We start from the raw sequence: 57,671 nt of genomic DNA, 5'->3' as shown, positions 1-57,671 counted from the left end.
CCCGACATGCAGATCCATTGGGAAAACCTGGCGTCGCTGTGCGGTTTCTAGCCACGCGGGCGGGGCGGGGGCGCGGTATCCTACGGCGGTAATCGTTTTGACACCGCGTTTCCGTATCGCGTTTTGACGCCGCCCATGCAGGACGACCCGCTTTCCTACCCCGACCTGAGCCTGTCCGCCATCGGCGACATGCCCGCCGCCGACATGCTGGTGCTGACGGTCAACAACCGCCTGTCGCGCCGGCTCACGCTCGAGCTGGCCGGGTTGCTGCGCCAGGAGCGCCAGGTCAGCGAACTGCCGCGCATCCTGCCGTTGTCCGCCTGGCTGGCCGAATCCGCCAATGAACTGGCGTTCGAGGCCGATGACGACGTGCCGGCCTACCGGCTCGACGGCTTCGCCACCCAGTTGGTCTGGACCGAAGCCATCCGCGCCGAAGAGGCCGAGCGCGTGCTGCTGGACGCGAGCCAGGCGGCGCGCCTGTCGATGGACGCGGACCAGCTCATGGACGAGTGGGCGCTGCGCGTACCGTCCGGCGCCGACACTGACGAGTACCGCGGCTTCGCCCGCTGGCGCGAACGCTACCGCCAGGCCCTGGCCGCCATCGACGCCGAGGACGCCAACCAGGGCTATGCCCGCGTGCTGCGGGCGCTCGAGGATGGCCGGCTGGCCGTGCCCGGCCATCTGGTGTTGGCTGGCTTTACCGACATGTCGCCGCGTTTTCGGCGCCTGCTGCGGGCATTCGAGGAACAGGGCTGCCTGATTGCGCAATGGCGCGACACGCAGCGCGCGCCCGCCGCGCCGCGCCGCTACGAGGCGCCGGACCAGGGCGCCGAATGGCGCGCGGCGGCCGAGTGGGCCGCCAGCCAGCTCAAGCGTCATCCCGGCGGCCGCTACGCCATCGTCTCGCCCCAGCTCGAAGCCGAGTCGCCGTTCGCGCGGCGCATTCTCAGCCAGGCGCTGGCGGGCCATGACGGCGCGCCGGCGTTCGCCTTCAACGTGGCGGTCGGCCGTCCGCTGGACGAATGGCCGCTGGCGCGCGCCGCGTTGGCGTGGCTGCGCGCGCTGGCCGAGTGCGCGGCCGGCAACGGCTCCGGCGTCGAGGTGTTGGGCGCCGCGCTGCTGGCGGGCCACTGCGCGGGCGATGTCAGCGAACGCGCCGGCCTGGCCGCGCTCGATGCGCGCTGGCGCCGTCGCGGCCAGATCCACCTGTCCGCGACGGAATGGCGCAAGCAACTGTCGCAGTTGCCGCCGCTGGCGCAGGCCTGGGACCAGGCCATGGAGATCTGGACGAAGGGCGGCGCGCGCGCCACCAGCGATGTCTGGATGCTGCGCATGAAGGCGGCGCTGACGGCGCTCGGCTTTCCCGGCGAGGGCGTGCTGGACAGCGTCGGCTATCAGGTGCTGGGCGCGTTCGGCGAGGCGCTGGGCGGCTTCTCGGCGTTGGCGCCGGCCGCCGGCAAGCTGGGCGGCGTGGCGGCGGTCAACCTGCTCCAGAGCGTGGCGCGCTCGGCCGCGTTCCAGCCGCAGCGCGACCCGCTGGCGCGCCTGGATGTGCTGGGCCTGCTGGAAGCCGAAGGCGGTTTCTGGGACGGCGTCTGGATGCTGGGCCTGACCGACGACGTGCTGCCGGCCTCGCCCAAGCCGAACCCGCTGCTGCCGCTGGCGGTGCTGCGTCAGGCCAAGGCGCCGCGCGCCACGCCCGAGCGCGAACGCGAGTGGGCCGAGGGCATCTACGCGGCGCTGTGCCGCTGCGCGCCGGAGGTCATCGTCAGCCACGCGCATATGGATGGCGAACGCGAGTTGCGGCCGTCGCCGCTGATCGCCGGAGCTGCCCTGACCGATTGGCGGCCGGCGCCGGCCGCCGCCGTGGCCGCCTTGCCGCAGGAAACCCTGGACGACGCGCAAGGGCCGCCCTTGACGTCCGACGACCATGGCGGCGGCGGGCTGGATGTATTGGACACGCAGGCGCGCAACCCCCTGTGGGCGTTCGTGCGCCACCGGCTGGGCGGACGCGAACTCGCGGCCTATGCCGACGCGGCCACGGTGAACGTGCGCGGCCAGTTCCTGCACAAGGCGTTGGAACTGGTGTGGGGCATGCTGCCCGACCAGGAGGCCTTGCATGACACGCTGGCCGGCGGCCGCCTGCCCGCCTTGCTGGAGCAGGCGGTGGCGCAGGCCGCCGAGGAAGAACTGCAGCAGTATGCGCCGGCGCTGAAGGCGCTGGAATGCGCCCGCGCGCGGACGGTGCTGGCGTCGTGGCTGGACATGGAAGCCCAGCGCCTGCCGTTCGCGGTGGCGCAGGTCGAGAAGAACCACGAATGGCGCCATGGCCCGCTGCACCTGAAGCTGCGGCTGGACCGCATCGACACGCTGGCCGACGGCCGCAACGTCATCGTCGACTACAAGACCGGCGTGGCCGCCGCCAAGCCCGAGCCCGATTGGTCGCGTAGCCGCCCTGTGAACGTGCAGTTGCCGTTCTACGCCTCGGTGCTGGCCGATGCCGCCGGCGGCGAAGTGGCCGGCCTGGTGCTGGCCCAGATCCATGCGCGCCAGGTGGCGGCGCAGGGTCTGGCCGACGAAGACCTGGGCATGGAAGGCGTGACGCTGGCGGCCGAGAGCAAGTACTTCGACGGCCTGTCCTGGCCCGAGATCCGCCAGCGCTGGCGCGCCGCGATCGAGTCGCTGGCCGATGAATACGTGGCGGGCCATGCCGCCAACGTCGCCTACCGCCGCGACGACCTGAAATACTGCGACGCGCTGCCTTTCCTGCGCCTGCACCTGGATGACGAGGACGCCTGAGCCATGGCCGATATGGAACGCCAGCCCCAGGACCATGCCGCGCGCGCGGCGGCGCTGGACCCCGCACGCTCTTTCCTGGTGCAGGCGCCCGCCGGCTCCGGCAAGACGGAACTGCTGACCGACCGCATCCTGGCGCTGCTGGCCACCGTCAACCGCCCCGAGGAAATCGTCGCCATCACCTTCACGCGCAAGGCGGCTTCTGAGATGCATGCGCGCGTGCTGAGCAAGCTGCGCCGCGGCCTGGACGCGCCGCCCGAGGCCGCGCACGAACGCCGTAGCTGGGAACTGGCGCGCGCCGCGCTGTCGCGCAACGCCGAACAGGAATGGCACCTGCTGGAGCATCCGGCGCGGCTGGCGATCCGCACCATCGACTCGTTCTGCGCCGGCCTGGTCCGCAGCATGCCGTGGCTGTCCGAACTGGGCGGCATGCCCGAGATCACCGACGACGCCCGCGCCCATTACGAAGCGGCGGCGCGCGCCACGCTCGATCTGGCGGACGACTACGACGCGGTCCGCATCCTGCTGCAGCACATGGACGTGGACGTGCAGGCGGCCAAGGACGCCATCGCCGACATGCTCGGCCAGCGCGACCAGTGGCTGCCGCTGCTGCGCCATGGTTCCGACCGCGAGGCGCTGGAGGAAACCCTGGCCGAGGCCATCGGCGAAGACCTGGACGCGCTGTGCGAGGCCATGCCCTACGGCTGGGCCGACGCGCTGTGCGGCCCGGCGCGGCTGGCCGCGGCGCAATTGCAGGACGGCGGCGAGGACGACCGCCTGGCGGCCTTGCTCGACTGGACCGAGGAACTGCCGGCCGACGCCGAAGTGCTGGAGCAATGGCGCGCCGTGGCCCATCTGCTGCTGACCGGCACCGGGTCGCTGCGCAAGACCGTCAACAAGAACCTGGGCTTTCCCGCCAAGTGCGCGCATAAAGAACCCTTCGTCGCCTGGCTCGAGAGCGCCGATGGTGACGCCCCGTGGGTGCGGCGCCTGGCCGCGGTGCGCGACATTCCCGCGCCGCGCTTGAGCGACGCCCAATGGGAAGTGCTGGGCGCGCAGTTGATGACGCTGGCGCTGGCGGTGGCGCAATTGCGGCTGCGCTTTGCCGACACCGGCGAGGTCGATTTCATCGAGATCTCGCAGCGCGCCGCCTCGGCGCTGGGCAGCGCCGACGATCCGGGCGAGCTGCTGCTCAAGCTCGACGCGTCCATCCGCCATCTGCTGATCGACGAATTCCAGGACACCAGCCAGACGCAGCTCGATCTGTTGAAAACGTTGACCTCCGGCTGGCAGGAGGGCGACGGCCGCAGCCTGTTCCTGGTGGGCGATCCGATGCAGTCGATCTACCGTTTCCGCAAGGCGGAGGTGGGGCTGTTCCTCGAAGTCGCGGAAACGGGCGTGGGCGAACTGCAACCGGGTTTCCTCAACCTGACCGACAATTTCCGCTCGCAGGCCGGCATCGTCGACTGGGTCAACCAGTCGTTCGCGCAACTCTTGCCCAAGCGCAGCGACGCCGCCGCGGGCGCCATCAAGTACAGCCCGTCCACGGCTTTTCACGAGGCCTTGCCGGATGCGGCCGTGCGCTTCCACCCCGCCTGGTCGCGCGCCGGCGCCGCGCCGGCCGAGGAACAGGCCGAGGACATCGCCGTCGGCCTGGTGCGGCAGGCGCTGGCCGAACACGCGGGCAGCAAGCACCCGGTCGCCATCCTGGTGCGGGCCCGCAGCCACCTGGGCAACCTGACGCGTCGGCTGGCGCAGGAAGGCATCCGCTGCCGCGCGGTGGACCTGGTGCCGCTGGCGCTGCGGCCGGTGGTGGCGGACCTGGTGCAACTGGTGCGGGCGCTGTCGCATCCGGGCGACCGGCTGGCGTGGCTGTCGGTGCTGCGCGCGCCGTTCTGTGGCCTGACGCTGGAGTCGTTGCAGCGCCTGTTCGGCGCCGACCACGTGACGCCGGTGCCGGTGCTGCTGGAGCGCCTGTTGCGCCCGGCGCCGGCGAAGGCCGTGGCGGCGCCCTTGGCCACCGCGCCGGCGGCGCGTCAGGGATCGCTGTTCGACGACACCGAGAACCCGGCGCAAGGGGCCTTGTTCGCCGATGCGGCGCCTGATGCCTCGCGTGTTGATCCGGCGTTGACGCCGATCGCGGCGAGCGATGGCGAGCCCTCGTTCAGCGGCGCCGATACTCCGCGTTCGGCCGAGACCTTGCTGCGCCCCGATGAATACGCGCGCCTGCGGCAGGTGGCGGCGATATTGCTGGATACGCGCAATGCCTCGGGGGCGATGCCGTTCGCGGCCTGGGTCGAGACGCTGTGGCGCCGCCTGGGCGGGCCGGCGCTCTACAGCGGTCCGTCGGTCGCCAACGACGCCGAAAGCCTGTTCCAGTTGGTCGAGCGCCTGGCGCCGCACGGGGCCATCGACGCGGCCGCGCTGGATACCGGCATCGCGCGCCTGTTCGCGGCGCCCGACGCCGCCGACGAAGAGGCCGCGGTCGAGATCATGACCATGCACAAGTCCAAGGGCCTGCAGTTCGAGACCGTGATCCTGTACGGCCTGCATCGCGCGCCGCGCGGCGACCAGCCGCCGCTGGTGCGCTTCGAGCAAAGCGGCGGGCGCGTGCTGTTCGGCCCGGTCAAGCCGCGCGCCGAAACCGAGGCCGATCCCGTGTCGCGCTACCTGGGCGCGCGCGAGGCCCGCCGCGCCTCCTATGAGATTGACCGCCTGCTGTACGTCGCCGCCACCCGCGCCCGCAAGCGCCTGCATCTGGTCGGCCACGTCAGCGTCGACGAGGCCAGCGGCCAGCCCAAGACGCCATCCTCCGCGAGCCTGCTGGGCCGCCTCTGGCCCTGCTTGGCGACTCCGGTGCCGCCGGCCGCCGACGGCGACACGGCCGAGCCCGTGGCCGACGCGCCCGAGTGGCAGGGCGAACCGCTGCGCCGGCTGCACCGCGACGGCCTGGCGCAATTGGCGCGGCAGGCAGACATCGCCATCAGCCCCGGCTTCGCCGCCGCCGCGCGCGGCGCCTGGGGCGACAGCGCCGAACATCCGGCCTGGCAACTCGAATCCGGCTACGACGCCGCCATCGGCACCCTGGCCCACGCCTGGCTGGCCCGCATCGGCCAGGACGGCATCGCGGCCTGGCCGGCCGACACCCTGGCCCAGCGCCTGCCCGCCATGCGCCGCCAACTGACCCGCGCCGGCATCCCCGCCAGCCAGGCCGACGCCGCCGCCGAAGCCGTCCTGGACACGCTCCAGTCGACCCTCGCCGACGACCGCGGCCTCTGGCTCCTCTCCCAATCCGGCGCCCGCCGCGAATGGCCCCTCATCGACGCCGCCGGCAAGGTCTCCGTCATCGATCTGGCCCTCAGCACCGAAGACGGCTGGCTCATCGTCGACTACAAAACAGGCCGCCCCCAACCCAACGAATCCCCCGCCGCCTTCGCCCAACGCATGCGCCAACGCCACGGCGACCAACTCCTGCGCTACTGCGCCCAAGTCACCGCCCTGGACGGCCGCAAAGCCCGCGCCGCCCTCTACTTCCCCCGCGCCCGCGCCTGGATCGACCTGTAGCAGCCCCCCTGCCCAACCAGGGCAAGCCAAGCCAAAGCAAGCGAGGCAGGCAAAGCGGAGCAAGCCAAGCGAAGTAAAAGCAAGGCAAGCCAAGGCAGAGCCAGGCAAAGCGAAGCGAGCCAAGCGAAGTAAAGGCAAGGCAAGCCAAGGCAGAGCCAGGCAAAGCGAAGCGAGCCAAGCGAAGTAAAGGCAAGGCAAGCCAAGGCAGAGCCAGGCAAAGCGAAGCGAGCCAAGCGAAGTAAAGGCAAGGCAAGCCAAGGCAGAGCCAGGCAAAGCGAAGCGAGCCAAGTGAAGTAAAGGCAAGGTAAGCCAAGACAGAGCCAGGCAAAGCGAAGCGAGCCGCCAAGACAAGCGAAGCAACGTCTTCTCCCCCTCCCCCTCGGGGGGAGGGCCGGGGAGGGGGCGCACATACAGCCCCCCGGGGCCCGCCAAGCAAGAGGCTAGCCGAGCGAGCAACGCGAAGCTCTGCTAGAATCTTGCTTGGCGGGCCCCTTCGCATGGTTCGACGGTGAACCTGGTCAGGTCGGGAACGAAGCAGCCATAGTCGTTTAGGGTCAGTGCCGGAGTAAGGCTCGCCAACCGGTTTTCGCAAAGGGGACGGGGTTGTTTTCCAAGGGGATTTCCCCGGAAGATGATTCCGTCCCCTTTGCATTTCGCGCCGGCAATCGCATCGGCTCTTGCAAAGGCTCTACAATCCCGCCATGACTTATCTGGTACTGGCCCGCAAGTGGCGGCCGCGATCGTTCGATACCCTCGTGGGACAGGATCACGTGGTGCGCGCGCTGACGCATGCGCTCGACACCCAGCGCCTGCACCACGCCTGGCTGTTCACCGGCACCCGCGGCGTCGGCAAGACCACGCTGTCGCGTATCCTGGCCAAATCGCTCAACTGCGAAACCGGCATCACTTCCAAGCCCTGCGGCGTCTGTCGCGCCTGCACCGAGATCGATGCCGGGCGTTTCGTCGACTACCTCGAACTGGACGCGGCCTCCAACCGCGGCGTCGAGGAAATGACCCAGTTGCTGGAGCAGGCCGTCTACGCGCCGGGCGCGGGCCGCTTCAAGGTCTACATGATCGACGAAGTGCACATGCTCACCGGGCACGCGTTCAACGCGATGCTCAAGACGCTGGAAGAGCCGCCGCCGCACGTCAAATTCATCCTCGCCACCACCGATCCGCAGAAGATCCCGGTCACGGTGCTGTCGCGCTGCCTGCAATTCAATCTGAAGCAGATGCCGGCCGACTCCATCGTGGGCCACCTGCAGGCGGTGCTGGGCGAGGAACAGGTCGGCTTCGAAGTGCCCGCCCTGCGGCTGATCGGCCAGGCCGCGTCGGGCTCGATGCGCGATGCGCTGTCGCTGACCGACCAGGCCATCGCCTATAGTGCCGGCAATCTCACCGAGGACGCCGTGCGCGGCATGCTCGGCACCATCGACCAGCGCCACCTGGTGCGCCTGCTGGACGCGCTGTCCACCGGCGACGCCAAGGGCGTGCTGGCGGTGGCCGACGAACTCGCCACCCGCGGCCTGTCGTACGCCGGCGCGCTGGCCGACCTGGCGGTGCTGCTGTCGCGCGTCGCCATCGAGCAGCGCGTGTCCGGCGTGATGCCGGCCGAGGATCCGCTGGCGGCCGACATCGCCCGCCTGGCGCAGACCCTGCATCCCGACGCGGTGCAACTGTTCTACTCGGTGGCGGTGCACAGCCGCGGCGAACTGACGCTGGCGCCGGACGAGTACGCCGGTTTCATCATGGCCTGCCTGCGCATGCTGGCGCTCAACGGTGACGCCGGTCCGCAGACCGCCATCGAAGCGCCCGCCACGCCGGCCCGCCAGACGGCCGAGCCCGCCGTGGCCGCCGCGCAGCCGCCGCAAGCGGCGCCGGTCGCCGCCGCGCCGGTGGTGGAACGGGTCGCGCCGGTGGCGCAACCCGTTGCGCCCACGCCGGTCCCCGTGGCGACAGCCCCCGCGCCGTCCTCCCCCGGCAGCGTGCCGCAAGCGAACGTCGCGCCGGCGCCGGCCGACGCGCCCGCGGCTGTTGCGCCCACTGCGGTGGCTATACCGCCTGTCGCAGCGCCTGTTGCCGCACCCGTCGCCGCGCCCGCCCAGCCGGCCGCTGCCAGCGTGCCGCCTTGGGAAGATGCGCCGACCGCCGCGGGTTCCGCCCCGGCGGCCGTCGACGCCGCTGCCCAGCCGTCGTCCCCCATGAATACCGCCGCGCCGAGCGTGCCGGCCACGGCAGCGCCCGTTGCCGCGCCCGCCGTCGCGGATGCGTCCGCGGCGCGTGCCCCAGCCACGGAGGCCTCCGCCAGCCCGGCGCCCGCCAAGTCGGCCCCGCTGGCCGTGACGCCCGCGGCCGCCGCGGTCGCGCCGGCCGCCGATGATGACGGTCCGCCGTCCTGGGTCGATGAGGAAATCCCGTTCGAGGCCGAAGGCGGCTTCGTGCCTGATGCTGGCTTCGCGCCCGACGGCGGCTTCACGTCCGACCCCGACGACGATTTCGAAACGCTGGCCAGCGCGCCCTCTGTCGCGCCCGCCCCGTCGGCGGCGCCGGCCCGGCGCGAAGGCCCGGCCCCGGCCCGCAAGCGCCAGTCGCGCGCGCGCCTGGCCGACATGACCTCCGCCGCCTGGCCCGAACTGGCCGCGCGCCTGCCGGTCACCGGCCTGGCCGCCGAACTGGCGCGCCAGAGCGAATGGGCCGGCGTGCAGGGCGATGCCATCATCCTGCGCGTGGCCGTCAAGACGCTGGCCGAAAGCGAAAGCCGCGTGCGCCTGCAGACGGTGCTGTGCGAACACTTCGGCCAGGGCATCCGGCTGGACGTGGACGTCGGCGCGGTCGGTGAAGCCACGGCCCACGCCGTGGCCCAGGCCGAGCGCGCGGCGCGCCAGCAGGCCGCCGAGGACGCGGTCGCCGTCGATCCCTTCGTGCAGGCGCTGGTGGCAGACTTCGGCGCCCATGTCGTGGCCGGTTCGATCCGCCACGTCGACTCTCCTTCCGCCGCCGCGTAACGCGCCGGCAAATCCCTACATTCCCTCGTTCAAGGAAGCTCCATCATGATGAAAGGACAACTGGCCGGCCTGATGCGCCAGGCGCAGCAGATGCAGGAAAACATGAAGAAGGCGCAGGACGCGCTGGCCGAGATCCAGGTCGAAGGCGCCTCCGGCGGCGGCCTGGTCAAGGTCACCATGACCTGCCGCCACGACGTCAAGCGCGTCGAAATCGATCCGTCGCTGCTGGCCGACGACAAGGACATGCTGGAAGACCTGGTCGCCGCCGCCTTCAACGACGCGCTGCGCAAGGCCGAAGCCACCTCGCAGGAAAAGATGGCGTCCGTCACCGCCGGCATGCCGCTGCCCCCGGGCATGAAGCTGCCGTTCTGATCGAACGTTCCGGCCGCCGCCGCCCCGGGCGGCGCGGCCTTTGCCGTCCGCAAGTTGCCGTCGTGTCATGGACCCTCTACTGCCCGAACCCGAACCGCTGGTCTCGCTGATCGAGGCGCTGCGGCGCCTGCCCGGCGTGGGTGTGCGTTCCGCGCGACGCATGGCCTATCACCTGTTGCAGCACGACCCCCAGGGCGCCGACATGCTCGGACGCGCGCTGGCCGGCGCCGTGCGCGACCTGCGCCACTGCTCGCGTTGCAACAGCTTCGCCGAAGAAGACGTGTGCGCGACCTGCGCCAATCCCAAGCGCGATCCCTCGCTACTGTGCATCGTCGAGACGCCGGCCGATCAGAACATGATCGAGTCCAGCCACGGCTACCGCGGCCTGTACTACGTGCTGATGGGACGCGTCGCGCCGCTCGAGGGCATCGGCCCGCGCGAGCTGGATTTCGACCGCGTCATCCGCCGCGCCACCGACGGCGTGGTGCAGGAGGTTATCCTGGCCACCAACTTCACCGCCGAAGGCGAGACCACCGCGCATTTCCTGGGCGAGGCCCTGGGCGAGCGCGGCCTGCGGGTCACGCGCCTGGCGCGCGGCGTGCCGGCCGGCAGCGAGCTGGAATACGTGGACGCCGGCACCATCGCCTGGGCGCTGATGGAGCGCAAGACCACCTGACACGCCCCCACAATAGCGCGCCGGCAATGTACCGGCGGGCATTGGAAAAACGGCCCGCCCGCGCGGCGCGGCCTCCACGAGAGGAAGACAACCAACATGTCAGCCCTGACCGGCCTGAAGGTCCTGGAACTCGGCACGCTCATCGCCGGCCCGTTCGCCGCGCGCATCTTCGGCGAATTCGGCGCCGACGTCATCAAGGTGGAAACGCCGCACGGTCCCGACGGCACGGGCGGGGGCGACCCCATTCGCAGTTGGCGCCACCTGCATGAAGGCAATTCGCTGTGGTGGACGGTGCAGGCCCGCAACAAGCAATCCATTGCCCTCAATCTCAAGCATCCCGAGGCCCGCGAAATCGCCCGCAAACTGGCGCTGGACGCCGACGTGGTGGTCGAGAACTACCGCCCCGGCGTGCTCGAGAAGTGGGGCCTGGGCTTCGAGCAGTTGCGCGCCATCAATCCCGCCCTCATCATGGTGCGCCTGTCCGGCTACGGCCAGACCGGCCCGATGAAGGATCAACCGGGCTTCGGCGCCATCGGCGAATCCATGGGCGGCCTGCGCTACGTGTCGGGGCATCCCGACCGGCCGCCGCTGCGGGTCGGCATCTCGATCGGCGATTCGATCGCCGCGCTGCATGGCGTGATCGGCGCGATGATGGCGCTGCGCCACCGCGACGCCACCGGCGGCCGCTGGAACGGCGTGCAGGGCGAAGGATGCCAGGCGGGGCAGGGCCAGATGGTCGACGTGGCGCTGTATGAGGCCGTGTTCAACATGATGGAAAGCCTGGTGCCCGAATATGACGTGGCCGGCGTGGTGCGCGAACGCACCGGCGGCGCGCTGCCCGGCATCGTGCCGTCCAACACCTACACCACGCGCGACGGCCAGAACATCGTCATCGCCGGCAATGGCGACGCGATCTTCCACCGCCTGATGCTGGCCATCGGCCGCGACGACCTTGCCTCGGACCCGGACCTGGTGCGCAACGATGGCCGCGCCCGCCGGGTCGCCGAGATCGACGGCGCCATCCAGCAATGGTGCGATGGCCGCGGCATCGAGGAAGCGCTCAACACCCTGAAGGCGGCCGACGTGCCGGTCGGCAAGATCTACAGCGTGGCCGACATGTTCAGCGATCCGCAGTTCCTGGCGCGCCGCATGATCGAGCAGCACCACTTCGCCGACGGCAGTCCGGTCAAGCTGCCTGCGGTGGTGCCCAAGCTCTCGGAAACCCCGGGCGGCACCCGCTGGATCGGTCCGTCATTAGGGGAACATACCGAGGAAGTCCTGAAATCGCTGGGGTATGATTCAGCGGCTATCGACAAGCTGGCGCAGACCGGCGCTATCGGTATCCCCGCACCCAAGGAGACAACACATGTCAGTCACACGTCGTGATCTGCTCAAGATGGCCGGCGCCGCCGGCGTCATGGGCATGGCCCCCGCCATCGTGCGCGCCCAGAAGCTGGAGAAGACCAAGGTCCAGATCGCCGTGGGCGGCAAGCCCCTGATCTACTACCTGCCGCTGTCCATCGCCGAGGCGCGCGGTTACTTCAAGGACGAGGGCCTGGACGTCTCCATCGCCGACTTCGCCGGCGGCTCCAAGGCGCTGCAGGCCGTGGTGGGCGGCAGCGCCGACGTGGTCTCGGGCGCCTTCGAGCACACCCTTGCCATGCAATCGAAGGGCCAGGCCTACCGCGCCTTCGTGCTGCAGGGCCGCGCGCCGATGATCGGCGTGGGCGTCTCCAAGAAGAACCTGCCCAACTACAAGGGCCCGGCCGACCTGAAGGGCAAGAAGATCGGCGTGACCGCGCCGGGCTCGTCCACCAACATGGTGGTCAGCTTCTTCCTGGCCAAGCACGGCCTGAAGGCTTCCGACGTTTCCATCATCGGCGTGGGCGCTGGCGCCGGCGCGGTGACCGCGCTGCGCAGCGGCCAGATCGACGCCATCTCCAACACCGACCCCGTGGTGTCGATGCTGGAAATGCCGGGTGACATCCAGATCATCGTCGACACCCGCACGCTCAAGGACACGCAGGACATCTTCGGCGGCAACATGCCGGCCGGCTGCCTGTACGCGCCGCAGGCGTTCGTCGACGCCAATCCGAATACCGTGCAGGCGCTCACCAACGCCATGGTGCGCGCCGACAAGTGGATCCAGAAGGCCGGTCCCGACGAGATCGCCAAGGTCGTGCCGGAAACGTACCTGCTGGGCGACCCGGCGGTGTACAAGGCCGCCATCGGCAAGAGCCTCGAGGGCCTGTCGCCCGACGGCATGATCCCCGAGGACGGCGCCGCCACCGCGCTCAAGGCCCTGGCTGCGTACCAGGCGGATTTCGACGGCGCCAAGATCGATCCGTCCAAGGTCTGGACCAACGATTTCGCCCGCCGCGCCAACGAGAAGTACCCCAATGGCTGAAGCCGCGCTATCGCTGGAAAACATCAGCTGCACCTTCGTCTCCCGCGACGACCGCTCGCAGCGCTACACCGCCGTCAGCGACACGAGCCTGGCCATCGCGCCGGGCGAGTTCGTGTCGGTGGTGGGCCCCACGGGCTGCGGCAAGTCCACCCTGCTCAACGTCAGCGCCGGCCTGCTGGCGCCGTCGTCGGGCCAGGTAAAGGTCTTCGGCCAGCCGCTGTCGGGCATCAATTCGCGCGCCGGGTACATGTTCCAGGGCGAGGCGCTGCTGCCTTGGCGCAGCGCGCTCGACAACGTGGTGGCCGGGCTGGATTTCGCCGGCGTGCCGCGTGACGAGGCGCTCGAGCGCGGCCGCGACTGGATGCGCCGCGTCGGCCTGGGCGGCTTCGAGAGCCGCTATCCGCACCAGATGTCCGGCGGCATGCGCAAGCGCGCCATGCTGGCGCAGACGCTGATCCGCGACCCCGACATCATCCTCATGGACGAGCCGTTCTCGGCGCTCGACATCCAGACGCGCCAACTGATGGAAAACGAGGTGCTGGACCTGTGGATGGCCAAGCGCAAGGCGGTGCTGTTCATCACCCATGACCTGGACGAAGCCATCGCCATGAGCGACCGCGTGGTGGTGCTGTCGGCCGGGCCAGGCACGCATCCCATCGGCGAATTCGCCATCGACCTGCCGCGTCCGCGCGACGTGGCCGAGGTGCGCAACAACCTGCGCTTCGTCGAACTGCATGCGGCCATCTGGGCCGTGCTGCGCGAGGAAGTGCTCAAGGGCTATGCCCAACAACAGAAGCGGGCCTGAGGCCGTGCCTGATCCCGGCCACGCCCGCTTCCCCATGAACAGGCCCTGACCATGTCCAAGTCGTTCAAACCAGGTTCCGCCAGCCTGCGCTTCTGGCAGTTGCTGCTGCTCGTCGTCATCCTGGGCGTGTGGCATTTCGCCTCGCGCGATTCCAAGGTGGCGTTCTTCTTCGGCGAGCCCCTCAAGGTATGGGGCCGCATCTGGGCCTGGTTCGTCACCAACGCCGACATCTACACCCACCTGTGGGTCACGCTGACCGAAACCGTGCTGGCCTTTTTCATCGGCACCATCGCCGGCCTGGCCTTCGGCCTGTGGCTGGGCCTGTCGCCGCGCGCCAGCGCGATTCTCGATCCCTACATCAAGGCGGCCAACTCCATGCCGCGCGTGATCCTGGCGCCGATCTTCGGCATGTGGTTCGGGCTCGGCATCTGGTCCAAGGTGGCGCTGGCGGTGACGCTGGTGTTCTTCATCGTCTTCTTCAACGTCTACCAGGGCGTGCGCGAAGTCAGTCCGACGCTGCTGGACAACGCCCGCATGCTGGGCGCGCGCCGGCGCCAGTTGCTGCGCCACGTCTACCTGCCGTCGGCCACCAGTTGGGTGTTCTCCAGCCTGCACACCTCGGTGGGCCTGGCCTTCGTCGGCGCGGTGGTGGGCGAATACCTGGGCTCGGCCAGCGGCGTCGGCTACCTGATCCTGCAGGCCGAGGGCACCTTCGACGTCAACACGGTGTTCGCCGGCATCGTGGTGCTGACCGCGTTCGCGCTGGTGCTGGATTACATCGTCGGGATCGGTGAAAAACGTTTGATGAAGTGGCAGCCGAAGTCGGGCGAGACCGAGAAGATCTGACCCGCTGGCCGTCCCGGAGCCGCGCGCTGGCGCGGCCCGGCGGCTATCGCTGGCCCGGGCTCTGCAGGGCGCCCTGGTCCCGGAGCCAGGCGGCGAGGCTGTCGAACGCGTCGCGCGCGCCTTTCAGCGCCTGCGTTTCCTGTCCTTGCGCCGCCACGTCCAGGTGTTGCAGGAAACCCTTCCACAGTGGTCCGACCTCATCGCCATAGCCGCGCAGGTAGCGCAGCGGCAACGGCGGATCGGCGGCTTCGAGCCGCTTGGCCAGGAAGCGTCCTCCCAATTGCGAACCCTCGACCACGTAAGCCACGCCCAGCGCATAGGCGTCGGCCGCCAGCGGGCGCGGCGCATCGGGACATTGCGGAACCGGCGCGCTGTCGCCCGCCGCCCGCAGGTCGGCACGGATCAACGCGCTTTTGCCGTCCCGGTCCGCAGCCCGCAACGAGGCGGGCCAGTCCAGTTGCCACAGCCGGCTTTCCACCGGTTCAAGCCAGCCCAGCATGGCGCGCAGATAAGCCACATAGCGGGCCGGGCTGACGTTGCCATCGGCCAGCGCCAGCCCCATATCCAGGGCCTCGTGGCGGTCGCGCGTGCCGTCGCGCAGGAGTTGGTGCACCGGGGAGATCATGCGGGCTCATTGCCGGGGGCGGCGTTGCGGTGCAAGGACCAGATCTGCGGCTGCCGCTCGAAGCGCCAGCCTGAATCGGCGGCCAGCCATTCGATGTCGCGCGCGTCGAACAGCGCGGGCCCGTCCGGCGCCTGCGCGGGCACGGCGAAGCGGGCATGCCATGCCGAGGGGTCAGCCGTGTCGAGCTCCACTTCGGCGTCTTCGGGCAGCCAGGCCACCAGGCACAGCAGCCAGGCCATGAGCAGATAACGACTGCTGAAAGCGGGCAGTTCGAGCATGCCCGGGTCCTCGGGCCAGCGGACCCGGCGCTTGGACCACATCAATTGCGAGAACAGCAGCTTGCGGCATTCCTTGAGCAGCGTTGCCAGCGGCAGCATCGCGCCGTTGTCGCTGAACCACTGGTCGAGGTCGCGGATCACGCTGACGCTGTCTTCCAGCATATCGTTGAGGTCTCCGGCGAGCCGTTCGCAGCGCTGCTGCCGGGCCTCGGCATCCGCGCCTTCCGGCGCGTGGCCCAGCATCGCCGCCGCCAAGGTGGCGTTCGATAGCGGCGCGATGGCCTCATGGCGCAGCACCGGGAATATCTGCGCCAGCACCTTCAGCCGTACGCCTTGCGCGGCCAGCGCCTGGGCGGAAATATCGACTTGCATGGCGGTGTCAACCTGCCTGGCGCAGCACGGTCAGCAGCGCATCGGGGTCGGCGGGCTTTTCGATCCAGCCATCGAAGAGGGCGGTGGCGTCTTCGTGCCGTTCATGCCGCGCCAGGCCGCTCAGGGCGTAGATGCGCGATGACACATTGCGTTCGCGCAGCCGGCGGGCCAGCTCGTAGCCGTCCATGTCGGGAAGCAGGATGTCGACCAGCACTGCTTCGGGAGCGAACGTGGCGGCCTGCCGCAGCGCGTCTTCGCCAGTACCTGCGCAGCGCGCTTCCAGGCCGGACAGCGCCAGGAATTCGGCCAGCAGTTCCGAGCCCATTTCATTGTCGTCAACCAGCAGGACGCGTAGGGCGCGCTCGTCGTTCAAGGGGTGTCTCCAGATTCGGGGATCTGCGGCGCATCCTGGTCGCGCGGCAGGGTAACGGTGAAAATGACCAGGCCGTCGCGGCAGTCGACGGCGATCTCGCCCTGGTGGTCGCGCACCACCTGTTCGGCGATGTACAGGCCGAGCCCGAGGCCATTGCGGTTGCGCGACTGGCCCAGGGATTCGGGCTTGAAGGGCGAGAACAGGTGCGCCATGACCTCGTCGGGGATCGGCGCGCCATGGTTGGCCACGGTAAGTTCGATGGTGTCGCCACGCGGCATCGCGCTGACGTGGATCGGCATGCGCGGCGCGCCATGCTGGCGGGCGTTGCTCATCAGGTTGGTGACCACCTGGGCGATGCGGTCGGTGTCGGCCGTCAGCACCAGGTCGGGGTGCACGTCCGGCTCGATGAGCAGGCCGGGATAGGCCTGGCGCTTTTCCTCGATCAGACCGTTCAGGAGGTCGGACAGGCGGCATTCGCGCTTTTCGATGCCAAGCCCCATGCCGCCCTGCAGCCGGGATAGATCCAGCACCTGCGAGATCAGCCGCTGCATGCGTCCGCTGGAATAGCGGATGCGCTCGCCCATGCGCGCGCCGGCGTCGGTCCGCGAAAGCAGCGTGGCCGCCATGGAAATCGATTGCAGCGGATCGCGCAGGTCATGGCCCAGCATCGCCAGCAGCGCGGTGCGGGCGCGGTCGACGTCGGCGGCGCGGCTGGTGGCAATGTGCGACAGCTCGTCGCGCAGGTTGTCGGCCGCCTCGAGTTCGGCCGGCAGCCAGGGCGGGCTGGTGTCGCGCATGACCTCGCGCCAGGCCTCGAACGAGCCGCGCGGAGTCAGGCGCGGCCCCAGGTTGCCCACCGCGTATTGCTTTTCGGGTTTGCCGCCCCACACCACGGTCTCGATCTGTTCGCGCCGCAACCAGATCAGCCAACCATTGTTCATGGGATCGAACTTGCACGCCAGCAGGCCCGCATAGGGCACCAGGTCGGTCTGCAGCTCGGGATAGTCGCGCGCGATGTGGTTGGTGTGGACGACACGTTGCCCGCTCTGGTCCAGCGCGCACAGGATGCCGGCAAGTTCGCCGCGCGGCGCGATGCCTCCGAATACCGTGACGCTGTTGCCCCACAGGCACAGCGCGGCGTCGTTGGCGATCAGCGAGGCGGGCGTTTCCGGGCCGCCGGAAAGGGCCTGGTGGATGTTTTCGGAATCCGACGCGCGCTCGGTCAACCGGCTGACCAGCGCGGCATTGCGCCGTGTCTGCGCGGCGCGGTCGTTGCCCTCGATGGTCGCCAGCGCCGCGGACAGCACCTGCGCCAGCGCCTCGCAGGCCAGCCGGGCCGGGTAGGGGACCAGGCGCGGCGAATGGTGGTGGCACGCGATCATGCCCCAGAGCCTGCCGCCGATCACCAGCGACAGGCTCATGGTGGCGCGCACGCCCATGTTCGCCATGTATTCCAGATGGACCGGCGACACGCTGCGCAGCACCGAGAAGCTCATGTCGAGCGGCGCGTCGATGCCGTCCTGCGCCAGCACCCGCACCGGCCGGTACTGGCCGTCGGCGATCTGGCGCAAGGTATTCACGGTGTACAGGCGGCGCGCCTGGGCCGGAATGTCGCCGGCGGGATAGCGGCGCCCGACCCAGTCCTCGAGCGCGGGATCGCCGCGCCGCTCGGCCACGATCTCGCCGCTGTCGTCAGGATGGAAGCGATAGGCCATGACGCGGTCGAAGCCGGTGGCGCGTTGCACCTCTTGGACGGCGCGCTCCAGCAGGCCGGCGATGTCGCGCTGGGCCCGCACGCGCTCGATGCTGCGGTAGATCAGCGCCTGATCGGCGATGCAGGCGTCGTTGCCGCGGCGCTCGAGTTCGATCAGCGTCAGTTCGTCGGTGTTGCGGTGGGCGATGACGTCGTAGACGTGCCCGTCCAGCGAGATGCTGAGCGGATCGAAGACGGGATCGTCCTGAGACAGCCAGCCTGGCAGGTTCCGCGCCAGGCCCGGCGGCAGCGAAGCCGGATCGCAGCGATAGCCCAATGCGACCGGCATCCCCAGCACCTGCGGCGCGTTTTCGCTGGCGTAGCGCAACACGCCCGCGGCATCGAAGGCGAGCAACGCGCCCAGGGGCTGGATCGCGCCCGGGACGTGAATCGGTTCGCTGTCGCAGTTCGCGAGCGTGACTGGCGGATGCGACTGGGTGGGCGCATTCATTCTAGGCTTGTCCTGGAGGTGCGCAATGTGTTGTCATTATGTCAAAGTTCTTGCGAATGTGTGCATATGCAGCGTAGGGGATTTTGGCGCGCGCCGCCTCGTCTTTTGGGCGTCCACCATCCCCCTGGCCGTTTGGCGCAAGCGGCCGGATTATTCCGGAGTTTCCATGGCGCGTCTTCCCTACGCCGATCTGTCCCATCCCGAAGCGCGACCCCTGGTCGACCGCATCGTCGCCGAACGCGGCAGCGTGCTGCACTTGTACCAGATGTTGCTGCACAGCCCGGCCGTGGCCGGCGGCTGGCTCAACTACCTGACCTCGATCCGGCAGTTGTCGACCCTGCCGGGCGACATCCGCGAATTGGTGATCATGCGGGTGGCGGCGATCAACGGCGCGCCCTACGAGGCCGACCAGCATGCGCCGATCGCGCTGAAAGAGGGCGTGTCGCAGGCCCAACTGGACGCCTTGTCCGATTGGGAGGCCTCGTCCCTCTTCAGCGAGCGCGAGCGCGCCGTGCTGGCCTACACCGACGCCATGACGCGCCAGGTGCAGGTGCCCGAGCCGGTGTTCCAGGCGGCCCGCGCCGCCATGGGATCCGACAAGCTGACCGTGGAATTGACCGCCACCGTGGCGGCCTACAACATGGTGTCACGCTTCCTGGAAGCGCTGCAGGTGCATTCGCACGATCATCGCTGAGCGCGCCCGGCCAATGCCGGCCGGGCAAGCGGTCAGGCGCGTTGCGCTTCGATCAGCGCGTCCAGCTTGATGGCGTCAGCCACGAACGCGCGGATGCCTTCGGCCAGCTTGTCGCTGGCCATGGCGTCGTCATTGAGCAGGGTGCGGAACGCCACTTCATCCGAGGCGATGCGGGCGATATCGCCGCTCACCGCGTCGGCGCGCAGTTGCGCCGGGGCGTCGCCTTCGGTCTGCGCGAGCTGGGTCAGCAGCTCGGGGCTGATGGTCAGCAGGTCGCAGCCCGACAGCGCCAGGATCTGGCCGACGTTGCGGAAGCTGGCGCCCATGATCTCGGTGGCGATGCCGAAACGCTTGTAGTACTGGTAGATGCGGGTCACCGACTGCACGCCGGGGTCGCGCGCGCCGGCGTGGTCGGCTTCGACCCAATTGGCGCCCGCGGCCTTCTTGTGCCAGTCGTAGATGCGGCCGACGAACGGCGAGATCAACTGCACCTGGGCATCGGCGCAGGCCACCGCCTGCGGCAGCGAGAACAGCAGCGTCAGGTTGCAGCGCACGCCCTCGGCCTGCAGCGCGCGGGCCGCCTGGATGCCTTCCCAGGTGGATGCGATCTTGATCAGCACCCGTTCGCGTGGCACGCCGGCGGCTTCGTACAGGGCGATCAGGGCGCGGGCGCGCTCGATGGTGGCGCGGGTGTCGAACGACAGGCGCGCGTCCACTTCGGTCGAGACGCGGCCGGGCACGATGTCCAGGATGGCGCGGCCAAAGGCGACCAGCAGGCGGTCCATCAATTCGGGCGTGGGGGCGCCGCGGTGGTCGCGCGCGGTCTTTTCCAGCAGCGGGCGGTAGGCATCCTGCTGCACGGCCTTCAAAATAAGGGACGGGTTTGTGGTGGCGTCGGTGGGCCGCAGCGCCTTCATCGCTTCGAAATCGCCGGTGTCGGCGACGACGGTGGTGTGATTGCGCAGGGCGTCAAGTTGGCTGGACATGGACAATACGGCTCGCAGCATCAGGGTTGAAGGTGCTTTAGCGTATCACCGCGCCGCCGGCCGCGCTGTCACCGTTGGTAGGCCGGCGGCGGGCCGTGATCGGCCTGGCGCGGCGGCTGAAATCTCCGATCTCAGCCTTATTTGGCGCGGTTCCCCGGGAAAAACGCCCGCTCAAGGTATAATTCCAAGGTTTGATTATCGATTCTAAAACCGGGGTTTACTGTGCTGCCGCAACTCTTTCCCGAGGGGATCAACCGCTTCCCTCCTGCAATTCTGGCTCTGGCGGACGGTACCATTTTTCGAGGCGTGTCGATCGGTGCGCCTGGGCATACCGTTGCCGAAGTGGTGTTCAACACCGCGATGACCGGGTACCAGGAAATTCTCACCGATCCCAGCTATAGCGGCCAGATCGTCACGCTGACCTATCCGCATATCGGCAACACCGGCGTCAACGCCGAGGACGTCGAAGCCAACCGCGTCTACGCCGCCGGCCTGGTGGTGCGCGACTGTCCCGCCCGCGTGTCGAACTTCCGTTCCACGCAATCGCTGCCCGAGTACCTGTCCGAGCAGGGCATCGTCGCCATTTCCGGCGTCGACACCCGCAAGCTGACCCGCATCCTGCGTGAAAAGGGCGCCCAGGGCGCCTGCATCTTCGTTGGTTCGGACGCCGACCGCGCCGTCGAACTGGCCCGCGGCTTTGCCGGCATGGCCGGCCAGGACCTGGCCAAGGTCGTGTCCATCAAGGACAGCACCACCTGGACCCAGGGCACCTGGCAACTGGGCGAAGGCTACACCCAGCCGGACCAGTCCAAATTCCATGTCGTCGCCTACGACTTCGGCATCAAGTCCAACATTCTGCGCCTGCTGGCCGACCGCGGCTGCCGCCTGACGCTGGTGCCGGCCCAGACCAGCGCCGAGGACGTGCTGAAGCTCAATCCCGACGGCGTGTTCCTGTCCAACGGCCCCGGCGACCCCGAGCCCTGCGACTACGCCATCGACGCCACCCGCGTGTTCCTGGACAAGAAGCTGCCGGTGTTCGGCATCTGCCTGGGCCACCAGATCATGGGCCTGGCCGTCGGCGGCAAGACGCTCAAGATGAAGACCGGCCACCACGGCGCCAACCACCCGGTGCAGGACCTGGCCTCCAAGCGCGTCTTCATCACCAGCCAGAACCACGGTTTCGCGGTCGATGCGGCCAGCCTGCCGGCCAATGCGCGCGTCACGCACGTCTCGCTGTTCGACGGCACGCTGCAGGGCTTCGAGCTCACCGACCGTCCGGCCTTCTGCTTCCAGGGCCACCCCGAAGCCAGCCCCGGTCCGCACGACATCCTGGAGCTGTTCGACAAGTTCATCAGCCTGATGTCCGGCCAAAAGTAAAGATTGCATCATGCCCAAGCGTACAGACCTAAAAAGCATTCTCATCATCGGCGCCGGCCCCATCATCATCGGGCAGGCCTGCGAATTCGACTATTCCGGCGCGCAAGCGTGCAAGGCGCTCAAGGCCGAGGGTTACCGCACCATCCTGGTGAACAGCAACCCCGCCACGATCATGACGGACCCGGAAACGGCCGACGTCACCTACATCGAGCCCATCACCTGGCAGGCCGTCGAAAAGATCATCGAGCGTGAAAAGCCCGATGCGCTGCTGCCCACCATGGGCGGCCAGACCGCGCTGAACTGCGCGCTCGACCTGGCCCGCCATGGCGTGCTGAAAAAGCACAACGTCGAACTGATCGGCGCCAACGAGCACGCCATCGAAAAGGCCGAGGACCGCCAGAAGTTCAAACAGGCCATGACCGACATCGGCCTGGAATCGGCCAAGTCGGGCGTCGCCCATAGCATGGACGAAGCCTGGGAAGTGCAGCGCCGCATCGCCGCGGAAGTCGGCACCTCGGGCTTCCCCGCCGTGATCCGCCCCAGCTTCACCATGGGCGGCTCGGGCGGCGGCATCGCCTACAACGCCGAAGAATTCGAAACCATCTGCCGCCGCGGCCTGGAAGCCTCGCCCACCAGCGAGCTGCTGATCGAAGAGTCGCTGCTGGGCTGGAAGGAATTCGAGATGGAAGTGGTCCGCGACAAGGCGGACAACTGCATCATCGTCTGCTCCATCGAGAACCTGGACCCCATGGGCGTGCACACTGGTGACTCGATCACCGTGGCGCCGGCCCAGACGCTGACCGACAAGGAATACCAGATCATGCGTAACGCATCGATCGCGGTGTTGCGCGAGATCGGCGTGGACACGGGCGGCTCGAACGTGCAGTTCGCGGTCAACCCCAAGAACGGCCGCATGATCGTCATCGAGATGAACCCGCGCGTGTCGCGTTCGTCGGCGCTGGCGTCCAAGGCCACCGGTTTCCCCATCGCCAAGGTCGCCGCGCGCCTGGCCGTGGGCTACACGCTGGACGAGCTCAAGAACGAAATCACCGGCGGCGCCACGCCCGCCTCGTTCGAGCCGTCGATCGACTACGTGGTCACCAAGGTGCCGCGTTTCGCCTTCGAGAAATTCCCCACCGCCGACGCGCGCCTGACCACCCAGATGAAGTCCGTGGGCGAAGTCATGGCCATCGGCCGCACCTTCCAGGAATCGTTCCAGAAGGCGCTGCGCGGCCTGGAAGTCGGCGTCGACGGCCTGAACCAGAAGACCACCGACCGCGAAAAGCTGCAGGTCGAGCTGGGCGAACCCGGTCCGGAACGCATCTGGTACGTGGGCGACGCCTTCGCGCAGGGCTTCACGCTGGACGAAGTGCACAACATCACGCACATCGACCCCTGGTTCCTGTCGCAGATCAAGGAAATCGTCGATATCGAGCTGGCGCTCGAACAGAAGACGCTGTCCGACCTGGACTACGCCACCCTCTGGGAACTGAAGCGCCGCGGTTTCTCCGACCGTCGCCTGGCGTTCCTGCTGGACACGGTCGAATCCGAAGTGCGCAAGCTGCGTCACCAGTTGAACGTGCGCCCGGTCTACAAGCGCGTGGACACCTGCGCCGCCGAATTCGCCACCCGCACGGCCTACATGTACTCGACCTACGAGGAAGAGTGCGAAGCCGCGCCCACCGACCGCAAGAAGATCGTGGTGCTGGGCGGTGGCCCGAACCGCATCGGCCAGGGCATCGAGTTCGACTACTGCTGCGTGCATGCCGCGCTGGCGCTGCGTGACGACGGGTACGAGACCATCATGGTCAACTGCAACCCGGAAACCGTCTCCACCGACTACGACACCTCCGACCGCCTGTACTTCGAGCCGTTGACGCTGGAAGACGTGCTGGAGATCGTCCACAAGGAAAATCCGGTCGGCATGATCGTCCAGTACGGCGGCCAGACCCCGCTGAAGCTGGCGCGCGCGCTGGAAGCCAACGGCGTGCCGATCATCGGCACCAGCCCGGAATCCATCGACATCGCCGAAGACCGCGAGCGTTTCCAGAAGCTGCTGAACAAGCTCGGCCTGCGCCAGCCGCCCAACCGCACGGCCCGCACGGAAGCCGAGGCCCTGGCCCACGCCGCCGAGATCGGCTACCCGCTGGTGGTGCGTCCCAGCTACGTGCTGGGCGGCCGTGCCATGGAAATCGTGCACGAGCAGCAGGACCTCGAACGCTACATGCGCGAGGCCGTGAAGGTCAGCAATGACTCGCCCGTGCTGCTGGACCGCTTCCTGAACAACGCCACCGAAGTCGACGTGGACTGCCTGGCCGACGGCGAAACCGTCTTCATCGGCGGCGTCATGGAACACATCGAGCAGGCCGGCGTGCACTCGGGCGACTCCGCCTGCAGCTTGCCGCCGTACTCGCTGTCGGCCGACGTCATCGCCGAGATCAAGCGCCAGACCGGCATGATGGCCAAGGCCCTGAACGTCAGCGGCCTGATGAACGTGCAGTTCGCCATCCAGGGCGGCGATGTCTACGTGCTGGAAGTGAACCCGCGCGCTTCGCGCACGGTGCCCTACGTGTCCAAGGCCACCGGCCTGCAACTGGCCAAGATCGCCGCGCGCGCCATGGCCGGCCAGACGCTGGCGGCCCAGGGCGTCACCCGCGAAGTCGTGCCGCCTTACTTCTCGGTCAAGGAAGCCGTGTTCCCGTTCGTGAAGTTCCCGGGCGTGGACACCATCCTCGGCCCGGAAATGAAGTCGACCGGCGAAGTCATGGGCGTGGGCACCAGCTTCGGCGAGGCCTTCGTCAAGTCGCAGCTTGCCGCCGGCGTGCGCCTGCCGGAATCCGGCACGGTGTTCATCAGCGTCAAGAACCAGGACAAGCCCCGCGCCGTCGAAGTGGCGCGCGGCCTGCACGCCCTGGGCTTCAAGCTGGTGGCCACGCGCGGCACCGCGGCCGAGATCGAAGCGGCGGGCATTCCCGTGCAACTGGTCAACAAGGTCACGGAAGGCCGTCCGCACATCGTCGACATGGTCAAGAACGGCGAGATCGCGCTGGTCATCAACACCGTCGAAGAGCGCCGCAACGCCATTGCCGACTCGCGTACCATCCGTACGCAGGCGCTGGCTGCGCGCGTGACCTTCTTCACCACCATCGCCGGTGCGCGTGCCGCGGTCGAGGGCATGCAGTACCTGCGTCAAGGCCTCGGCCTGCAGGTGTATCCGCTGCAGGAACTTCACGCGTCCTTGTTGGACAAATAGCGCTTGGGCGCGCAGAGGGCGCGCCGCAAGTGAATTGAGGACAAAAGAATGAAGTGGTTCATTCTGGCGTTATTCATCGTATGCGCCACGGTAGTCCACTACCGTGGCCGCGTACGACACCGGTTCTCGCGGCAGGCATTGGATCACTCCACCTTCACGGCGCCGCTGAACTGTTTCATGTACGCGTTCTCCAGCGTGCCCAACAAGCCCTATCTCGACCTGGACCAGTTCCCGGAACTGAAGGTCTTGCTGGACCGCTGCGAGGAAATCCGCGCCGAGGCCGTCAACCTTTATGGCGACGGCCACATCAAGGCGTCGGACAAGTACAACGATGCGGGCTTCAACTCGTTCTTCAAGACGGGCTGGAAGCGCTTCTACCTGAAGTGGTATGACGCCGACCATCCGTCGGCCGAGGCCCTCTGTCCGGTCACGACCAAGCTGCTGGCGGGCATCCCGACCATCAAGGCCGCGATGTTCGCTTCGCTGCCCCCGGGAAGCCGCCTGCCGCGCCATCGTGATCCGTACGCCGGTTCGCTGCGTTTCCACATGGGCCTGATCACGCCGAACAGCCCCGACTGCTACATCAACGTCGACGGCCAGGAATACTACTGGCGCGACGGCGAGGCGGTCGTGTTCGACGAGACCTTCATCCATTACGCCGAAAACAAGACCGACCAGAACCGGATCATCCTGTTCGCGGACGTCGAGCGCCCCATGCGTTACCGCTGGGCCCAGGCGTTCAACCGCGTGGTCGGCGGCTTCCTGTTGCGCGCGGCGGCCGCGCCCAACCAGGAAGGCGACGCCACCGGCGGCATCAATCGCATCTTCGGCGCGGTGTATGCGGTGCGCCGCTTCGGCAAGGCGCTCAAGAAGAAGAGCAAGCCGCTGTACTACCTGTCCAAGTGGGCGCTGGTGGCGGCGATCTTCGCGCTGATCTTCCTGTAAGACTCGCGCCGACCTTCCTGTAGCATAGCGGGCGGGGCCTCTCTTGCGAGAGGCTCCGCCTTTTTTCATCCGACCCGGGGCGAGCCTCCATGGACAGAGTATTCATCACCGGCGCCAGCAGCGGCCTGGGCCGCGCGTTGGCGCAGCGCTATGCCGCCAGCGGCGCCACGCTCGGCCTGCTGGGCCGGCGCGAGGACGCGTTGCGGGAGCTGGCCGCCAGCCTGCCGGGCCAGCATCGCTGCTACGCGGTGGACGTGCGCGACCGTCAGGCGCTGCACGCGGCGGCGCAGGATTTCATTGCGTTCTGCCAGGGGCGGGTGGATGTGGTCATCGCCAGCGCCGGCATCAGCGCCGGCACGTTGACCGGCCATCACGAAGACTACGAGGTATTCAAGGCCATCGTCGACACCAACCTGCTGGCGACCGTGGCGACCTTCGAGCCGTTCGTCGAGCCGATGCGAGCCGCCGGCGGCGGCCGGCTGGTCGGCATCGCCAGTGTCGCCGGCGTGCGCGGGCTACCGGGCGCGGGGGCGTACAGCGCCTCCAAGTCGGCGGTGGTGACCTACTGCGAAAGCCTGCGGCTGGAACTGGCGGGCGACGGCATCCGTGTCGTCACCATCGCGCCGGGGTACATCAAGACCGCGATGACGGCGCACAATCCGTACAAGATGCCGTTCCTGATGGACGCCGACAAGTTCGCGCAGCGCGCCCAGGCGGCGATTGGGCGCGGCACCACGTACACGGTGATTCCCTGGCAGATGGGCGTGGTGGCGAAACTGATGCGCCTGCTGCCCAACGCGGTCTACGACCGGCTGGCGCGCAACGCGCCGCGCAAGCCGCGCAAGGCGGACAAAGCCGGCTGAGCCGCAGGGCGTCAGCGGCCAGGGCGTCAGGACGACACCCTGGCGCAGGCCATCACGGCACGACGTCGTTGCCGACTTCAGTGTCCACGTGGCCCACGTCGCCCCAATCCAGCACTTCCCACTGCCGGCCGCGCACGCCGACGCGGTTGATGCTGACGTTCAGCAGCGCCGCGTCGCGCGGCGCGTTCAGCGGCACGCCGCTGGCATGGCGCCAGATGATGTCCAGCACGCCGCCGTGGGTGAACATCAGGATGCGTTCGCCGTCATGGCGGCTGGCCACGTCATCCACCGTGGAGATGACGCGCGACTGGAACTGGCCCAGCGTCTCGCCGCCGTCCAGCGGGCGCAGCGGGTCGCGGCTGCGCCAGGCGGCTGCCGCTTCCGGCGCCAGCACGTCGATGCGGTCCAGGTCCAGCCCTTCGAGCACGCCGAAGCCGCGCTCGCGGATGCCGGGCTCGATCCGCACGCGCAGGTCCAGTTGTTCCGACACCGGCGTGGCGGTGGCGTGGGCGCGCTGCAGGTCGCTGCTGTAGATGGCGTCGATCGGCGTGCTGCGCGCGTCTTCGCGCAGGCGCGAGGCCAGCAGGCCGGCCTGGTTGCGGCCGAATTCGTTCAGGGGGATGTCTTGCCAGCCCTGCAGGCGGCGCTGGCGGTTCCAGTCGGTTTCGCCGTGGCGGATGAACCAGATTTCAGTCATTGCGGTGTCGATACGGTGGGGAAGGGCGCGGGTGGCGGACCGACCCGGCTCAGAGCGGCTCGGGCGCGACGGGCGCGCGCGGCTTCCAGATGGCTTGAATCACCGAGCTTAACGCGACCAGCGCGGGCTCGCTAGCGCGTTCGTAGGGCAGGATGAAGCCGAGGGTGGCGTCGGCCCGCGCCTGGCCCCACACCATGAAGTCGCCCGAGGCCGCGCCGGCCAGTGCGGTTTCCTCGCGCAGCAGCGCGCAACCGGCGCCGGCCCGCACCAGCGCCTCCAGATTGGCCTGATCGTCATTCTGCATGGCGATGCGCGGCGACAGGCCGTGGCGCTCGAACATGTCGCGCAATAGCAGGTGGGTGTGGCTGCCGGCGGGACCGTCCAGCCACGGCAATTGCGCCACCTCGCGCCAGCCGCCGCGCTTGAGCACGGCGGCGTGTTCGGTCGGCAGCGCGATGCGGTACCGCACGCTGCGCAGCGGTAGCCACAGCACGCCGCGCGGCGGGTGCGCGGCGATGGTCAACGCCGCTGGCAGCCGGCCGGTGCTGACCTGCTCGGCCAGCACGGCGGTGGGCTGGATCTGCGTCTTCAGTTCGATCAGCGGCAGCCGCTGCGTGATGGCCGCCGCCAGCTCGCCCAGCCGCAGGAAGTCGGGCTTCTCGCTGGGCAGGCCCAGTTCCACCACGCCCTGCAGGCTGCCTTGCAGTTGCTGCGCCTCGGACTTGAACTGCGCGCCCAGCACCAGCAGCGATTCGGCGGTGGGCAGCAGCATCTCGCCGGCCTTGGCCAGCGCCAGCCGCCCGCCGCTGCGGTCGAACAGCGCCACGCCCAGGCTCTGTTCCAGCGCCTTGATCTGCGCGGTGACGGCGGGCTGGGTCAGCGACAGCGCTTCGGCGGCCCGCGTCAGGTTGCCCAGGCGGGCAACCGTGACGAAGGCGCGGATCTGATAGATTTCCATGCCGCCTTTGTAGGGGAAGCGGGCTCAGGCGGCAAGCAGCCGTACTTGCGTCGGCTCCAACCCGATCGACACCGGCGCGCCCACCGGGAACGGCGACAGCCCCGCCAGGTGCGACTGGTCGGCCGTCAGGCGCTGTTCGCCGATCTGCACCTGGTAGCGGGTGAATTCGCCCAGGAACTCGCTGCTTTCCACCACGCCCGGCAGCCATACGTAGCGCGCGTCGCCCAGCCCGTCGGCCATTTCGATCTGCACCGTGTGCGGCCGGAAGCTGGCCGCCAGCCGCTGCGCCGCGGGCGCTTCGGCCGCCAGCGGCAGGTGCAGGTCGCCCACGCCTTCCACTGCCAGCACCACGCTGCCGCTGGTGCGCTCGCGCACCTCGCCCTCCAGCACGTTCATGGTGCCGACGAAGTTGGCCACGAAGCGGTTCACCGGATAATCGAACAGCGTGCTGGGGGCGCCGATCTGCTGGACCACGCCGTGGTCCAGCACCGCCATGCGGTCGGCGGTGGTCATGGCTTCTTCCTGGTCGTGGGTGACGAAGATGGTGGTGATGCCGAGCCGCCGCTGCAGGCTCAGCAGGTCCTGGCGCATCTGCACGCGCAGCTTCTTGTCCAGGTTCGACAGCGGCTCGTCCAGCAGCAGCACCTGCGGTTCGATCACGATGGTGCGCGCCAGCGCCACGCGCTGCTGCTGTCCGCCGGACAGTTGGTTGGGGCGGCGGCGTGCGTACTGCGACAGCCCCACCAGCTCCAGCGCGGCCTCGACCTTGGCGCGGATCTGCTCGCGCGGCAGCTTGCGCTCGACCAGCCCGAACGCCACGTTGTCCCACACGGTCATGTGCGGCCACAGCGCGTAGTTCTGGAACACCATGCCGATGTTGCGGTCCCATGGCGGGATGGCGCTGATGTCCTTGCCATCCACCAGCAACTGGCCGGCGTCCTGCCGGTTGAAGCCCGCGATCAGGCGCAGCAGGGTGGACTTGCCCGAACCCGACGGCCCCAGCAGGGCGAAGAACTCGCCCGGTTCGATGTGGATGTTGACGTCCTTGAGCACTTCCGTCTTGCCATACGACAGCCGGATGTTGCGGCATTCAACGCTGACTTTCTTCATGTCGATTCCCCTTGATTCAGGCCGTCTCGTCGTGACGCGCCGGGCGCTGGCGCGCCTGGGCGCGTTCCACCAGCAAGTGCGAGACATAGGTGCCGATGGCGACCGCGGCCACCGCCAGCACGCCCAGCGCGGCGCCCGGACCCCGGCCCGCGGCGCTCTGCATGTACAGATAGATGCCATAGCTCATCGGCGCCTGGCTGTCCTTGGTGACCAGCATGATGGTGGCCGACAGCTCCACCGCCGCGGTCACGAAGCTGGTCACGAAACCGGCCAGCATGCCGCCGGCCATCAGCGGCACCACCACCCGCCGGATGGTGCGCAGGCGCGTCGCGCCCAGCGATTGCGCCGCTTCCTCCAGCGATACGTTGATCTGCTGCAGCGCGGCCACGCACGAGCGCAAGGCGTAGGGCAGCCGCCGCACCGAGTACGCGATCATGATGATGATCCACGACGAGGTCAGCAGCGTGCCGGTGCCCGGGATCTCCACGCCGCGGAACGTGCGCAGCAGCCCGATCGCCAGCACGATGCCCGGGATCGCCAGCGCCGCCGACGCCAGGAAGTCCAGCCACTGGCGCGCCGGCAGCCGGGTGCGCAGCATCAGGTAGGCGATGGCGGTGCCCAGGATCACGTCCACGCCCGCCGCCAGGCCGCAATAGAGCAGGGTGTTGGCGATCATGCCCTGCGATTCGCTGAACACCGCGCTGTAGTGCGCCAGCGTGTAGCCGTCCGGCAGCGGCGCGAAGCTCCAGACGCTCGCCAGCGACAGCAGCAGCACCCCCATGTGCGGCGACAGTACCAGCAGCAGCACCAGGATGATCCAGCCATAGGCCAGCACGCTTTCGGCCGGGCGCAGCTTGCGCTTCTGGATCGAGTTGCCGCCCTTTTGCAGCGTGGAGTAGTCGCGGCCCTTGAGCACGCGCGCTGACAGCCACAGCGCCAGGATCGAGAAGGCGATCATGATGACGCTGATGACGTAGCCCAGCGGATCCTCCAGCCCCACCTGCGTGATGCGCAGATAGGCCTGCGGCGCCAGCATGTTGGTGGTGCCCAGCACCAGCGGCGTGCCCAGGTCGTCGAATACCTTCACGAACACCAGCGAGGTGCCGGCCACGTAGCCCGGCAGCGCCAGCGGGAAGATCACGCGGCGAAACAGCCGGAAGCCGCGCGCGCCCAGGTTGAAGGCCGCTTCCTCCATGGCGCCGTCGATGTTGCGCAGCGCCACCACCAGGTTCATCAGGATGAACGGGAAGTAGTGCAGCGCCTCGACGAAGATGACGCCGTTCAGGCCTTCCATGAACGGGATGGTGAAGCCGAACCAGTCGTTCAGCAGCAGGTTGACGCTGCCCGAGCGGCCGAAGATGAGCTGCATCGCCACCGCGCCGACGAAGGGCGGCATGATCAGCGGCAGCACCCCCAGCGTCTGGATGAGGAGCGCGCCGCGGAAATCGAAGCGCACCGTGAAGTACGCCAGCGGCACCGCGATCAGCGAGGCCAGCAGCGCCGACCAGCCCGCCACGTAGAGGCTGTTGAAGAACGCCTCCAGCATCAGCGGCTGGTTGAAGAACGCGCCGAAGTGGCCGATGGTGAAGCCGCCGTCGGCGTTGACGAAGGCGCTGTAGAACACCGTGCCCACCGGCACGGCCAGGAACAGCGCCAGGAAACCCAGCACCAGGAGCGCGGCCAGCACGGGGCCGGCGGGCAGGCGTGAATGGCCCGGAAGATTCATCGAGATTCCCGTAAAGGTTCAGGACAGGCCGCCCGCGGCGGGCGGCGGCCGGACGGGGCGAGCCCCCCGTCCGGCGCGAGCCGGGCTCAGAGCGCCGCGGCTTCCCGCGCCAGTTTCACGGCCTGCTCATAATTGCTCTTGGCCGTGCCGTTCCATTCGCCTTCCAGCTTGGTGATCTGCTGGTTGACCGCGGCGTCTTTCTTGTTGCCGCTGAAGATCTTCAGGAACTCGGGATCGGCGGCCTGCTTGCCGTCCACCAGCGGCGCCCAGGCCAGCTTGCGGGCCTGCGCCAGCAGTTCGGCCGGCTTGCCGCTCTTGGCCTTGTCGCCGAGCTTGGCCTCGGCGTCGTAGATCGCCTTGGTCGCCGCCTGCAGTTCCTTCAGGCGGAATGTGACGGTCTGGTCGTACAGCGACTGCACCACGTAGTAACGCGTCTGCGACAGGTCGGCGTTGAACTGCACCTTGCTGCGGCGCGCGATCTCGGCGGGATCCGGATAACCCTGCGGCACCTTGCCGCCCAGCGCCGAATACGGCAGCACCGGCAGGCGCGAGATCTTCGGTTCCAGCAGCAGTTCCTGGCCCGCCTGGCTGAGCGTGAAAGCGATGAACTTCTTGCCTTCCTCGGTGTTCTTGGCGCCGTCGATCAGCGCGATGTTGGCCGGCACGATGGCGGTCTCGGAGGGATAGACGAATTCCACCGGGAACTTCGAGTACTTGCTCGACAGGCCGAAGAAGTCGATCACCGGCCCCGCGCCGAACTGGCCGTTGTTGACGCCGTCCGGTACGCCGAACGAGCGCTCGGTCACCGCGCTGCTGTTGCCCGACATGCGCAGCAGCGTGTTCCAGCCGTCGTCCCAGCCTTCGCCCTGCAGGATGGTCTCGACCGTCAGGTGCATGGTGCCCGAGCGCGACGGCGAAGTGATGCCGACGTGGCCGAACCAGTGTGGCGCCAGCAGGTCTTTCCATTCGACCGGCGCGGGGATCTTGTGCGCGGCGATGTAGCGCGTGTTGTAGACGATGCCGTAGCCGGCCAGCGCCTGGCCCAGGTACATGCCGCCCGGGTCGTTGATGGGGTAGTTGCCGATCTTGTCCGGCACGTCCTTGTTGGCGACGTCCGAGGACTTGGCCAGCAGCTTGTCGCGGCCCAGCACCTCGAAGGCGTCCGGGGCGCTGGCCCAGAACACTTCCGGGCGCTGGCCGGCCGGCGTCTCGCGCACGTAGGCAATGCCGGACACGGTGTTCTTGTTGAGGATCTCCAGCGTGATGCCGGGGTTGGCCTTCTCGAACGCGGTCTTGTAGGCCTGGGTCAAATCTTTCGGGAACGACGTGATCACCGTGACGATGCCCGCCAGGGCGGGGGCGGCGCAGGCGGCCAGCAGCGCCCCTGCAAGGGCTGTGCGCATTGCATGCATGGTTTGTCTCCGTGGTTTTTCGATTTGTCCGGAGACCTTAGCGGCTGCATGCGCCGCCAGTCCAATCACAAATTTTGATGCGCGCCATCAGTGTGGCGGGCATTCGGGAGAACCCGCGCGAGCGCGCGGGCCTGGGGCGGCCGCCTAGGCCGTGGCGGACACGCCGCCGTTGGCCTTGGTCATCGCCTTGATCTTTTCGTTCATCACCTGCTGGATCTGGTTCATGATCTGCAGCGCCTGCCCGTTCAGGGCCTGCATTTGCGTGGCCTTCTGCTCCGCCGACGCGTTGCTGTCGCGCACGCGTTCGATTTGCTCCATGACGCGCTTGAGCTGGCGCTGCAGTTCCTTGATCTGCCGGGTGTAATGATCGTCGTTTTCGGACGATTCGGTTTCCTCGGCCTGGCCCACCTTCATCGCGCCGGCGTTGTTGACGCGGATCTTGCCGTCTGGCGTGACGCTGACGCCCGGATCGCCGGCCTTGGCATCCTTGGCTTCCTTGTTGGCCTGGATCTTCTGCGCCCACAGGTCGGCCATGCTGCCGATGCGCGAGGTGCCGCTGATGGAATCGATGGCCATGGAGGTCTCCTGGGAGGGAATTGACTGGGGTTTCCACTAATACGGCATTGCGGCGGGGAACTTAAGTTGCCGCCCGTTCCCGGCCCCCTTTACACTGGCGCCCGCTCACACCAATCACTCCCGGGGATTCCATGTCCAATTCCTATTTTCCGCGCTGGCGCCTGGCGGACGACGCCGAGCCCGGCGTCATCATCGCGCCCGACGAACGGCTGTCCTGGCCCAAGAACGTGGCCATGGGGGCGCAACACGTGGTGGCGATGTTCGGCTCCACCGTGCTGGCGCCGCTGCTGATGGGCTTCGATCCCAACGTCGCCATCCTGATGTCGGGCATCGGCACCCTGATCTTCTTCCTGTTCGTGGGCGGCCGGGTCCCCAGTTACCTGGGTTCCAGCTTTGCCTTCATCGGCGGCGTCATCGCGGTTACCGGCTATGCCGGCGGCGGGGCCAACGCCAACATCGGCGTGGCGCTGGGCGCCATCATCGCCTGCGGCCTGGCCTACACGCTGATCGGCGTTCTCGTCTGGATCGCCAACGGCCGCGCCGGCGGCGGCGCCAACTGGATCGACACCCTGATGCCGCCGGTGGTGACGGGCGCGGTGGTCGCGGTGATCGGCCTGAACCTGGCGCCTATCGCCGCCAAGGGGGCCATGGGCGCCTCGGGCTTCGACAGCGCCATGGCAATCGTCACCATCCTGTGCGTGGGCGGCATTGCGGTCTACACCAAGGGCATGGTGCAGCGCCTGCTGATCCTGGTCGGCCTGATCCTGGCCTGCGTGGTCTACGCGATCTTCGCCAACGGCATGGGCCTGGGCAAGCCGATCGACTTCTCGGCCGTGTCGGCCGCCGCCTGGTTCGGGCTGCCGCACTTCGCCGCGCCCGTGTTCAAGGCCGAGGCCATGGGCCTGATCGTGCCGGTGGCCATCATCCTGGTCGCCGAGAACCTGGGCCACGTCAAAGCGGTCAGCGCCATGACCGGCCAGGACCTGGACCGCTACCTGGGCCGCGCCTTCGTCGGCGACGGCGTGGCCACCATGGTCTCGGGCGCCGTCGGCGGCACCGGCGTCACCACCTACGCCGAAAACATCGGCGTGATGGCGGTGACCCGCATCTATTCGACGCTGGTGTTCGTGATCGCCGCGCTGATCGCCATTGTGCTGGGCTTCTCGCCCAAGTTCGGCGCCCTGATCCAGACCATTCCCGCGCCCGTGCTGGGCGGCATGTCGGTGGTGGTCTTCGGCCTGATCGCCATTGCCGGGGCCCGCATCTGGGTGGTCAATCAGGTCGACTTCAGCGACAACCGCAACCTGATCGTGGCCGCGGTCACGCTGGTGCTGGGCGCGGGCGATTTCACCGTCAAGCTGGGCAACTTCACGTTGGGCGGCATCGGCACCGCGACCTTCGGCGCCATCATCCTGTACGCGTTGCTGCGCCGCAAGAAATAGGGCGGGGCGGTTGCCCTGCCTGGCGCCCGTCCCTCGGGCGCCGCGCCCGGCCCGCGGCGGCCGGCCGCGAGGCGGCAGCTCCGCTGGCCGGGCGCGACAGGCCGGCGCCGCTCAGGAACGCGACAGCCGCGACGCCGGCGTCCGGCCGCCCACCTGCACCGGGGCCGCCTCGATCACCTGGCCCGACTGGGTCTTGAAGACCGCGGTCGCCTCCGCCAGGCGCCTGGCCTGATCCTCCATCGCCGACGCGGCCGCCGAGGCCTGCTCCACCAGCGCGGCGTTCTGCTGCGTCACCTCGTCCATCTGCGAGACCGCCAGGCTGACCTGGTCGATGCCGCCGGCCTGTTGCGCCGAGGCCGCCGAGATCTCACCCATGATGTCGGCCACGCGCTGCACCGAGGTCACGATTTCGTCCATGGTCTGGCCGGCGGCCGCGACCTGCGATGAGCCGGCCGCGACCGTATCGACCGAGGTCTCGATCAGGACCTTGATCTCCTTGGCCGCCTGCGCCGCGCGCTGCGCCAGGGTGCGCACCTCGCCCGCCACCACGGCGAAACCCTTGCCCTGTTCCCCGGCACGGGCTGCCTCCACGGCGGCATTCAGCGCCAGGATATTGGTCTGGAAGGCAATGCCGTCGATCACCGATACGATGTCGGCGATGCGCCGCGAACTCTCGGAAATGCCCTGCATGGTGGCCACCACCTGGCCGACCGTCTGGCCGCCGCGCTGCGCCACCTCCATGCTCACCGCCGCCAGTTGGTTGGCCTGGGCGGCGTTGTCGGCATTCTGCTTGACGGTGGCGGCCAGCTCTTCCATCGTCGAGGCGGTCTCTTCAAGCGCGGCTGCCTGCTGCTCGGTGCGGGTCGACAGATTGGCATTGCCGGCGGCGATCTCGGCCGCGCCGACATTGATCTCCTCGACCCCCTGACGCACCGTGGTCACCGTGCGGGTCAAGCCGTCCTGCATGCGCCGCACCGCGGAAAACAGCGTGCCGATCTCATTGTTGGAGCGGGCGTCGACCCGCTGGGTCAGGTCGCCCGCGGCGATCCGGTCGAAATGCCGGCCGGCGTCCTGCAGCGGCAGCAGCACGCCGCGGCGGATGAAGGCCCAGCACAGCACCGCCAGCAGCAGCGCCACCGACAGCAGGGCGATGGCCGAGATGCGGGCGGTCGAATAGGTGCTCTGCGACCTTTCCAGCACGCTGTCGCTGCGTTCCTGGACCCGCGCCAGGAACACCTGCATGTCCTTGGCGAAGTCAGCGTCAGCCTGGCGCACCCGCGCTTCGTTCTGCTGGTAGCGCGCGACCGAGCGCTCCTTGAGCGCCGCGTCCAGTTCGCCCAGCGCGGCGGCGTAGGCGTTGAAGCGGCCCTGCAGGACCCGCGCCAGCTCCTGGCCGCGCTCGCTCTTGGGCACCGCCATGTAGCGGTCGAAGCGCTCGCGCGCCAGTTTGAGCTGTTCGGCGGCGGCGGCTTGCGCGCTGTCCGCCTGGTCGTTGGCGCCGGACTGCAGGTCGGCGATGCCCGTGCCCAGCGACAGCCGGGCGCGCAGTAGCGCGGCATTGGATTCATAGAGCGGATCGACCTGATGCACGGCCACATTATTCAGGTCCTCGATTTCGTGCATGCTGTTTTCGGCGTTCATCCAGCTCAAGCCGCAAGCCAGCGCCAGGGTAATCACAAAGCAGGCCAACACCAGCATCATGCCCGTACGGACTTTCAATTTTTCCAGCATGGGAGCTCCCGTTCTTGAACGCGCTCCACCGCAGGCGTGGATCCTGTGCCCACCGGCGCTGCGGCAGAGGGACGAACGTCGCGCCGGATGACTGCGATGCGTCCGCCCAACCTGCAACACGCACAATCAATCGCTTTACGCGTGGCCGACATGGGCGGCTCGCGTATCCCTTCGCTTGAAACAGGAAAATGCCGGCTAATACCGGCATGTATTTAATTGTTATTAATGGGCCAGTTTGTCGGTTATACCTTTTTTATTGAGCACCACATCGCGTTTTTACATAAACCTCGCCGTGGTCGGGTTTGTCCTTACTGTTGAGTATCTTTTGTGCAACGCCGGCGCCGATCCGGGAAACGACGGGTTTTAGCGGGTTACGGCGGCGAAATGCGCCGAAAAAGCCGGTTTCTCCGGTGGCTTGCAATTCCGGCGGACTTTGACCACAATATGACCTTGATTGCCCCGGTTCCGACCCGAGCCGGGGTTTTGTTTTGGTCGCAGCTTGCCGCATTCGTCCGGCGGGCCGGCCCGAGCGGGCGCAAGGGGATCCATCGGGTTCAGCTTTGCCCGCCCCTGGCCGTTCCGTTCCTGGCGATGCCCGTCACGAGTCCGCTTCCGACGGCGCCCCATGCGTCAGGTCCAAGACCTTCACACCGAGAACGCTCCGTCGGGGGCGTTTTCTACTTTTGTTTGGGAAACGACATGTCTGCCATTCCTTTGACCGTGCGCGGGGCCGAGCGCTTGCAAGAAGAGCTCCAGCGGCTGAAAACCGTGGAACGTCCCGCCGTCATCAACGCTATCGCCGAAGCGCGCGCGCAGGGCGATCTGTCGGAGAACGCCGAATACGATGCGGCTCGCGAGCGCCAGGGTTTCATCGAGGGCCGGATCGCCGAGCTTGAGGGCACGCTTTCCAATGCCCACCTGATCGACCCGACTTCGCTCGAGGCCGAAGGTCGCGCCGTGTTCGGTGCCACCGTCGACATCGAGGACCTGGATTCGGGCGATCGTGTGACGTACCAGATCGTCGGCGACGTTGAAGCCGACATCAAGTCGAACCTGATCTCCGTGTCGAGCCCCGTGGCCCGCGCGCTGATCGGCAAGAGCGAAGGCGACGTGGTCGAGGTCAAGGCCCCGGCCGGTGTTCGCGAGTATGAAGTATTGAGCGTGCGTTACATCTGACGCTGGCTCTGAGCGGTAAAATCAGCAAAGCACCATAGCCCGCACCGGGTATCCGGCACGGCAACACTGCGGAACGCTATGGTGGATCGGGCGCGTAAAGCGCCCGTTTTTGTGCCCGGCGGAACTGCCCGGATTACCTTTTGGGCGACGACTTGCGGCTGGTGCCGCTGCGTGCTCCGGCGCGCAGGCTCAGCGCGCTGCCGGCGCGGCGCGGGATGCCGTGGCTGCCGGAGGCGGTCTTCTTGTTGCTGGGGCGCATCGGCTTGCCGTTCTTGTTGAGCTGGTCCTGCGGCACGAAGCGCGTCTTCGGCTTGGGCTCTTCGGTTTCGGAGCGGCGCGGACGCTTGGCCAGGGTCTTGCCTTCGGCGGCGAGCTTCTTGGGCGTATGCGGCTCGGAGGCGCGGCGCTTGGCGGGACGTTCCGGCTCGAGGGCGGCCAGCACGGGCGGTTTGATGTTGCCGGCCAGCGGGCGGAACAGGATCAGGGTCTTGCCCAGGTGGTGCACCGGGGCGCAGGACAGGGTGTCGCAGATGGTCGACAGCATGGCCTCGCGGGCCTCGCGATCGTCGCCGCCGGCCCGGACCTTGATCAGGCCGTGGGAAGTGAGTGCCAGGTCGATTTCCTTGAGCACGGCTTCGGTCAGGCCGTTGTCGCCGATCAGGACGACGGGGCGCAGAGGGTGAGCGGCGGACCGAAGGTCGCTGCGCTCACGAGAGGTAAGTTCTAATATAGGCATGCGTGGAATTGTACGGTAATGGCCAAGAATAAATTCTCCAAAGACTGGATTCACCAGCACATCAACGATCCCTATGTGAAGATGGCGCAACAGAAGGGCTACCGGGCCCGCGCCGCCTTCAAGCTGATCGAGATTCTCGACACCGAGAAGCTGCTGCGGCGTGGCGACCTGGTCGTCGACCTGGGCTCGGCCCCCGGCAGTTGGTCGCAGGTGGCGCGCGAGCGCCTGGCGGGCCCGGGCGGCGTGGTGGACGGGCGCATCATCGCCCTGGACATGCTGCCCATGGAGCCCGTGGCGGGCGTCGAATTCATCCAGGGCGACTTCCGCGAGGATGACATTTTGAAACAACTGGAAGACATGGTCGGATCGCGCGCGGTGGATCTTGTAATCTCCGACATGGCCCCCAACTTGTCAGGCGTGGGTATCGCCGACGCCGCGCGCATCCAGCACGTGTGCGAGCTGGCGATGGAGTTTTCCCTCGCCCATCTCAAGCCCAACGGGGCGCTGATCGTCAAGGCATTCCACGGAACCGGCTTTTCGCAGATCGTGGAGTCCTACAAACAGCACTTCAAGCGGGTGGTCGAGCGCAAGCCGAAGGCATCGCGGGACAAGTCCTCCGAAACCTTTCTGGTTGCGCGCGATCTGAAATAGCCCGCGCCGGGGCACGTGCCCCGGTGTCACAAGAACCCACCGGTCCGACGACGGCCGGCCTGCCGAGACAAAGACCAGCAAAATCACGAATCAGACGTAACTTAGCGGCCCCGCCCCTTCCCAGGACGCAACCCGGTCCGACAGGGTAGAATGGGCTATTGACATACTTGTGACTGTGCCATATGCGGGTGCGCGGTCGCCGGTCGGAATCGAAAGCAGGAGATCGACCTTGAATAATTCATTTTCGAAAGTCGCCGTCTGGATGGTGATAGCCCTGGTGCTATTCACGGTCTTCAAGCAGTTCGACGGACGCGCGCAGACCCAGGACGGCGTGACCTACACGCAGTTCATGGACGACGCCAAGGCGGGCCGTATCCGCAAGGTGGACGTGCAGGGCGGCCCTGGCGGCGACGTGCTCTACGTCACGCCGGACGCGGGCCGCCCCTACACGCTGACCTCGCCGGGCGACCTCTGGATGGTTTCCGACCTGCTCAAGTATGGCGTGCAGGTTTCGGGCAAGCCGCGCGAAGAGCAGTCGCTGCTGATGAGCATCTTCGTGTCCTGGTTCCCCATGCTGCTGCTGATCGGCGTGTGGGTGTTCTTCATGCGCCAGATGCAGGGCGGCGGCAGGGGCGGCGCGTTCAGCTTCGGCAAGTCGCGCGCCCGCATGCTCGACGAGAACACCAACCAGATCACCTTCGCCGACGTCGCCGGCTGCGATGAAGCCAAGGAAGACGTCCAGGAACTGGTCGACTTCCTGCGCGATCCCAGCAAGTTCCAGAAGCTGGGCGGTCGTATTCCGCGCGGCGTGCTGATGGTCGGCTCGCCCGGCACCGGCAAGACGCTGCTGGCCAAGGCCATCGCCGGCGAAGCCAAGGTGCCGTTCTTCAGCATTTCCGGCTCGGACTTCGTTGAAATGTTCGTCGGCGTGGGCGCGGCCCGCGTGCGCGACATGTTCGAGAACGCCAAGAAGCACGCGCCCTGCATCATCTTCATCGACGAAATCGACGCCGTCGGTCGCCAGCGTGGCGCCGGCCTGGGCGGCGGCAACGACGAACGCGAACAGACGCTGAACCAGATGCTGGTGGAAATGGACGGCTTCGAGTCGGGCCAGGGCGTCATCGTCATCGCCGCCACCAACCGTCCTGACGTGCTGGATCCGGCGCTGCTGCGTCCGGGCCGCTTCGACCGCCAGGTCGTGGTGCCGCTGCCGGACATCCGCGGCCGCGAACAGATCCTGAAGGTCCACATGCGCAAGGTGCCGCTGTCGCCCAACGTCGACGCGACCATCCTGGCGCGCGGCTGCCCGGGCTTCTCCGGCGCCGACCTGGCCAACCTGGTCAACGAAGCCGCGCTGTTCGCCGCGCGCCGCAACGGCCGCACGGTCGATATGTCGGACTTCGAGAAAGCCAAGGACAAGATCATCATGGGCGCCGAGCGCCGCTCGATCGTCATGCCCGAAGAGGAACGCAAGAACACCGCGTACCACGAATCCGGCCACGCCATCGTCGCCCGCATGCTGCCCAAGACCGATCCGGTCCACAAGGTCACCATCATTCCGCGCGGCCGCGCGCTGGGCGTGACGATGCAGTTGCCGGAAAGCGATCGCTACAGCATGGACAAGAGCCGCCTGTTGTCGACCATCGCGGTGTTGTTCGGCGGCCGTATCGCCGAAGAGATCTTCATGAACCAGATGACCACCGGCGCCTCGAACGACTTCGAACGCGCCACGGCCATCGCCCGCGACATCGTCACGCGCTATGGCATGACCGACGAGCTGGGTCCGATGGTCTACGCCGAGAACGAAGGCGAGGTGTTCCTGGGCCGCAGCGTCACCAAGACCACGCACATGTCCGAAGCCACCATGCAGAAGGTGGACTCCGAGATCCGCCGCATCATCGACGAGCAGTACGGCGTTGCGCGCAAGATCCTGGAAGACAACCGCGACAAGGTCGAAGCCATGACCGCCGCGCTGCTCGAATGGGAAACCATCGACGCCGACCAGATCAACGACATCATCGAGGGCCGCCCGCCGCGTCCCCCGAAGACGCCGCAAGGTCCGTCGGATACGTCGGATACGCCTCCGACCGGCCTGGCCGCCGGCGGTAACACGGCAGCCGCGGTCTGAGGTCTTTCGTCCTGATTTATGGCGAATAACTTCCTTTGCGGGCGCTTCGAGTTTGATCTCGAGCGCCCGCTTGTCATGGGTATCGTCAATGTCACGCCGGATTCGTTTTCCGACGGCGGCCAGCACGACGATACCGACGCCGCGGTGGCGCATGCGCGCCGCCTGATCGACGAAGGCGCGCAGATCCTCGATCTGGGCGGCGAGTCGACGCGACCCGGCGCCGAGCCGGTGGCGGTCGCCGACGAGCTGGACAGGCTGCTGCCGGTGATCGAGGCGCTGCGCGACTGCGGCGTGCCTTTGTCGATCGACACCTTCAAGCCCGAGGTCATGCGCGCCACGCTGGATGCCGGCGCCGACATGATCAACGACATCTACGGCTTCCGGCAGCCCGGCGCCATCGAGGCGGTGGCGCAGTCGCGTTGCGGTCTGTGCGTCATGCACATGAAAGGCGAGCCGCGCACCATGCAGGCGACGCCGCCCGAATATTCCGACCTGATCGGCGAAATCGGTCTCTTTCTGGGGGCGCGGGCGCAGAAGCTGCGCGCCGCCTGGATCGATCCCCGACGCATCGTGCTGGACCCCGGCTTTGGGTTCGGCAAGACCGCCGACCAGAACTTCCAATTGCTGCGCCGGCTGTCTAGCCTGCGCAGCGGCGGTTATCCATTGCTGATCGGCCTGTCGCGCAAGAACATGATCGGCCAGGCCACCGGCCGGCCGGTCGGCGACCGGCTGTCCGGCAGCATTGCCGCCGCCCTGGCCTGTGTGGCCCGTGGCGCCTCGATCGTGCGGGTGCACGATGTGGCGGCCACGGTGGATGCGCTCAAGGTCTGGCAGGCGGCTGAACAAGGAGCAATCACTTCATGACTCAACGCAAGTATTTTGGTACCGACGGTGTGCGCGGCGAAGTCGGCGGCCCGGTGATCAACGCGGAATTCGCCCTGCGCCTGGGTTATGCCGCCGGCCGCGTGCTGGCGCGCGAACACGCGGTGCGCGGCGGCAGCCGCCCGCAGGTGGTGATCGGCAAGGACACGCGCATTTCCGGCTACATGCTGGAATCGGCGCTCGAGGCCGGGCTGTCGGCCGCGGGCATCGACGTGCTGCTGGCCGGCCCGATCCCCACGCCCGCCGTGGCCTACCTGACGCGCGCGCTGCGCCTGGTCGCGGGCATCGTGATCAGCGCCTCGCACAATCCGTACCAGGATAACGGCATCAAATTCTTCTCGGCCCAAGGCATGAAGTTGCCGGATGAGATCGAGGCGGCCATCGAGGCCGCCCTGGATGAGCCGCTGGGCTGTGTCAGCTCCGAAGGGTTGGGCCGCGCGCGCCGTATGTCGGACTCCCAGGGCCGCTACATCGAGTTCTGCAAGAGCACGTTCCCCAACGACCTGGACCTGAACGGCATGACGATCGTGGTGGACGCCGCCCACGGCGCGGCCTACAACATCGCGCCGCACGTGTTCCGCGAGCTGGGCGCCGAAGTGCACGCGATTGGCGTGCACCCGGATGGCTTCAACATCAACAAGGGCGTGGGCGCGCTGCACCCGGAGCAGTTGGCCAAGGAAGTGAAGGCGCGTGGCGCCCAGCTCGGCATCGCGCTGGACGGCGACGCCGACCGCCTGCAGATGGTGGACGGCGACGGCCGCATCTACAACGGCGACGAACTGCTGTACGCCATCCTGCGCGAGCGCATGCAGCGCGGCAAGGTGGACGGCGTGGTCGGCACGCTCATGACCAACTTTGGTTTCGAGCGGGCGCTGCAGCGCCTGAATGTGGGCTTCGAACGCGCCAACGTGGGCGACCGCTACGTGCTGGAACAGATGCAGGCGCGCGGCTGGCTCTACGGCGGCGAAAGCTCCGGCCACCTGTTGTGCCTGGATTGCCACTCCACCGGCGACGGCATCATCGCCGCGCTGCAGGTGCTGACCGCGCTGCGCCGCAATCATGCCTCGATGGCCGAATGGATCAAGGACCTGCGCATGTATCCGCAGAAGATGATCAACGTGCCGCTGACCCCGGGCCAGGACTGGAAGACTCATCCGGGCCTGACCGCCGCGCGCCAGGCCGTCGAGGCCGAACTGGGCGACCGCGGCCGCGTGCTGATCCGCGCCTCGGGCACCGAGCCCAAGCTGCGTCTGATGGTGGAGGCCGAGGACGAAACCCTGGCAGTGACGTCAGCCGAGAAGCTGGCGGCCAGCCTGGGATAAGCCAACTTCGCCAGGACCGGACATGGCCATTCATTGCTTTGCGATGAATGGCCATTGTTTGTTGGGAATAAGTATTGTTTTGTAAAGTTTTGTCGAACTTTGCGGAATTGTGGCCGCAGCGCTCCGAACTAAACTTCATAGTCACGTAACATATTGGTCAAGTCTTTGACATACAGGGCGTCCAAACTGACCGGACTCTCTAGGAGCTTCGCGCAATGCTGGAACTAGCACGCATCAACCCAAGCCGTAACGCTACCGAACCGTGGACAGGCCCCGCCGCACGGGTGCTGGTGGTCGGCCTGGCGCGCACGGCCGAGGAAATTGAACAGATCCAGCGCCTGCGCTACGACGTCTTCACCGAAGACATGGGCGCGGTCTTCCCCGATGCCCAGGACGGAATCGAGCACGACCGTTTCGATCCCTTCTGCGAGCATCTGATGGTGCGCGAACTCGACACCGGCCGTGTCGTCGGCACCTACCGCATCCTCACGCCCGAAAAGGCGCGCGAGGCCGGCGGCTACTACTCGCAATCCGAATTCGACCTGTCCGGCCTCGGCGCGATCCGCGACGAGCTGGTGGAAGTGGGGCGCTCGTGCACTCACGCCGACTACCGCAACGGCGCGGTCATCATGCTGTTGTGGTCGGGCCTGGCGGAATACCTGCGCCGCGGCGGCTACCAGTACGTGCTGGGCTGCGCCAGCGTCAGCCTGCGCGACGACGGCGTCACCGCTGCCGAAGTGTGGCGCACGATTTCCAAGCAATTGCCGACAGAAGGGCAGCCGCATGTGACGCCGCTGCATCGTTATCCGGTGGAAAAACTCAACAGCACGCTGCCGGCGCGCGTACCGCCGCTGATCAAGGGCTACCTGAAGCTGGGCGCGACGGTCTGCGGCGAACCCGCCTGGGACCCGGATTTCAACGCCGCCGACTTCCCGGTGCTGCTGAAGATGGACGGCATGGACGAGCGTTACCGCCGCCATTTCGGCCTGGATCAACCCACGGCCAACGGTCAGCGCTAATCATGCGCCGCTTGTTCCGCCGCATGAAGATCAGACTGATTCGGCGGGCAACGCGGCCATTCCGCCTGGAACTCAAGCAGCTCGAACGCGAGACCGATCTGTCGCCGTTCTAGCGCCAGATGCCCGCCACGCCACACGGCCCCGGATTCTTCCGGGGCCGTGCTGTTTTGGACGCGGCTCAGAACTCGAGCAGTTCGAATGAGAAGCCCACTTTCGACCATTCGGCTTCTTCCGCGCGCAGCGTGAAGTCGCTGAGCGGGTGTTGCGCGAGCCAGTCGCGGTTCACGCGCACGACGATGGAGTCGTTGCGCATGGACGCGGTCAGGGGCAGCGGGTCGATTTCGCCGCGGCGGCGGAACAGCAGCACCGCCAGCCGCAGGCTGAGGATGGCCATCCACTGGGCGCGATTGCGCACCAGCGGCTCGAGCTTGCTCAGCTTGCCCTGGTGGCCCAGCGCCAGCAGCGCCAGCAATTGCTGGTCGGCGCGAGAAAAGCCCGGCATGTCGGCGTTCTCGAGCACGTAGGCGGTGTGCTTGTGGTAAGCGTTGTGGGCGATGGACAGGCCCACTTCGTGCAGGTCGGCGGCCCAGCCCAGGGCGGCGCGCAGGTCGGCGCGCAGTTCGGCGCGTTCGGCGCCTTCGGGCATCATCGCGTCGAACAGGCTGAGCGCGGCGCGGTGCACGCGACGCGCCTGGTTGATGTCGACGTGATAGCGCTTCATGAACTGGCGCACCGACTCGTCGCGCTTGTCGTGCTCGTCGTCGCGGCCCAGCAGGTCGTACAGCACGCCCAGGCGCAGCGCGCCGTCGCCGGTGTGCATGACATCGATGCCCAGTTCGTCGAACAGCGCGCTCATGATGGCCAGCCCGCCGGGCAGCACGTCGGCGCGCTCGACCTTGATGCCGGGCAGCTCGGACGGGATGACGCGGCCGGCGCGCACGATGCGGTCTTTCAGCTTGCTCAGGCCGGCGCGGGTGATGCCGCGTTCGGACATGCCGCCTTCGGTGAGGATGGCGTACAGCGCCTTGGCGGTGCCGGAAGAGCCGTAGGCTTCCTTCCAGCCGGTCTTGCGGTACTGCTTGGCGATGACTTCGATCTCGCGCCGCGCGGCCAGCTCGGCCTGCTTCATCTGGTGGGCGTCGACGATGCCGTCCGAGAAGAACTGGCGGCTGTAGCTGACGCAGCCCATGTAGAGCGACGACATCAGGCCGGGTTCATGGCCCTTGCCGATGATGACTTCCGTGGAGCCGCCGCCGATGTCGATCACCAGGCGCTTGTTGGGCGAGGGCGGCAGGGTGTGGACCACGCCCGAGAAGATCAGGCGGGCCTCTTCGCGGCCGGCGATGACTTCGATCGGGAAGCCCAGGGCGGCTTCGGCCCGGGGCAGGAAATCGCGGGTATTGCGCGCCACCCGGAAGGTGTTGGTGGCGACCGCGCGCACACGGTTGGGATGGAAACTGCGCAGGCGTTCGCCGAAACGTTCCAGGACCGCGATGGCCCGCTCGATGGCGTCGTCGCCAAGGCGTTTTTCGGCGTCCAGCCCGGCGGCGAGCCGGACGGTTTCCTTGAGGCGATCGATCTGGTAGATCTGGGGCGTACCGTCCTGCTGAACGATGCGTCCGATGGAGAGGCGGAAGCTGTTGGACCCGAGGTCCACGGCGGCCAGAAGTTGATCCATGCGGCTCGTAATATTGGCTGTGAGGTGGCCTGATTATAGAGACCCCATATGACAGCGCCTTCCGCTGCGGGTTTTCGCTTATGGAACAGGCAGTTGGCGCCGGGAGACCATGCTCCATGCGTCCCGGTTTTGTCGTACGCTACGCATTTGGCGTTGTGTCATAGAACCGTCACTATTTTGCAGTAAAACTCCACGCTCTCCTTACGTATGGAATCCGGTATGACCACACGCCCGCCCGCCGAGCCCTTGCTCCTGAATCGCGAGTTGTCGCTGCTCAAGTTCAACGAACGCGTGCTGGCGATGGCGGAAAATCCGAGCACGCCCCTGCTCGAACGGCTGCGCTACGTCTGTATCGTCAGTTCCAATCTTGATGAATTCTTCGAGATCCGGATCTCGAGTCTCAAGGAACAACAGCGCCAGTCGCCGAACTTGGTCGGCCCGGACGGCATGACGCCCGACCAGGCGTTCGAGAACGTCCAGCAGGCGGTGCACGAGCTGGTGGGGCGCCAGTACGCGCTGCTCAACGACGCCATCCTGCCGGCGCTGCAGGCCGAGGGTATCGCGCTGCACCATGCCTCGGAATGGAATGCCGAGCAGCAGGAATGGGCGCGCGAGGTCTTCAACCGCGACGTGATGCCGCTGCTGACGCCGATCGGGCTGGACCCGGCGCATCCGTTCCCGCGGGTCTACAACAAGAGCCTGAATTTCATCGTCTCGCTGTCCGGCGCCGACGCCTTCGGCCGCCAGGCCTCGATCGCCGTGGTGCAGGCGCCGCGCGCGCTGCCGCGCCTGATCAAGATGCCGCCAGAGCTGTCCGGCCATCCGGAAGGCTACATCCTGCTGACCTCGCTGCTGCGCGCCTTCGTCGGCGAGCTGTTCCCGGGCCTGGAGATGCTGGGCTGCTACCAGTGGCGGGTGACGCGCAACAGCGACCTGTTCGTGGACGAGGAAGAAGTCACCAACCTGCGCCACGCCCTGCAGGGCGAGCTGTCGCAGCGCAACTTCGGCGCCGCGGTGCGCCTGGAGATCGACAAGCTGACGCCGGTCGAGCTGGAAACCTTCCTGCAGCGCGAATTTTCCCTGAAGGCCGAGGACACCTACCGGGTGCCGGGGCCGGTGAACCTGTCGCGCCTGATGCAGTTGTGCAATTCGCCCAACCGGCCCGACCTGCTGTTCCCCGATTACCGCGCGCCTGTGCCGGCGCCATTCGACCGCGTCGGCGACAAGCCGGCCGAACTGTTCGAGGCCGTGGCCGAGCAGGACCGCCTGCTGCACCACCCGTACCAGTCATTCCAGCCGGTCATCGACTTCCTGACGGCCGCCGCGCTGGATCCGGACGTGATGGCCATCAAGCAGACCATCTACCGCACCGGCGAGGATTCCGAGCTGATGAAGATCCTGCTGGCCGCGGCGCGCGCCGGCAAGGAAGTGACGGTGGTGGTGGAACTGATGGCGCGCTTTGACGAGCAGACCAACATCAACTGGGCCTCCAAGCTGGAAGAGGTGGGGGCGCATGTGGTCTATGGCGTCGTGGCGCACAAGACCCACGCCAAGATGGCGGTGGTGCTGCGGCGCGAAAAGGGCCGCCTGCGCCGCTACGCCCACCTGGGCACCGGCAACTACCACCCGCGCACCGCGCGCCTGTACACCGATTTCGGCCTGCTGACCGCCGATCCCAAGCTGTGCGAGGACATGGACAAGGTGTTCGCGCAGTTGACCGGCCTGGGCGCGCGGCGCGCGCTCAAGTCGCTGATGCAGTCGCCGTTCACGATGCATGAAGGCATGGTGGCGCTGATCCGCGCCGAGGCTCGCGCGGCCAAGGCCGGCAAGCGCGCGCGCATCATGGCCAAGATGAACTCGCTGCTGGAAGAGCAGATCATCGAGGAACTCTATAAGGCCAGCCAGGCCGGCGTGAAGATCGACCTGATCGTGCGCGGCGTCTGCGCGCTGCGCGCCGGCGTGCCGGGACTGTCCGAGAACATCCGGGTGCGCTCCATCGTGGGCCGCTTCCTGGAGCATTCGCGCGTGTTCTATTTCTACGCCGAAGGCGCCGAGACGGTGTACCTGTCCTCGGCCGACTGGATGGACCGCAATTTCTTCCGCCGCGTGGAAATCGCCTTCCCGATCTACGACAAGGCCCTCAAGAAGCGCGTCATCGACGAAGCCTTCACGTTCGCCCTGCGCGACAACCAACTGGCCTGGCAGCAACAGGCCGACGGCGACTACGTCCGCGTCCGCAGCCGCCGCGAACCCTTCAACCTGCACCAGTACCTGATGCAGAAGCTGGGCGTATAGCCTCGCCCGTCCTTCTCCCAGGCCCCGCCCAGCGGGGCCTTTTCTATCCGTCCCCAACCGCCAACACCGGCAAAAAACCACCCCCCAAGGCACCGCGCTCCCAATCCAGGCCGCGCGGATCCGGCCCCGCCGGTCCACCACCGGCGCCCCCCCTGGGGCGACCTCCGTCCCCACATCCCCCACCAGCAAGCCACTCCCCCATGCCAACCGGCCCTTCCCAATCCAGGCCGCGCGGATCCGCCCCGCCGGTCCACCACCGGCGCCCCCCTGGGGCGACCTCCGCCCCCACATCCCCCACCAGCAAGCCACTCCCCATGCCAACCGCGCCCCTCCCAATCCAGGCCGCGCGGATCCGGCTCCGCCGGTCCGCCACCGGCGCCCCCCTGGGGGGGAAGCGCGCAGCGCTCCGGGGGGGGTTTATGACTGTCACTATCCTGTCACGTTGGACTTCTAACATGCGAGGGTCGCTGAAAGACGGGCAGTAGAAAGCCTGCCAAAGACTCCTCTAACGAGCACAGAAGGAACCAAGATGTTCAAACGTGTCTTCAAACAAGTTTCCCTGGGTGTCGCGCTGAGCGCCGCCGTTTTTGCCGTCCAGGCCGCCGACGTGACCGGCGCCGGCGCTTCGTTCCCGTACCCGATCTACGCCAAGTGGGCGTCGGACTACAAGGCTGCCACCAACAATGCCGTGAACTACCAGTCGATCGGTTCGGGCGGCGGCCAGCAACAGATCATCGCCAAGACCGTCGATTTCGGCGCCTCGGACGATCCCATGAAGGCCGCTGACCTGGAAAAGAATGGTCTGCTGCAGTTCCCGGCCGTCATCGGCGGCACGGTTGCCGTGGTGAACATCGACGGCGTCGAGGCGGGCAAGCTGAAGCTGTCCGGCAAGGTCCTGGGCGACATTTTCCTGGGCAAGATCAAGAAGTGGGACGACGCCGCCATCAAGGCGCTGAACCCCGACCTGAAGCTGCCGTCGGCCGACATCATCGTCGTGCACCGTTCGGACGGCTCGGGCACCACCTTCGGCTGGACCAACTATCTGTCCAAGGTGTCGCCGGAGTGGAAGGAACAGGTCGGCGAAGGCAAGGCCGTCAAGTGGCCCGTGGGCCAGGGTGGCAAGGGCAACGAAGGCGTCGCCGCCTACGTCGGCCAACTGAAGAACTCGATCGGCTACGTCGAATATGCCTACGCCAAGCAGAACAAGCTGGCCTGGACGCAACTGCAGAACAAGGACGGCAAGTTCGTCCAGCCGGAACAGAAGGCCTTCGCCGCCGCCGCCGCCAACGCCGACTGGAAGAGCGCGCCCGGCATGGGCGTGGTGCTGACGGACGAGCCGGGCGCCGATTCGTGGCCCGTCACCGCCGCCACCTTCATCCTGGTCCACAAGTCGCAAGACAAGCCGGTGCAGGGCAAGGCCGTCCTGGACTTCTTCGACTGGGCCTTCAAGAACGGCGCCAAGTCGGCTGAAGCCATGGACTACGTGCCGTTGCCGGAAGCCGTGACCAAGGAAATCCGCGCCGCCTGGGGCGAGGTCAAGTCCGCCGACGGCAAGGCTGTCTGGAAGTAAAGCGGATGCCTGGCGCGCGACATCGCGTTCGCGCGCCGGCATCGGCCCACTGCCCCGGTTGCCGGCTTGCCGCAGACCGGGGCGGGTCCCCCGGACCCACTCGTCGTTTCTCCCAAGGTTTCCTAAGGAAAGTCCATCCATGAGCGCGGTAATGGATAATAGTGTGCCGCTTTCGCCCAGCGTGGCGGACTCCGTGACTACCGGCACGCCTTCGCCTATGAAGCAAAATAAAAACGCGCTGATGGATGCGCTGTTCAAGAACCTGACCCGCCTGTTCGCCTTCCTGGTGTTCATTCTGCTGGCGGCGATTCTCATTTCCCTGATCTACGGCAGCCGCGAATCGCTGGCCAAATACGGCCTGTCGTTCCTGTGGCTGAACGACTGGGACCCGGTCAAGCAGAACTACGGCGCGGTGGTGCCCATCATCGGCACGCTGCTGACCTCGGCCATCGCCCTGATCATCGCGGTGCCGGTGTCGTTCGGCATCGCCATCTTCCTGACCGAACTGTCGCCGACCTGGCTGCGCCGCCCGCTGGGCACCGCGGTCGAGATGCTGGCGGCGATTCCGTCGATCATCTACGGCATGTGGGGCCTGTTCGTCTTCGTGCCGGTGTTCCAGCAATACGTGCAGCCGTTCCTGATCGCCACGCTCGGCAGTGTGCCGATCATCGGCGGCATGTTCGCCGGGCCTCCGTTCGGTATCGGTATCTTCACCGCCGGCCTGATCCTGTCGATCATGATCATCCCGTTCATCGCCGCGGTGATGCGCGACGTGTTCGAACTGGTGCCGGCCATGCTGAAGGAATCGGCCTACGGCCTGGGCAGCACGACCTGGGAAGTGATGTGGCGCGTGGTGCTGCCCTTCACCAAGTCGGGCGTCATCGGCGGCATCATGCTGGGCCTGGGACGCGCGCTGGGCGAGACCATGGCGGTGACCTTCGTGATCGGCAACGCCTTCAAGTGGTCCGGTTCGCTGTTCTCGCCGGGCAACTCGATCGCCTCGGCGCTGGCCAACGAATTCAATGAAGCCGGCGGCATCCAGAAGTCGGCGCTGCTGGAACTGGGCCTGATCCTGTTCCTGATCACCACGATCGTGCTGGCCCTGGCGAAGATGCTGCTGGTCCGCCTGTCGGCCGGTGAAGGCAAGAAATCCTGACCCCGGCCCACAAGGAAAAGATCATGGCTGTCTCCGTACTCAATATGCAGAACGGCGTGTATCGCCGGCGCCGGGTGGTCAACCGCATCATGCTGACCATCTCGCTGGCCACGCTGGTGTTCGGGCTGTTCTGGCTGTTCTGGATCATCCAGACCCTGCTGTTCAAGGGCGCGCCGGCGCTGTCGTACACCCTCTTCACCGAAATCACGCCGCCGCCGGGGCAGTCCGGCGGCCTGGTCAACGCCATCTTCGGCAGCGTGATGATGGCGGGCGTGGGCACGCTGATCGGCACGCCGGTCGGCATCCTGGCCGGCACCTACCTGGCCGAATACGGCCAGCGCGGCTGGCTGGCGCCGGCCACGCGCTTCCTGAACGACGTGCTGCTGTCGGCGCCGTCCATCATCATCGGTCTGTTCATCTACGCCGTGTACGTGGCGCAAGTCGGGCACTACTCGGGTTGGGCCGGCGCCATCGCGCTGTCGATCCTGGTGATCCCGGTGGTGGTGCGCACCACCGACAACATGCTGCTGCTGGTGCCCAACAGCCTGCGCGAAGCCGCGGCCGCGCTGGGCTGCCCCAAGTGGCGCATGATCACCCTGGTGTGCTATCGCGCCGCCAAGACCGGCATCATCACCGGCGTGCTGCTGGCGATTGCCCGCATCTCGGGCGAAACCGCGCCGCTGCTGTTCACGGCGCTGTCGAACCAGTTCATGTCGACCAACATGAACGGCCCGATGGCCAACCTGCCGGTCGTGATCTACCAATACGCCGCCAGCCCCTTCAAGGACTGGAACGACCTGGCGTGGGCCGGCGCCACCCTGATTACGCTGCTGGTGCTGGGCATCAACATCATTGCCCGCAACATGTTCCGCAAATAAAGATCGCTTTGCCGGCGCGCCCGCCGCGCCGGGCCTAGGGAAACCAAATGGAAAACACCGCTACCGCCGTCAAGAACAAGATCGAGGTCAAGAACCTGAACTTCTACTACGGCAAGTTCCATGCGATCCGCAATGTGAACATGTCGATCCAGGAGAAGAAGGTCACCGCCTTCATCGGCCCGTCGGGCTGCGGCAAGTCGACGCTGCTGCGCACCTTCAACCGCATGTTCGAGCTGTATCCGGGCCAGCGCGCCGAAGGCGAGATCATCCTGGACGGCGAGAACCTGCTGACCGCCAAGACGGACATCTCGCTGATCCGAGCCAAGGTCGGCATGGTGTTCCAGAAGCCCACGCCGTTCCCCATGAGCATCTACGACAACATCGCCTTCGGCGTGCGCCTGTTCGAGCGCCTGTCCAAGGGCGAGATGGACGAGCGCGTGGAATGGGCGCTGAGCAAGGCCGCGCTGTGGAACGAAGTGAAGGACAAGCTGCACCAGAGCGGCAACAGCCTGTCGGGCGGCCAGCAACAGCGCCTGTGCATCGCGCGCGGCGTGGCCATCAAGCCGGAAGTGCTGCTGCTGGACGAGCCGTGTTCGGCGCTGGATCCGATCTCGACCGCCAAGATCGAGGAACTGATCGCCGAGCTGAAGAACGACTACACCGTCGTCATCGTGACCCACAACATGCAGCAGGCCGCTCGCTGTTCGGATTTCACCGCCTACATGTACCTGGGCGAGCTGATGGAATTCGGCCAGACCGACCAGATCTTCGTGAAGCCGTCGCGCAAGGAAACCGAGGACTACATCACCGGCCGTTTCGGCTGAGCGTCCATCGAAACGGTTGCCTGTCGGGCAGACTGCGCGATCCGCCTTGGATCCCGCATGAAACAACGGCGCACCTTCGGGTAGCGCCGTTGTCGTTTACGCCAGTCCGATTCCGCGGCGAGCGCCGCGGTGCCGGACGCTCTGCCTGTCAGGACTGCTGCTGCCCCACGGGCCGCGTGCCGGCGGCCGGCCGCGACGACGCGCCGCCCGCGTAGCGGCCAGGGATCAGGATCACAAACGCTGCCGCCAGCACCGCCGCGCACGAGAACGCAATGAAGTTCCACGCCAGCGGCAATTTCAATCCCGCCAGATAGCCGCCGACGATGGGGCCGCTCATGGCGCCGATGCGGGCGAACGACAGCGCCCAGCCGGTGGCCGCGCCGCGCGCGTGCGCCGGGTAGTAGCCGGCCAGGTAGCCGGTCAGGATCAGCGACGACGAAATGCTGCCGATGCCGGCCAGCGCCACCCACAGGTAATTGACCGCCAGCGGATTGTTGTAGGTCAGGCAGTAGATGCCGACCGCGCCCACCAGGTAGAACAGCGCCACGATCTTGCGCGGTTCGCTCTTGTCGGCGAACTGGCCCAGCACCAGGCCGCCGATGGCCGAGGCCAGGCTGAAGACCAGCAGGAACGAGATGCTCGAGCCCAGGTCGTAGCCGTTCTTGCGCATGATCTGCGGCAGCCAGGTGTTCAGGCCATACACCAGCATCATGCCCAGGAACAGCGCGCCCCAGAAGCACAGCGTGGCGCGCAGGTGGCGCGGCGCGAATACCGCGGCCATGACGTCGCGCCACGTGGCTTTTTCGCCCGTCACTTCGCGCGGGCGGAACGGTTCCAGCGAGGCAATGCCCAGGCGCTGCGCCATGGCGCGGGCGCCGGCCTCATCGCCCTTGGCCAGCAGGTATTCGAGCGATTCAGGCAGCAGGCGCGCCAGCACCGGCACCAGCAGCAGCGGCGCCGCGCCCACCAGAATCACCGCGCGCCAGCCCCAGTGCTGCAGCACCGCCATGGCCACCGCGGCGGAGCACAGGATGCCGAGCGAGTAGCCGGAATACATCACACCGTAGTTGAAGCCCCGTTTGGCGGGCGGGGAATACTCGATCGTCAGCGCCGCCGCCACCGGAATGACCCCGCCCAGTCCCAGGCCGCCGATGAAGCGGAAGGTGGCGAACCATGTCGGCGTCGGCGCCCAGGCCGCGCCGATCATGGTCAGCGAGAACAGCGTCACGCAGGCCAGCAACATGCGTCGGCGGCCCAGCAGGTCGGACAGCGTGCCGACGGCGAATGAGCCGACGAACATGCCCGCCAGCGCGTAGCTGCCCAGCATGCCGAGCTCGATCGGCGTCAGGTTCCAGTTCTTGTCGTCCGCCAGGGCGGGCAGCACCGCGCCCATGACGCCGACGTCGTAACCCTCGAACAGGATCGCCAGCCAGCAGACGAACAGCACCGTGTAGGTGGTCCGCGTGGGCGTCGCCCAGGCGGACGGAGAGGAGGCATTTGCCATGGGATTCCCGATGTATGTCGTTATTTGGTTTGTCGAATTAATTTATGCTTCAACTATATAGGTGTCAATCAGGGGATCGCCGGGCATGGCCGTGGCGAGCAGGGCATCGGGCCGTTGCACGGTGATGCGCCGGTATCTGGTATAGTTGCGACCCTCGGGGCGTAGCGCAGCCTGGTAGCGCATCTGCTTTGGGAGCAGAGGGTCGTGAGTTCGAATCCCACCGCCCCGACCAATAAAATCAAAGGGTTAGCTCAATGTCGTTGAGCTAACCCTTTTTGTTTGCTGGGCATATGGGACAACATATGGGACAACGAACTTGTAGTTGGCGGTGAGCAAGTTCAGGCGGCATCAAGGCAAGGATGTGCACTCGGTGGCAATAGCGCATTTCGGGACTTTGTGGGTCTCTGCTTGGTTCGGGTGGGCGGGCGCTTTCGCTGCACTTTGGGCCCATCAGGCCTATCCGGTGGGCTCGGGGGCTCTTGCGCTTGGGGCAGGCCAAACCCCTTCATCTGAGGCTGTGTGCGCTGGGGCAGCAAAGTGAGAGTTCCGAGCCCAGGTCGTAGAGCATCGGCGGCACCTCGCGACAGTGGAATCGTTACGACCCCGCGCCCCTTCCATCCCTGCGGCGTTATTTGTTACCGGAGCAAATGCCGAGCCGTGCTGTGGACCGGTCTTCCCCGGTTGAACTTTTAAAGCGTCGCGGCCTGTGCTCTGCATGTGCTGTGTGCATTGCACTGAGGCCATAACGCACACCTCAGTGTCAAATGCGCTATGAGCTGCGCTGAGAGAAATCAAAGTCGACGGTCTATCCGGCCCGAACCGCGGAGACTTGGCCTAGTACGGGAATGAGGGGATAGGGCATCCTTTAACCTAGTACTGATACGAGGGGTGCCTTTTCGACAATGGAAGTAGGAGTTGCCGGGGCAATGTCTTAGTGGCTGCGACAGGGGCACGGAGTCTTTCAGGCGCCTAACAGATTATTTCGCTGAGTCGACACCGGGCTGGCCGCGATTCCGCGTATGAGGCGCTGAAACTCGTCCGCAGGTCCGTCGATTTCATCCCGCCGCAACCGTCCGCACTTGTGAATCGTGAAGGGGGGGGCGGCCTTGGTGGATCCTGCTGCACCGAAGGAGCGTGGGGCGCGATTAATGCTCAGAAACACGGAACATCGGTCGCGGCAAAAAGGTCGGCAATGGCTGGACCAAGCGCGGTTCATGTCGCGGAGAAGTTAGTGGCTTGAATTGCCGACAGGGTATTTGAGTATCTCGGCCTGGCAAATAGTTCCCAGTCAAAAGAGTCCGGCTCGTGGCGTTGCAAAAATAACTCCCACCTTGAGACGCCGGCGCCGGACAGTTGCCACCCTAGTCACGTACGTCTGGAACATCGTGAACCGTTGATTGTTCCAGCTTCACTGACGGTGGGCGAGGAGCGGGGCGGCTGCCCAGCTGTGGACCATCGAACAGATCCGGAGTGTTTGGCTGGCGTAGAGATCAAGTGTTGACGCCATCCGTCAAAGCCCTTTTCAAACACCCTATCAAAATCCCCTGTCAAATATTCCGAATGTGCGGGGAAGCTTGGCGCCCCGGTGGGCATCGATTCTTGCCGTGGACAAAAGGAAGGCTGGCTCGGCGGTCTCACGTTGTAGCGAGCGGAGTCGTTGGATTGTGCAATACAGGACTCTGGCCACACCCTCCGACTTGCCCGCTTTCTTTTGCACGGCGCCAACCGTCTTCTAGACCCTGCAAGGCAAAAATTCGGAGATTCGACTCGCGTTTCAGAAACAGAGCGCGAGACCGCGCAGAACGCGCTCTGGGCTGCAATGACTCTAAAGTGGCTGCCTACCCCGTCACCCGAGGTGTTTCGACCGCTCATGCGGGCTGTGGACGCGTCTAAGGACCATCACTGCATCTACGAGGGCGTCCCATCTGGAATTGGTCCGGCCGATTGTGGCTTATCAGGTCAGACAGCGGCGCAGACGCTGTTGACACTGGCGTAGCCAGTAAAAGATTTGGGATTGGGAATGGGATTGGGATTGGTAGCTTTGCATCCGGTTTGCACTGGGTTCGAAAGTAAAACCTGGCCATAACCTGCTGGGTTTCCGCTACAGGCCCCCAGGTTCCCTCGCTTCGTGGGTATTTCTCCTATGAGGATGGCCATGGATCCTGTGTCAGCGGCGCTCATGGACCCCAAGATCTGAGCAACTGTGCTGGGGCACAGCGCGCTCCTTTACGCCGTGTTTCAGAACCAAATTGGTCGAGTGCCGCTCTAGGTTTTGATGTGGGAACCGGCGGTTAACCAAGTAGGAACCCAGCAGGATCCCAACGGGTTTCCTGTTACGAACGATGTTGCGTTGCGCTGCGGATTCTCAGTTCATATCCGGCGGTGATTGCTATCATCAGGCGTACCGACAGAGCTGTGTTTGTGGAGAAAAGCGTATGGACCTGGGTACTACAGTGATGCTCGGAGTACTTGTAGCTGTTATCGCATTCGGCCTTTGGGTCGCGAATAACATCGCTCGTTCCGAAGGACGCAACAAAGAAGACCATCAGACCTGAAGCGGCATCAGGGCGAAGGAAAATCTCGAGGTCCTCGTCTATGACCACAGGACTGGGGAGGCCGCCGACTACATCGCGGTCACACGAGAAGAAGACGACAGAGTCCTAGTGAGTCTGTATCACTGCAAGGGAGCTTGGGGGCGAACCAAATGGTGCCCGTGTTGACGACGTCTACGAAGTCACCTGCCAGCTACTAAAGTCAGTTGTTTATTGCGAATCCCGTGTGTTGGTCGAGCATGTGGAGCATCGGATAAATGAAAGGCGGCATAGGCGTCCGTCAGTCTTCAAGGTCGGCAATCTTGCAATGTTGCAAGAAATCTTGCTGAACCGGAGTGCGGACAAAGCCAGTTTCGCCATCTATGGCGTGCAGCCGGGGATTTCGAAAGGACAGATTGATGCCACCTCGCTGATCTTATGGCCTTCAGTATTGACTACGTGAAAAGAGGGGGCGCGGCCGTTGGGAAGTGGTCGGTGAATGCGTAAAAGGGACTTCCATCGGGTGGCTGCGCTCCGCATGCGGCTTCCGGGCCGCCCGTGCCAAAGAAAGGGCCGGTCCGAGCGTGGCAATAAAACAACCAGCTTCCGGTTTTTGCTCCTCGGTTGGTGGTAGAATTTCCGGAAGTTGAGGCCGAGGAGGCGCCATGTTTCTACAACCATCTTATAAACCGCAGCAACCTCTGGTCTTGAGCGACCCGCTGGACGTGCAAAAGCGTTTGTATGAGCTTGACCCGTCGTTGGATGAGGCGTTGTTGCAAGAAGCAAACCTACGCGGCTATGAGGCACGGCTGGGTGCGACCCTTGCCCATGCTCCCACTGCGGCGGGTACCTATCATTGGCATGAGTTTGTGGCGGCGCTGCGACAAGCCTTGATTCCTAAGGGCTGGGCTGCACGGGATTACAAGAATTGTCCTTGGGTGGTATCGCCTGATGAGCGCATCATGCTGTCTGTGATTACTGGTGATATCGACACCGGCAAGCCAGAGGGTAGTCCCACCAACCAGGCGGAAAAAGGGTCCGTCCTCGATGAGGCGATTCAGCAGAATCAGCTGTTCTCGAACGATGCTGATGTTGGCTCTGGGACCCAGCTGTGGGTGCTCCTCTATCACGTGGAGAGGAGCGCCACCGGGTATCGAGAAATTCGTACTGAACTATCGTTGCCATCGCGCTTCGCGCGAGGGAAAATTGAGGGTTGGTCGGAACGTAT

General features: G+C 66.7%; 44 protein-coding genes, 1 tRNA gene and 1 other RNA gene (2 of these 46 only partly in view). 31 read left to right on the top strand and 15 right to left on the bottom strand.

What is annotated here, in order from left to right:
* From ACUDCK_RS21860 to ACUDCK_RS21810, 11 genes are all read left to right on the top strand, one after another.
* On the top strand, window positions 1–51 hold the end of the coding sequence (locus ACUDCK_RS21860; RefSeq protein ID WP_167385865.1) for a hypothetical protein. 111 nt of this gene lie to the left of the window's left edge; the window shows 51 of its 162 coding nt (coding positions 112–162); its start codon lies beyond the left edge, outside the window; its stop codon occupies window positions 49–51.
* A gap of 84 nt (window positions 52–135) precedes the next feature.
* Window positions 136–2,799, top strand: a complete 2,664-nt coding sequence (locus tag ACUDCK_RS21855; RefSeq protein WP_175167540.1) for a PD-(D/E)XK nuclease family protein — start codon at window positions 136–138, stop codon at window positions 2,797–2,799.
* Window positions 2,800–2,802: 3 nt separating this feature from the next.
* The gene (locus tag ACUDCK_RS21850) at window positions 2,803–6,360 is read left to right on the top strand and encodes a UvrD-helicase domain-containing protein (RefSeq protein ID WP_175167541.1); all 3,558 of its coding nucleotides are present in this window, start codon (window positions 2,803–2,805) and stop codon (window positions 6,358–6,360) included.
* 482 nt (window positions 6,361–6,842) lie between these two features.
* An RNA gene (ffs, locus tag ACUDCK_RS21845) (signal recognition particle sRNA small type) lies at window positions 6,843–6,940 on the top strand.
* A 121-nt stretch (window positions 6,941–7,061) separates the two neighbouring features.
* Complete coding sequence (gene dnaX / locus ACUDCK_RS21840; protein WP_175167542.1) at window positions 7,062–9,365, top strand: DNA polymerase III subunit gamma/tau; 2,304 nt, start codon at window positions 7,062–7,064, stop codon at window positions 9,363–9,365.
* 45 nt (window positions 9,366–9,410) lie between these two features.
* Window positions 9,411–9,737, top strand: coding sequence for a YbaB/EbfC family nucleoid-associated protein (locus ACUDCK_RS21835; RefSeq protein ID WP_006385500.1), 327 nt, complete (start codon window positions 9,411–9,413; stop codon window positions 9,735–9,737).
* Between the two features lie 67 nt (window positions 9,738–9,804).
* Window positions 9,805–10,413 carry a recombination mediator RecR gene (recR, locus tag ACUDCK_RS21830; RefSeq protein ID WP_006385499.1) on the top strand — a complete coding sequence of 203 codons (609 nt, stop codon included), beginning with the start codon at window positions 9,805–9,807 and terminating at the stop codon, window positions 10,411–10,413.
* Window positions 10,414–10,509: 96 nt separating this feature from the next.
* A complete protein-coding gene (locus ACUDCK_RS21825; RefSeq protein WP_064524049.1) occupies window positions 10,510–11,799 on the top strand; it encodes a CaiB/BaiF CoA transferase family protein in 1,290 nt (429 codons plus the stop codon).
* A complete protein-coding gene (locus ACUDCK_RS21820) occupies window positions 11,780–12,820 on the top strand; it encodes an ABC transporter substrate-binding protein (protein ID WP_035359350.1) in 1,041 nt (346 codons plus the stop codon). Before ACUDCK_RS21825 ends, ACUDCK_RS21820 begins: the two co-directional genes overlap by 20 nt.
* Window positions 12,813–13,625 carry an ABC transporter ATP-binding protein gene (locus ACUDCK_RS21815; protein WP_054501088.1) on the top strand — a complete coding sequence of 271 codons (813 nt, stop codon included), beginning with the start codon at window positions 12,813–12,815 and terminating at the stop codon, window positions 13,623–13,625. The genes ACUDCK_RS21820 and ACUDCK_RS21815 overlap by 8 nt, the downstream gene beginning before the upstream one ends.
* Before the next feature lie 51 nt (window positions 13,626–13,676).
* Window positions 13,677–14,471, top strand: a complete 795-nt coding sequence (locus ACUDCK_RS21810) for an ABC transporter permease (protein WP_049075402.1) — start codon at window positions 13,677–13,679, stop codon at window positions 14,469–14,471.
* A gap of 43 nt (window positions 14,472–14,514) precedes the next feature.
* On the opposite strand, the gene ACUDCK_RS21805 is transcribed toward ACUDCK_RS21810, so the two are convergent.
* The 4 genes from ACUDCK_RS21805 to ACUDCK_RS21790 are packed head-to-tail and all read right to left on the bottom strand — an operon-like array spanning window position 14,515 to window position 18,323.
* A complete protein-coding gene (locus ACUDCK_RS21805) occupies window positions 14,515–15,096 on the bottom strand; it encodes a biliverdin-producing heme oxygenase (protein WP_064524051.1) in 582 nt (193 codons plus the stop codon).
* The gene (locus ACUDCK_RS21800) at window positions 15,093–15,746 is read right to left on the bottom strand and encodes a hypothetical protein (RefSeq protein ID WP_116792850.1); all 654 of its coding nucleotides are present in this window, start codon (window positions 15,744–15,746) and stop codon (window positions 15,093–15,095) included. Before ACUDCK_RS21800 ends, ACUDCK_RS21805 begins: the two co-directional genes overlap by 4 nt.
* A 7-nt stretch (window positions 15,747–15,753) precedes the next feature.
* The gene (locus ACUDCK_RS21795; RefSeq protein ID WP_054501091.1) at window positions 15,754–16,119 is read right to left on the bottom strand and encodes a response regulator; all 366 of its coding nucleotides are present in this window, start codon (window positions 16,117–16,119) and stop codon (window positions 15,754–15,756) included.
* A complete protein-coding gene (locus ACUDCK_RS21790; protein WP_175167543.1) occupies window positions 16,116–18,323 on the bottom strand; it encodes an ATP-binding protein in 2,208 nt (735 codons plus the stop codon). Before ACUDCK_RS21790 ends, ACUDCK_RS21795 begins: the two co-directional genes overlap by 4 nt.
* Before the next feature lie 166 nt (window positions 18,324–18,489).
* Between ACUDCK_RS21790 and ACUDCK_RS21785 the strand changes: the two genes are divergently transcribed.
* Window positions 18,490–19,017, top strand: coding sequence for a carboxymuconolactone decarboxylase family protein (locus ACUDCK_RS21785; RefSeq protein WP_100504158.1), 528 nt, complete (start codon window positions 18,490–18,492; stop codon window positions 19,015–19,017).
* Between the two features lie 32 nt (window positions 19,018–19,049).
* On the opposite strand, the gene tal is transcribed toward ACUDCK_RS21785, so the two are convergent.
* Entirely contained in the window at window positions 19,050–20,003 is a 954-nt protein-coding gene (tal, locus tag ACUDCK_RS21780) for a transaldolase (protein WP_054501094.1), read from the bottom strand.
* Between the two features lie 222 nt (window positions 20,004–20,225).
* On the opposite strand from tal, the gene carA reads away from it, so the two are divergent.
* From carA to ACUDCK_RS21760, 4 genes are all read left to right on the top strand, one after another.
* Window positions 20,226–21,380 carry a glutamine-hydrolyzing carbamoyl-phosphate synthase small subunit gene (gene carA / locus ACUDCK_RS21775; RefSeq protein WP_054501095.1) on the top strand — a complete coding sequence of 385 codons (1,155 nt, stop codon included), beginning with the start codon at window positions 20,226–20,228 and terminating at the stop codon, window positions 21,378–21,380.
* Between the two features lie 10 nt (window positions 21,381–21,390).
* A complete protein-coding gene (carB, locus tag ACUDCK_RS21770) occupies window positions 21,391–24,633 on the top strand; it encodes a carbamoyl-phosphate synthase large subunit (RefSeq protein ID WP_054501096.1) in 3,243 nt (1,080 codons plus the stop codon).
* 48 nt (window positions 24,634–24,681) lie between these two features.
* The gene (gene lpxO / locus ACUDCK_RS21765; protein WP_144655300.1) at window positions 24,682–25,578 is read left to right on the top strand and encodes a lipid A hydroxylase LpxO; all 897 of its coding nucleotides are present in this window, start codon (window positions 24,682–24,684) and stop codon (window positions 25,576–25,578) included.
* A gap of 89 nt (window positions 25,579–25,667) precedes the next feature.
* The gene (locus ACUDCK_RS21760) at window positions 25,668–26,441 is read left to right on the top strand and encodes an SDR family oxidoreductase (RefSeq protein ID WP_054501098.1); all 774 of its coding nucleotides are present in this window, start codon (window positions 25,668–25,670) and stop codon (window positions 26,439–26,441) included.
* 52 nt (window positions 26,442–26,493) lie between these two features.
* On the opposite strand, the gene ACUDCK_RS21755 is transcribed toward ACUDCK_RS21760, so the two are convergent.
* The 6 genes from ACUDCK_RS21755 to ACUDCK_RS21730 form a co-directional block, all read right to left on the bottom strand.
* The gene (locus ACUDCK_RS21755; RefSeq protein WP_064524061.1) at window positions 26,494–27,138 is read right to left on the bottom strand and encodes a histidine phosphatase family protein; all 645 of its coding nucleotides are present in this window, start codon (window positions 27,136–27,138) and stop codon (window positions 26,494–26,496) included.
* Between the two features lie 49 nt (window positions 27,139–27,187).
* Window positions 27,188–28,096, bottom strand: a complete 909-nt coding sequence (locus ACUDCK_RS21750; protein WP_006385483.1) for a LysR family transcriptional regulator — start codon at window positions 28,094–28,096, stop codon at window positions 27,188–27,190.
* Window positions 28,097–28,120: 24 nt separating this feature from the next.
* Window positions 28,121–29,206, bottom strand: coding sequence for an ABC transporter ATP-binding protein (locus ACUDCK_RS21745; RefSeq protein WP_006385482.1), 1,086 nt, complete (start codon window positions 29,204–29,206; stop codon window positions 28,121–28,123).
* A gap of 16 nt (window positions 29,207–29,222) precedes the next feature.
* On the bottom strand, window positions 29,223–30,932 hold the full coding sequence (locus ACUDCK_RS21740; RefSeq protein WP_175167544.1) for an ABC transporter permease: 1,710 nt from the start codon (window positions 30,930–30,932) through the stop codon (window positions 29,223–29,225).
* An 86-nt stretch (window positions 30,933–31,018) separates the two neighbouring features.
* Window positions 31,019–32,344 carry an ABC transporter substrate-binding protein gene (locus tag ACUDCK_RS21735; RefSeq protein ID WP_175167545.1) on the bottom strand — a complete coding sequence of 442 codons (1,326 nt, stop codon included), beginning with the start codon at window positions 32,342–32,344 and terminating at the stop codon, window positions 31,019–31,021.
* A 144-nt stretch (window positions 32,345–32,488) separates the two neighbouring features.
* Window positions 32,489–32,920 carry a FlxA-like family protein gene (locus ACUDCK_RS21730; protein WP_116792844.1) on the bottom strand — a complete coding sequence of 144 codons (432 nt, stop codon included), beginning with the start codon at window positions 32,918–32,920 and terminating at the stop codon, window positions 32,489–32,491.
* A gap of 131 nt (window positions 32,921–33,051) precedes the next feature.
* Here ACUDCK_RS21730 and ACUDCK_RS21725 point away from each other — a divergent pair, with 131 nt between their 5' ends.
* A complete protein-coding gene (locus ACUDCK_RS21725; RefSeq protein WP_054501102.1) occupies window positions 33,052–34,362 on the top strand; it encodes a solute carrier family 23 protein in 1,311 nt (436 codons plus the stop codon).
* A gap of 111 nt (window positions 34,363–34,473) precedes the next feature.
* Here ACUDCK_RS21725 and ACUDCK_RS21720 read toward each other — a convergent pair whose 3' ends face one another.
* Window positions 34,474–36,093 (bottom strand): methyl-accepting chemotaxis protein, encoded by a 1,620-nt coding sequence (locus tag ACUDCK_RS21720; protein WP_175167546.1) that lies wholly within the window; start codon window positions 36,091–36,093, stop codon window positions 34,474–34,476.
* A gap of 699 nt (window positions 36,094–36,792) precedes the next feature.
* Between ACUDCK_RS21720 and greA the strand changes: the two genes are divergently transcribed.
* Window positions 36,793–37,269, top strand: coding sequence for a transcription elongation factor GreA (greA, locus tag ACUDCK_RS21715; protein WP_006385475.1), 477 nt, complete (start codon window positions 36,793–36,795; stop codon window positions 37,267–37,269).
* 133 nt (window positions 37,270–37,402) lie between these two features.
* On the opposite strand, the gene ACUDCK_RS21710 is transcribed toward greA, so the two are convergent.
* Window positions 37,403–38,005, bottom strand: coding sequence for a YhbY family RNA-binding protein (locus ACUDCK_RS21710; protein WP_049075379.1), 603 nt, complete (start codon window positions 38,003–38,005; stop codon window positions 37,403–37,405).
* An 18-nt stretch (window positions 38,006–38,023) separates the two neighbouring features.
* On the opposite strand from ACUDCK_RS21710, the gene ACUDCK_RS21705 reads away from it, so the two are divergent.
* The 5 genes from ACUDCK_RS21705 to ACUDCK_RS21685 all read left to right on the top strand — a co-directional run bounded on the left by ACUDCK_RS21705 (window position 38,024) and on the right by ACUDCK_RS21685 (window position 44,007).
* Window positions 38,024–38,656, top strand: coding sequence for an RlmE family RNA methyltransferase (locus ACUDCK_RS21705; protein WP_006385473.1), 633 nt, complete (start codon window positions 38,024–38,026; stop codon window positions 38,654–38,656).
* A gap of 229 nt (window positions 38,657–38,885) precedes the next feature.
* Window positions 38,886–40,784 (top strand): ATP-dependent zinc metalloprotease FtsH, encoded by a 1,899-nt coding sequence (gene ftsH, locus ACUDCK_RS21700; RefSeq protein WP_054501104.1) that lies wholly within the window; start codon window positions 38,886–38,888, stop codon window positions 40,782–40,784.
* A gap of 18 nt (window positions 40,785–40,802) precedes the next feature.
* Window positions 40,803–41,648, top strand: a complete 846-nt coding sequence (folP, locus tag ACUDCK_RS21695) for a dihydropteroate synthase (RefSeq protein ID WP_054501105.1) — start codon at window positions 40,803–40,805, stop codon at window positions 41,646–41,648.
* Complete coding sequence (glmM, locus tag ACUDCK_RS21690; RefSeq protein ID WP_054501106.1) at window positions 41,645–42,988, top strand: phosphoglucosamine mutase; 1,344 nt, start codon at window positions 41,645–41,647, stop codon at window positions 42,986–42,988. The genes folP and glmM overlap by 4 nt, the downstream gene beginning before the upstream one ends.
* Window positions 42,989–43,203: 215 nt before the next feature.
* Window positions 43,204–44,007, top strand: a complete 804-nt coding sequence (locus ACUDCK_RS21685; RefSeq protein ID WP_054501107.1) for a GNAT family N-acetyltransferase — start codon at window positions 43,204–43,206, stop codon at window positions 44,005–44,007.
* Between the two features lie 178 nt (window positions 44,008–44,185).
* Here the strand turns inward: ACUDCK_RS21685 and ppx are convergent, their stop codons facing one another.
* Entirely contained in the window at window positions 44,186–45,685 is a 1,500-nt protein-coding gene (ppx, locus tag ACUDCK_RS21680) for an exopolyphosphatase (RefSeq protein ID WP_175167547.1), read from the bottom strand.
* Window positions 45,686–45,904: 219 nt separating this feature from the next.
* Here ppx and ppk1 point away from each other — a divergent pair, with 219 nt between their 5' ends.
* The 5 genes from ppk1 (at window position 45,905) to pstB (ending at window position 52,408) form a co-directional block, all read left to right on the top strand.
* Window positions 45,905–47,980, top strand: coding sequence for a polyphosphate kinase 1 (gene ppk1, locus ACUDCK_RS21675; RefSeq protein ID WP_054501109.1), 2,076 nt, complete (start codon window positions 45,905–45,907; stop codon window positions 47,978–47,980).
* Window positions 47,981–48,509: 529 nt separating this feature from the next.
* Window positions 48,510–49,550: a phosphate ABC transporter substrate-binding protein PstS gene (gene pstS / locus ACUDCK_RS21670; protein ID WP_064524069.1), complete on the top strand. Its 1,041-nt coding sequence runs from the start codon at window positions 48,510–48,512 to the stop codon at window positions 49,548–49,550.
* Window positions 49,551–49,689: 139 nt separating this feature from the next.
* Window positions 49,690–50,706, top strand: coding sequence for a phosphate ABC transporter permease subunit PstC (pstC, locus tag ACUDCK_RS21665; RefSeq protein ID WP_054501111.1), 1,017 nt, complete (start codon window positions 49,690–49,692; stop codon window positions 50,704–50,706).
* A gap of 23 nt (window positions 50,707–50,729) precedes the next feature.
* The gene (pstA, locus tag ACUDCK_RS21660; RefSeq protein WP_080977466.1) at window positions 50,730–51,584 is read left to right on the top strand and encodes a phosphate ABC transporter permease PstA; all 855 of its coding nucleotides are present in this window, start codon (window positions 50,730–50,732) and stop codon (window positions 51,582–51,584) included.
* Between the two features lie 47 nt (window positions 51,585–51,631).
* On the top strand, window positions 51,632–52,408 hold the full coding sequence (gene pstB / locus ACUDCK_RS21655; RefSeq protein WP_006385463.1) for a phosphate ABC transporter ATP-binding protein PstB: 777 nt from the start codon (window positions 51,632–51,634) through the stop codon (window positions 52,406–52,408).
* A gap of 148 nt (window positions 52,409–52,556) precedes the next feature.
* Here the strand turns inward: pstB and ACUDCK_RS21650 are convergent, their stop codons facing one another.
* Window positions 52,557–53,912: an MFS transporter gene (locus ACUDCK_RS21650; RefSeq protein ID WP_116792840.1), complete on the bottom strand. Its 1,356-nt coding sequence runs from the start codon at window positions 53,910–53,912 to the stop codon at window positions 52,557–52,559.
* 155 nt (window positions 53,913–54,067) lie between these two features.
* On the opposite strand from ACUDCK_RS21650, the gene ACUDCK_RS21645 reads away from it, so the two are divergent.
* The 3 genes from ACUDCK_RS21645 to ACUDCK_RS21635 form a co-directional block, all read left to right on the top strand.
* Window positions 54,068–54,144, top strand: a tRNA-Pro gene (locus tag ACUDCK_RS21645).
* A 2,627-nt stretch (window positions 54,145–56,771) separates the two neighbouring features.
* Window positions 56,772–56,906, top strand: coding sequence for a hypothetical protein (locus ACUDCK_RS21640; RefSeq protein ID WP_445659258.1), 135 nt, complete (start codon window positions 56,772–56,774; stop codon window positions 56,904–56,906).
* A gap of 202 nt (window positions 56,907–57,108) precedes the next feature.
* Window positions 57,109–57,671, top strand: the 5' portion of a protein-coding gene (locus tag ACUDCK_RS21635; RefSeq protein WP_082388583.1) for a hypothetical protein. 106 nt of this gene lie beyond the right edge of the window; 563 of the gene's 669 nt are visible here — the first part of the coding sequence; it begins with the start codon at window positions 57,109–57,111; its stop codon lies off the right edge, out of view.

This window comes from Achromobacter sp. CF-sbj1-Ac2-l, from assembly GCF_052698165.1.
The sequence above is the reverse complement of the archived record's forward strand: the minus strand, read 5'-3'. Positions and strand labels throughout refer to the sequence as shown.

Coding starts and splice junctions, on each gene's coding strand:
- ACUDCK_RS21855 (WP_175167540.1), top strand. CDS start 136: ATGCAGGACGACCCGCTTTCCTACCCCGACCTGAGCCTGTCCGCCATC.
- ACUDCK_RS21850 (WP_175167541.1), top strand. CDS start 2,803: ATGGCCGATATGGAACGCCAGCCCCAGGACCATGCCGCGCGCGCGGCG.
- dnaX (WP_175167542.1), top strand. CDS start 7,062: ATGACTTATCTGGTACTGGCCCGCAAGTGGCGGCCGCGATCGTTCGAT.
- ACUDCK_RS21835 (WP_006385500.1), top strand. CDS start 9,411: ATGATGAAAGGACAACTGGCCGGCCTGATGCGCCAGGCGCAGCAGATG.
- recR (WP_006385499.1), top strand. CDS start 9,805: ATGGACCCTCTACTGCCCGAACCCGAACCGCTGGTCTCGCTGATCGAG.
- ACUDCK_RS21825 (WP_064524049.1), top strand. CDS start 10,510: ATGTCAGCCCTGACCGGCCTGAAGGTCCTGGAACTCGGCACGCTCATC.
- ACUDCK_RS21820 (WP_035359350.1), top strand. CDS start 11,780: ATGTCAGTCACACGTCGTGATCTGCTCAAGATGGCCGGCGCCGCCGGC.
- ACUDCK_RS21815 (WP_054501088.1), top strand. CDS start 12,813: ATGGCTGAAGCCGCGCTATCGCTGGAAAACATCAGCTGCACCTTCGTC.
- ACUDCK_RS21810 (WP_049075402.1), top strand. CDS start 13,677: ATGTCCAAGTCGTTCAAACCAGGTTCCGCCAGCCTGCGCTTCTGGCAG.
- ACUDCK_RS21805 (WP_064524051.1), bottom strand. CDS start 15,096: ATGATCTCCCCGGTGCACCAACTCCTGCGCGACGGCACGCGCGACCGC.
- ACUDCK_RS21800 (WP_116792850.1), bottom strand. CDS start 15,746: ATGCAAGTCGATATTTCCGCCCAGGCGCTGGCCGCGCAAGGCGTACGG.
- ACUDCK_RS21790 (WP_175167543.1), bottom strand. CDS start 18,323: ATGAATGCGCCCACCCAGTCGCATCCGCCAGTCACGCTCGCGAACTGC.
- ACUDCK_RS21785 (WP_100504158.1), top strand. CDS start 18,490: ATGGCGCGTCTTCCCTACGCCGATCTGTCCCATCCCGAAGCGCGACCC.
- tal (WP_054501094.1), bottom strand. CDS start 20,003: ATGTCCAGCCAACTTGACGCCCTGCGCAATCACACCACCGTCGTCGCC.
- carB (WP_054501096.1), top strand. CDS start 21,391: ATGCCCAAGCGTACAGACCTAAAAAGCATTCTCATCATCGGCGCCGGC.
- lpxO (WP_144655300.1), top strand. CDS start 24,682: ATGAAGTGGTTCATTCTGGCGTTATTCATCGTATGCGCCACGGTAGTC.
- ACUDCK_RS21760 (WP_054501098.1), top strand. CDS start 25,668: ATGGACAGAGTATTCATCACCGGCGCCAGCAGCGGCCTGGGCCGCGCG.
- ACUDCK_RS21755 (WP_064524061.1), bottom strand. CDS start 27,138: ATGACTGAAATCTGGTTCATCCGCCACGGCGAAACCGACTGGAACCGC.
- ACUDCK_RS21750 (WP_006385483.1), bottom strand. CDS start 28,096: ATGGAAATCTATCAGATCCGCGCCTTCGTCACGGTTGCCCGCCTGGGC.
- ACUDCK_RS21745 (WP_006385482.1), bottom strand. CDS start 29,206: ATGAAGAAAGTCAGCGTTGAATGCCGCAACATCCGGCTGTCGTATGGC.
- ACUDCK_RS21740 (WP_175167544.1), bottom strand. CDS start 30,932: ATGAATCTTCCGGGCCATTCACGCCTGCCCGCCGGCCCCGTGCTGGCC.
- ACUDCK_RS21735 (WP_175167545.1), bottom strand. CDS start 32,344: ATGCATGCAATGCGCACAGCCCTTGCAGGGGCGCTGCTGGCCGCCTGC.
- ACUDCK_RS21730 (WP_116792844.1), bottom strand. CDS start 32,920: ATGGCCATCGATTCCATCAGCGGCACCTCGCGCATCGGCAGCATGGCC.
- ACUDCK_RS21725 (WP_054501102.1), top strand. CDS start 33,052: ATGTCCAATTCCTATTTTCCGCGCTGGCGCCTGGCGGACGACGCCGAG.
- ACUDCK_RS21720 (WP_175167546.1), bottom strand. CDS start 36,093: ATGCTGGAAAAATTGAAAGTCCGTACGGGCATGATGCTGGTGTTGGCC.
- greA (WP_006385475.1), top strand. CDS start 36,793: ATGTCTGCCATTCCTTTGACCGTGCGCGGGGCCGAGCGCTTGCAAGAA.
- ACUDCK_RS21710 (WP_049075379.1), bottom strand. CDS start 38,005: ATGCCTATATTAGAACTTACCTCTCGTGAGCGCAGCGACCTTCGGTCC.
- ACUDCK_RS21705 (WP_006385473.1), top strand. CDS start 38,024: ATGGCCAAGAATAAATTCTCCAAAGACTGGATTCACCAGCACATCAAC.
- folP (WP_054501105.1), top strand. CDS start 40,803: ATGGCGAATAACTTCCTTTGCGGGCGCTTCGAGTTTGATCTCGAGCGC.
- glmM (WP_054501106.1), top strand. CDS start 41,645: ATGACTCAACGCAAGTATTTTGGTACCGACGGTGTGCGCGGCGAAGTC.
- ACUDCK_RS21685 (WP_054501107.1), top strand. CDS start 43,204: ATGCTGGAACTAGCACGCATCAACCCAAGCCGTAACGCTACCGAACCG.
- ppx (WP_175167547.1), bottom strand. CDS start 45,685: ATGGATCAACTTCTGGCCGCCGTGGACCTCGGGTCCAACAGCTTCCGC.
- ppk1 (WP_054501109.1), top strand. CDS start 45,905: ATGACCACACGCCCGCCCGCCGAGCCCTTGCTCCTGAATCGCGAGTTG.
- pstS (WP_064524069.1), top strand. CDS start 48,510: ATGTTCAAACGTGTCTTCAAACAAGTTTCCCTGGGTGTCGCGCTGAGC.
- pstC (WP_054501111.1), top strand. CDS start 49,690: ATGAGCGCGGTAATGGATAATAGTGTGCCGCTTTCGCCCAGCGTGGCG.
- pstA (WP_080977466.1), top strand. CDS start 50,730: ATGGCTGTCTCCGTACTCAATATGCAGAACGGCGTGTATCGCCGGCGC.
- pstB (WP_006385463.1), top strand. CDS start 51,632: ATGGAAAACACCGCTACCGCCGTCAAGAACAAGATCGAGGTCAAGAAC.
- ACUDCK_RS21650 (WP_116792840.1), bottom strand. CDS start 53,912: ATGGCAAATGCCTCCTCTCCGTCCGCCTGGGCGACGCCCACGCGGACC.
- ACUDCK_RS21640 (WP_445659258.1), top strand. CDS start 56,772: ATGTTGCAAGAAATCTTGCTGAACCGGAGTGCGGACAAAGCCAGTTTC.